53 protein-coding genes (1 of these 53 only partly in view) are annotated in these 55,020 nt (G+C 73.7%); 36 read left to right on the forward strand and 17 right to left on the reverse strand.

What is annotated here, in order from left to right:
- From ACZ62B_RS36180 to ACZ62B_RS36195, 4 genes are all read left to right on the forward strand, one after another.
- The coding region (locus tag ACZ62B_RS36180; protein WP_469693673.1) for an alpha-glucosidase C-terminal domain-containing protein at window positions 1-342 on the forward strand (342 nt) is incomplete at its 5' end.
- 28 nt (window positions 343-370) lie between these two features.
- On the forward strand, window positions 371-1,729 hold the full coding sequence (locus ACZ62B_RS36185) for a maltokinase N-terminal cap-like domain-containing protein (RefSeq protein WP_344569697.1): 1,359 nt from the start codon (window positions 371-373) through the stop codon (window positions 1,727-1,729).
- A 4-nt stretch (window positions 1,730-1,733) separates the two neighbouring features.
- Window positions 1,734-3,959 carry a 1,4-alpha-glucan branching enzyme gene (gene glgB / locus ACZ62B_RS36190; protein ID WP_344569695.1) on the forward strand — a complete coding sequence of 742 codons (2,226 nt, stop codon included), beginning with the start codon at window positions 1,734-1,736 and terminating at the stop codon, window positions 3,957-3,959.
- A gap of 109 nt (window positions 3,960-4,068) precedes the next feature.
- Complete coding sequence (locus ACZ62B_RS36195; RefSeq protein WP_344569693.1) at window positions 4,069-5,187, forward strand: glutamate--cysteine ligase 2; 1,119 nt, start codon at window positions 4,069-4,071, stop codon at window positions 5,185-5,187.
- A 5-nt stretch (window positions 5,188-5,192) separates the two neighbouring features.
- Here ACZ62B_RS36195 and ACZ62B_RS36200 read toward each other — a convergent pair whose 3' ends face one another.
- Entirely contained in the window at window positions 5,193-5,426 is a 234-nt protein-coding gene (locus tag ACZ62B_RS36200) for a DUF6480 family protein (RefSeq protein ID WP_344569691.1), read from the reverse strand.
- A gap of 153 nt (window positions 5,427-5,579) precedes the next feature.
- On the opposite strand from ACZ62B_RS36200, the gene ACZ62B_RS36205 reads away from it, so the two are divergent.
- Together ACZ62B_RS36205 and ACZ62B_RS36210 are read left to right on the forward strand one after the other, a co-directional pair.
- The gene (locus ACZ62B_RS36205; protein WP_344569689.1) at window positions 5,580-7,484 is read left to right on the forward strand and encodes an AMP-dependent synthetase/ligase; all 1,905 of its coding nucleotides are present in this window, start codon (window positions 5,580-5,582) and stop codon (window positions 7,482-7,484) included.
- A 436-nt stretch (window positions 7,485-7,920) separates the two neighbouring features.
- Window positions 7,921-8,355, forward strand: a complete 435-nt coding sequence (locus ACZ62B_RS36210; RefSeq protein WP_073935955.1) for an ATP-binding protein — start codon at window positions 7,921-7,923, stop codon at window positions 8,353-8,355.
- Window positions 8,356-8,357: 2 nt separating this feature from the next.
- Here the strand turns inward: ACZ62B_RS36210 and ACZ62B_RS36215 are convergent, their stop codons facing one another.
- Entirely contained in the window at window positions 8,358-8,789 is a 432-nt protein-coding gene (locus ACZ62B_RS36215) for an ATP-binding protein (protein WP_344569684.1), read from the reverse strand.
- A complete protein-coding gene (locus tag ACZ62B_RS36220) occupies window positions 8,786-9,157 on the reverse strand; it encodes a PRC-barrel domain-containing protein (protein WP_344569682.1) in 372 nt (123 codons plus the stop codon). Before ACZ62B_RS36220 ends, ACZ62B_RS36215 begins: the two co-directional genes overlap by 4 nt.
- A 332-nt stretch (window positions 9,158-9,489) precedes the next feature.
- Between ACZ62B_RS36220 and ACZ62B_RS36225 the strand changes: the two genes are divergently transcribed.
- The 10 genes from ACZ62B_RS36225 (at window position 9,490) to ACZ62B_RS36270 (ending at window position 24,011) form a co-directional block, all read left to right on the forward strand.
- Window positions 9,490-12,660 (forward strand): ATP-binding protein, encoded by a 3,171-nt coding sequence (locus tag ACZ62B_RS36225; RefSeq protein ID WP_469693677.1) that lies wholly within the window; start codon window positions 9,490-9,492, stop codon window positions 12,658-12,660.
- Complete coding sequence (locus ACZ62B_RS36230) at window positions 12,657-15,068, forward strand: SpoIIE family protein phosphatase (RefSeq protein WP_344569678.1); 2,412 nt, start codon at window positions 12,657-12,659, stop codon at window positions 15,066-15,068. Before ACZ62B_RS36225 ends, ACZ62B_RS36230 begins: the two co-directional genes overlap by 4 nt.
- A gap of 97 nt (window positions 15,069-15,165) precedes the next feature.
- Window positions 15,166-15,558, forward strand: a complete 393-nt coding sequence (locus ACZ62B_RS36235) for an STAS domain-containing protein (RefSeq protein ID WP_344569676.1) — start codon at window positions 15,166-15,168, stop codon at window positions 15,556-15,558.
- Between the two features lie 127 nt (window positions 15,559-15,685).
- Complete coding sequence (locus ACZ62B_RS36240) at window positions 15,686-16,585, forward strand: STAS domain-containing protein (RefSeq protein ID WP_344569674.1); 900 nt, start codon at window positions 15,686-15,688, stop codon at window positions 16,583-16,585.
- The gene (locus tag ACZ62B_RS36245) at window positions 16,582-17,001 is read left to right on the forward strand and encodes an STAS domain-containing protein (protein ID WP_344569672.1); all 420 of its coding nucleotides are present in this window, start codon (window positions 16,582-16,584) and stop codon (window positions 16,999-17,001) included. Before ACZ62B_RS36240 ends, ACZ62B_RS36245 begins: the two co-directional genes overlap by 4 nt.
- Window positions 17,001-17,441 carry an anti-sigma regulatory factor gene (locus tag ACZ62B_RS36250; protein ID WP_344569670.1) on the forward strand — a complete coding sequence of 147 codons (441 nt, stop codon included), beginning with the start codon at window positions 17,001-17,003 and terminating at the stop codon, window positions 17,439-17,441. Before ACZ62B_RS36245 ends, ACZ62B_RS36250 begins: the two co-directional genes overlap by 1 nt.
- Window positions 17,441-18,493, forward strand: coding sequence for an ATP-binding SpoIIE family protein phosphatase (locus ACZ62B_RS36255; RefSeq protein ID WP_344569668.1), 1,053 nt, complete (start codon window positions 17,441-17,443; stop codon window positions 18,491-18,493). Before ACZ62B_RS36250 ends, ACZ62B_RS36255 begins: the two co-directional genes overlap by 1 nt.
- Window positions 18,490-20,205: a PP2C family protein-serine/threonine phosphatase gene (locus tag ACZ62B_RS36260; protein ID WP_468727006.1), complete on the forward strand. Its 1,716-nt coding sequence runs from the start codon at window positions 18,490-18,492 to the stop codon at window positions 20,203-20,205. The genes ACZ62B_RS36255 and ACZ62B_RS36260 overlap by 4 nt, the downstream gene beginning before the upstream one ends.
- A 118-nt stretch (window positions 20,206-20,323) precedes the next feature.
- A complete protein-coding gene (locus ACZ62B_RS36265; RefSeq protein WP_344569664.1) occupies window positions 20,324-21,697 on the forward strand; it encodes an NAD(P)/FAD-dependent oxidoreductase in 1,374 nt (457 codons plus the stop codon).
- A 79-nt stretch (window positions 21,698-21,776) separates the two neighbouring features.
- Window positions 21,777-24,011: an FUSC family protein gene (locus ACZ62B_RS36270; protein ID WP_344569662.1), complete on the forward strand. Its 2,235-nt coding sequence runs from the start codon at window positions 21,777-21,779 to the stop codon at window positions 24,009-24,011.
- Window positions 24,012-24,391: 380 nt separating this feature from the next.
- Here ACZ62B_RS36270 and ACZ62B_RS36275 read toward each other — a convergent pair whose 3' ends face one another.
- The 4 genes from ACZ62B_RS36275 to ACZ62B_RS36290 form a co-directional block, all read right to left on the reverse strand.
- Window positions 24,392-24,820, reverse strand: coding sequence for a hypothetical protein (locus ACZ62B_RS36275; RefSeq protein ID WP_073935966.1), 429 nt, complete (start codon window positions 24,818-24,820; stop codon window positions 24,392-24,394).
- 28 nt (window positions 24,821-24,848) lie between these two features.
- Window positions 24,849-25,079: a DUF5133 domain-containing protein gene (locus ACZ62B_RS36280; protein ID WP_344569659.1), complete on the reverse strand. Its 231-nt coding sequence runs from the start codon at window positions 25,077-25,079 to the stop codon at window positions 24,849-24,851.
- A 31-nt stretch (window positions 25,080-25,110) separates the two neighbouring features.
- Window positions 25,111-25,977, reverse strand: a complete 867-nt coding sequence (locus ACZ62B_RS36285) for a SigB/SigF/SigG family RNA polymerase sigma factor (protein WP_344569657.1) — start codon at window positions 25,975-25,977, stop codon at window positions 25,111-25,113.
- Window positions 25,978-26,171: 194 nt separating this feature from the next.
- Window positions 26,172-26,612 carry an ATP-binding protein gene (locus tag ACZ62B_RS36290; protein WP_344569655.1) on the reverse strand — a complete coding sequence of 147 codons (441 nt, stop codon included), beginning with the start codon at window positions 26,610-26,612 and terminating at the stop codon, window positions 26,172-26,174.
- A 144-nt stretch (window positions 26,613-26,756) separates the two neighbouring features.
- On the opposite strand from ACZ62B_RS36290, the gene ACZ62B_RS36295 reads away from it, so the two are divergent.
- From ACZ62B_RS36295 to ACZ62B_RS36305, 3 genes are all read left to right on the forward strand, one after another.
- The gene (locus ACZ62B_RS36295; protein WP_344569653.1) at window positions 26,757-26,987 is read left to right on the forward strand and encodes a hypothetical protein; all 231 of its coding nucleotides are present in this window, start codon (window positions 26,757-26,759) and stop codon (window positions 26,985-26,987) included.
- A gap of 76 nt (window positions 26,988-27,063) precedes the next feature.
- The gene (locus ACZ62B_RS36300; RefSeq protein ID WP_468885306.1) at window positions 27,064-28,551 is read left to right on the forward strand and encodes an aminotransferase class I/II-fold pyridoxal phosphate-dependent enzyme; all 1,488 of its coding nucleotides are present in this window, start codon (window positions 27,064-27,066) and stop codon (window positions 28,549-28,551) included.
- Between the two features lie 274 nt (window positions 28,552-28,825).
- On the forward strand, window positions 28,826-29,284 hold the full coding sequence (locus tag ACZ62B_RS36305; RefSeq protein WP_344569649.1) for a cyclic nucleotide-binding domain-containing protein: 459 nt from the start codon (window positions 28,826-28,828) through the stop codon (window positions 29,282-29,284).
- Between the two features lie 23 nt (window positions 29,285-29,307).
- Here ACZ62B_RS36305 and ACZ62B_RS36310 read toward each other — a convergent pair whose 3' ends face one another.
- Window positions 29,308-29,925: a LysE/ArgO family amino acid transporter gene (locus ACZ62B_RS36310; protein WP_344569647.1), complete on the reverse strand. Its 618-nt coding sequence runs from the start codon at window positions 29,923-29,925 to the stop codon at window positions 29,308-29,310.
- 70 nt (window positions 29,926-29,995) lie between these two features.
- Here ACZ62B_RS36310 and ACZ62B_RS36315 point away from each other — a divergent pair, with 70 nt between their 5' ends.
- Window positions 29,996-30,892 carry a LysR family transcriptional regulator ArgP gene (locus ACZ62B_RS36315; protein ID WP_469693680.1) on the forward strand — a complete coding sequence of 299 codons (897 nt, stop codon included), beginning with the start codon at window positions 29,996-29,998 and terminating at the stop codon, window positions 30,890-30,892.
- Window positions 30,893-30,922: 30 nt separating this feature from the next.
- Here the strand turns inward: ACZ62B_RS36315 and ACZ62B_RS36320 are convergent, their stop codons facing one another.
- The gene (locus ACZ62B_RS36320; protein ID WP_344569643.1) at window positions 30,923-31,624 is read right to left on the reverse strand and encodes a TetR/AcrR family transcriptional regulator; all 702 of its coding nucleotides are present in this window, start codon (window positions 31,622-31,624) and stop codon (window positions 30,923-30,925) included.
- A gap of 132 nt (window positions 31,625-31,756) precedes the next feature.
- Between ACZ62B_RS36320 and ACZ62B_RS36325 the strand changes: the two genes are divergently transcribed.
- From ACZ62B_RS36325 to ACZ62B_RS36335, 3 genes are all read left to right on the forward strand, one after another.
- Window positions 31,757-32,977, forward strand: a complete 1,221-nt coding sequence (locus tag ACZ62B_RS36325; protein ID WP_344569639.1) for a saccharopine dehydrogenase family protein — start codon at window positions 31,757-31,759, stop codon at window positions 32,975-32,977.
- Window positions 32,978-33,092: 115 nt separating this feature from the next.
- Window positions 33,093-33,356, forward strand: a complete 264-nt coding sequence (locus tag ACZ62B_RS36330; RefSeq protein WP_344569638.1) for a WhiB family transcriptional regulator — start codon at window positions 33,093-33,095, stop codon at window positions 33,354-33,356.
- A 64-nt stretch (window positions 33,357-33,420) separates the two neighbouring features.
- Window positions 33,421-33,771 carry a DUF488 domain-containing protein gene (locus tag ACZ62B_RS36335; RefSeq protein WP_344569637.1) on the forward strand — a complete coding sequence of 117 codons (351 nt, stop codon included), beginning with the start codon at window positions 33,421-33,423 and terminating at the stop codon, window positions 33,769-33,771.
- Here the strand turns inward: ACZ62B_RS36335 and ACZ62B_RS36340 are convergent.
- Together ACZ62B_RS36340 and ACZ62B_RS36345 are read right to left on the reverse strand one after the other, a co-directional pair.
- On the reverse strand, window positions 33,768-35,441 hold the full coding sequence (locus ACZ62B_RS36340) for an FAD-binding dehydrogenase (protein WP_344569635.1): 1,674 nt from the start codon (window positions 35,439-35,441) through the stop codon (window positions 33,768-33,770). The two genes, ACZ62B_RS36335 and ACZ62B_RS36340, sit on opposite strands and share 4 nt — an antisense overlap.
- A 32-nt stretch (window positions 35,442-35,473) precedes the next feature.
- On the reverse strand, window positions 35,474-36,082 hold the full coding sequence (locus ACZ62B_RS36345) for a TetR/AcrR family transcriptional regulator (protein WP_344569633.1): 609 nt from the start codon (window positions 36,080-36,082) through the stop codon (window positions 35,474-35,476).
- Window positions 36,083-36,224: 142 nt separating this feature from the next.
- Here ACZ62B_RS36345 and ACZ62B_RS36350 point away from each other — a divergent pair, with 142 nt between their 5' ends.
- Genes ACZ62B_RS36350 through ACZ62B_RS36360 form a run of 3 tightly spaced genes read left to right on the forward strand, consistent with a single transcriptional unit; the run spans window position 36,225 to window position 39,519 of the window.
- The gene (locus ACZ62B_RS36350) at window positions 36,225-37,442 is read left to right on the forward strand and encodes an acyltransferase family protein (RefSeq protein WP_469693683.1); all 1,218 of its coding nucleotides are present in this window, start codon (window positions 36,225-36,227) and stop codon (window positions 37,440-37,442) included.
- 50 nt (window positions 37,443-37,492) lie between these two features.
- Complete coding sequence (locus tag ACZ62B_RS36355; protein ID WP_344569629.1) at window positions 37,493-38,245, forward strand: MBL fold metallo-hydrolase; 753 nt, start codon at window positions 37,493-37,495, stop codon at window positions 38,243-38,245.
- A 41-nt stretch (window positions 38,246-38,286) separates the two neighbouring features.
- Window positions 38,287-39,519, forward strand: a complete 1,233-nt coding sequence (locus tag ACZ62B_RS36360; protein WP_468890142.1) for a DUF4032 domain-containing protein — start codon at window positions 38,287-38,289, stop codon at window positions 39,517-39,519.
- A gap of 19 nt (window positions 39,520-39,538) precedes the next feature.
- Here ACZ62B_RS36360 and ACZ62B_RS36365 read toward each other — a convergent pair whose 3' ends face one another.
- Window positions 39,539-40,411: a universal stress protein gene (locus tag ACZ62B_RS36365; protein ID WP_469693684.1), complete on the reverse strand. Its 873-nt coding sequence runs from the start codon at window positions 40,409-40,411 to the stop codon at window positions 39,539-39,541.
- A 179-nt stretch (window positions 40,412-40,590) separates the two neighbouring features.
- Between ACZ62B_RS36365 and ACZ62B_RS36370 the strand changes: the two genes are divergently transcribed.
- The 7 genes from ACZ62B_RS36370 to ACZ62B_RS36400 all read left to right on the forward strand — a co-directional run bounded on the left by ACZ62B_RS36370 (window position 40,591) and on the right by ACZ62B_RS36400 (window position 48,913).
- The gene (locus ACZ62B_RS36370) at window positions 40,591-42,267 is read left to right on the forward strand and encodes an NAD(P)/FAD-dependent oxidoreductase (RefSeq protein WP_344569623.1); all 1,677 of its coding nucleotides are present in this window, start codon (window positions 40,591-40,593) and stop codon (window positions 42,265-42,267) included.
- A complete protein-coding gene (locus tag ACZ62B_RS36375; protein WP_468885315.1) occupies window positions 42,264-43,733 on the forward strand; it encodes an ATP-binding protein in 1,470 nt (489 codons plus the stop codon). The genes ACZ62B_RS36370 and ACZ62B_RS36375 overlap by 4 nt, the downstream gene beginning before the upstream one ends.
- Window positions 43,730-44,083, forward strand: a complete 354-nt coding sequence (locus ACZ62B_RS36380; protein WP_344569619.1) for a UBP-type zinc finger domain-containing protein — start codon at window positions 43,730-43,732, stop codon at window positions 44,081-44,083. Before ACZ62B_RS36375 ends, ACZ62B_RS36380 begins: the two co-directional genes overlap by 4 nt.
- Before the next feature lie 87 nt (window positions 44,084-44,170).
- Window positions 44,171-45,472, forward strand: coding sequence for a CAP domain-containing protein (locus ACZ62B_RS36385; protein ID WP_469693687.1), 1,302 nt, complete (start codon window positions 44,171-44,173; stop codon window positions 45,470-45,472).
- A gap of 69 nt (window positions 45,473-45,541) precedes the next feature.
- Window positions 45,542-46,219 carry an AIM24 family protein gene (locus tag ACZ62B_RS36390; RefSeq protein WP_344569615.1) on the forward strand — a complete coding sequence of 226 codons (678 nt, stop codon included), beginning with the start codon at window positions 45,542-45,544 and terminating at the stop codon, window positions 46,217-46,219.
- Between the two features lie 81 nt (window positions 46,220-46,300).
- Window positions 46,301-47,260, forward strand: a complete 960-nt coding sequence (locus ACZ62B_RS36395) for a threonine/serine dehydratase (RefSeq protein WP_344569613.1) — start codon at window positions 46,301-46,303, stop codon at window positions 47,258-47,260.
- A 78-nt stretch (window positions 47,261-47,338) separates the two neighbouring features.
- Window positions 47,339-48,913: a serine/threonine-protein kinase gene (locus ACZ62B_RS36400; protein ID WP_469693689.1), complete on the forward strand. Its 1,575-nt coding sequence runs from the start codon at window positions 47,339-47,341 to the stop codon at window positions 48,911-48,913.
- Here the strand turns inward: ACZ62B_RS36400 and ACZ62B_RS36405 are convergent.
- Complete coding sequence (locus ACZ62B_RS36405) at window positions 48,884-50,377, reverse strand: serine hydrolase domain-containing protein (RefSeq protein WP_469693691.1); 1,494 nt, start codon at window positions 50,375-50,377, stop codon at window positions 48,884-48,886. The genes ACZ62B_RS36400 and ACZ62B_RS36405 overlap by 30 nt on opposite strands.
- Window positions 50,378-50,450: 73 nt before the next feature.
- Between ACZ62B_RS36405 and ACZ62B_RS36410 the strand changes: the two genes are divergently transcribed.
- Complete coding sequence (locus ACZ62B_RS36410; RefSeq protein ID WP_344569606.1) at window positions 50,451-51,422, forward strand: LLM class F420-dependent oxidoreductase; 972 nt, start codon at window positions 50,451-50,453, stop codon at window positions 51,420-51,422.
- Between the two features lie 107 nt (window positions 51,423-51,529).
- Window positions 51,530-51,955, forward strand: coding sequence for an SsgA family sporulation/cell division regulator (locus ACZ62B_RS36415; protein ID WP_344569604.1), 426 nt, complete (start codon window positions 51,530-51,532; stop codon window positions 51,953-51,955).
- 5 nt (window positions 51,956-51,960) lie between these two features.
- Here the strand turns inward: ACZ62B_RS36415 and ACZ62B_RS36420 are convergent, their stop codons facing one another.
- Complete coding sequence (locus ACZ62B_RS36420; protein WP_344569602.1) at window positions 51,961-52,458, reverse strand: DUF6328 family protein; 498 nt, start codon at window positions 52,456-52,458, stop codon at window positions 51,961-51,963.
- Window positions 52,459-52,595: 137 nt separating this feature from the next.
- Between ACZ62B_RS36420 and ACZ62B_RS36425 the strand changes: the two genes are divergently transcribed.
- A complete protein-coding gene (locus ACZ62B_RS36425; RefSeq protein ID WP_344569600.1) occupies window positions 52,596-52,934 on the forward strand; it encodes a hypothetical protein in 339 nt (112 codons plus the stop codon).
- Window positions 52,935-52,946: 12 nt separating this feature from the next.
- Here ACZ62B_RS36425 and ACZ62B_RS36430 read toward each other — a convergent pair whose 3' ends face one another.
- The 3 genes from ACZ62B_RS36430 to ACZ62B_RS36440 form a co-directional block, all read right to left on the reverse strand.
- Window positions 52,947-53,930 carry an aldo/keto reductase gene (locus ACZ62B_RS36430; protein WP_344569598.1) on the reverse strand — a complete coding sequence of 328 codons (984 nt, stop codon included), beginning with the start codon at window positions 53,928-53,930 and terminating at the stop codon, window positions 52,947-52,949.
- Window positions 53,931-53,994: 64 nt separating this feature from the next.
- Entirely contained in the window at window positions 53,995-54,693 is a 699-nt protein-coding gene (locus ACZ62B_RS36435) for a ribonuclease H family protein (protein ID WP_469693693.1), read from the reverse strand.
- 146 nt (window positions 54,694-54,839) lie between these two features.
- A protein-coding gene (locus tag ACZ62B_RS36440) for a VOC family protein (RefSeq protein WP_344569594.1) crosses the window boundary here: on the reverse strand, window positions 54,840-55,020 show its 3' portion. Its footprint extends 302 nt past the window's final position; only the last 181 of its 483 coding nucleotides appear in the window; its start codon lies off the right edge, out of view — the gene reads right to left on this strand; the stop codon is at window positions 54,840-54,842.

Genomic DNA, 55,020 nt, shown 5'->3' on the forward strand with positions numbered 1-55,020 from the left:
TCGCTGCTGCACTGGACCCGCCGGATGATCGAGATCCGCAAGCAGAACCCGGCGTTCGGCCTCGGCTCCTACACCGAGCTGCCGTCCTCCAACCCGGCCGTTCTCGCCTTCCTGCGCGAGTACGAGGACGACCTGGTGCTCTGCGTGAACAACTTCTCCCGCTTCTCCCAGCCCACCGAGCTGGACCTGCGCGAGTTCGACGGACGGCACCCGGTCGAGCTGTTCGGCGGGGTGCGCTTTCCGGCCGTCGGCGAGCTGCCGTATCTGCTGACCCTCGGGGGCCACGGCTTCTACTGGTTCCGGCTCACCCGAGTCGCGTCCCGCATCGGCCGACGACTGTGAGCGTGTGCCGGGGAGAGGAGGCGTCACCATGACGAAGACCGCGTTCCTGCGGCCGCGAAGCGCGCCCGCCGAGTCCATGGAGTCGCTCACCGGGCTGCTGCGCGAGTGGCTGCCGCTGCAGCGCTGGTTCGCCGGCAAGGACCGGCCCGTCACCGACCTCGGTGTGCTGTCGATGACGGAGCTGTTCCCGGGCTGTCTGCACATGCTGGTGCACGCCGGCCACGGAGGCGTGCCCGCTCCCGGCGGCACTCCCCCGGCCGGTGACTGCTACCAGCTCCTCCTCGGCGTACGGGAGCGCCCCTCGCCGCGGCTCGGCAAGGCGCTCATCGGCAGGGTGCCGGACGGCAGGCTGGCCGGGCTGACGGTCTACGACGCCCTGCACGACCCGCGCGCCGCCCAGCTGCTCCTGGAGCGGCTGCGCCACCCCGGCGCGGCGGGCCCGCTGCGTTTCGAGTGCGACGGGTCCCAGCAGGTGCCCGCCGGGCTGGTGCCGCGCCTGATGACCGCCGAGCAGTCCAACTCCTCGCTGGTGTACGGCGACGAGTACATCCTGAAGGTGTTCCGGCGCATCCAGCCCGGCGTCAACCCGGACCTGGAGGTGCCCGGGGCGCTGGCCCGGCAGGGCTGCCACCGGGTGCCCGCCCCGGTGGCCTGGCTGCGCACCACGCATCCGTTCAACGCGACGCTCGGCGTGCTCCAGCCGTATCTGCGCAACGCCTCCGACGGCTGGACGCTGGCCCTCGACGCGCTCGCCGCCGGTGACGACTTCACCGCGCAGTCGCACGCGCTCGGCCGGGCCACGGCGGACGTCCATCTGGCGCTGTCCACGGCGTTCCCCATCGGCGCGCCCGGCGAGAACGGGCGGACGGCTGCGGCGATGACCGAGCGGCTGACCGCCGCGGCGCACGCCGTCCCCGTGCTCCAGCCGTTCGTGCCGGGGCTTCGGGCCGCCTTCGCCGCCCTGACCACCTGCGACGCCGGGCCGCCCGCCCAGCGCGTCCACGGCGACCTGCATCTGGGGCAGGTGCTGCGGGCGGGGCGCGAGTGGTTCGTCATCGACTTCGAGGGCGAGCCGTCCCGGCCGCTCTCCGAACGGCGCAGCGCCCACTCCCCCGTGCGGGACATCGCCGGGATGCTGCGCTCCTTCGACTACGCCGCCCGCCAGCGCCGCCCCTGGCGCCCGGAGTGGGCGCGCCGCTGCCGTGAGGCCTACTGCGCGGGCTACGCCGCCCGCGCCGGCTGGGACCCGCGCAAGAAGCACGGCCTGCTCCGCGCCTACGAGACGGACCGGGCCGTGTACGAGGTGCTGTACGAGGCCCGGCACCGACCCGACTGGCTGCCCGTACCCATGGCGGCGATCGAGCGCCTCGCCGTGAGAGGAGACTGAAGCCGTGGCCCTGCGTGACACCCCGCTTCCCGAGTCGGCCGGGCCCGTCCCGTCCGCCGCCGCGCCCCCCGGCGCCGCACCCGCCCTCGACCCGACCGACCGGGGGCGCCTGCTGGCGGGCGCCCACCACGATCCGCACGCGCTGCTCGGCGCCCATCCGGTGCCCGGCGGGATCGCCTTCCGGGCGCTGCGTCCCTTCGCCCGTGAGGTGGGCGTGGTCGTCGGCGGCGCGCGCACCCCGCTCGTGTCGGAGGGCGACGGCCTGTTCTCCGGTGTACTGCCGCTGGACGCGGTTCCCGCGTACACGCTGACGGTGGCCTACGGCGACGACGAGGCCGTCGAGACGCACGACCCGTACCGGTTCCTGCCCGCGCTCGGCGAGCTCGACCTGCATCTGATCAGTGAGGGCCGGCACGAGGAGCTGTGGACGGCGCTCGGCGCGCACCCCATGACCCACCAGGGCGTCACCGGCACCCGCTTCACGGTGTGGGCGCCGAACGCGCAGGGGGTGAGGGTCGCCGCCGACTTCACCCACTGGGACGGCACGGCGTTCCCGATGCGCTCGCTGGGCTCGTCCGGGGTGTGGGAGCTGTTCCTGCCCGGTGTCGGCGAGGGCACCTGCTACAAGTTCGAGATCCACTCCCGCTACGGCCACCGGTTCCTCAAGGCCGACCCGATGGCGCGGCGCACGGAGGCGCCGCCGAACACGGCGTCCGTCGTGACGGCCTCGCACTACGAGTGGGGCGACGCCGAGTGGTTCGCGCGGCGGGCGGCGACGCCCGTGCACGAGGCGCCGTTCTCCGTCTACGAGGTGCACCTGCCGTCCTGGCGGCCGGGACTGACGTACCGCGAACTCGCCGAGGAGCTCCCGGCGTACGTCAAGGACCTCGGCTTCACCCACGTCGAGCTGATGCCGGTCGCCGAGCACCCCTTCGGACCGTCCTGGGGCTACCAGGTCACCGGCTTCTACGCGCCGACCGCGCGGCTGGGCACACCGGACGACTTCAAGTACCTGGTCGACGCGCTGCACCGGGCCGGGATCGGCGTGATCATGGACTGGGTGCCGGCGCACTTCCCGAAGGACGACTGGGCGCTGGCCCGGTTCGACGGGGACCCGCTGTACGAGCCCGGGGACTCCCGGCGCGCGGAGCACCCCGACTGGGGGACGTACACCTTCGACTTCGCCCGCACCGAGGTGCGAAACTTCCTGGTCGCGAACGCCGTGTACTGGTGCCAGGAGTTCCACATCGACGGGCTGCGGGTGGACGCGGTGGCCTCCATGCTCTACCTGGACTACTCGCGCGAGGACGGCGGCTGGGAGCCGAACGCGTACGGCGGCCGGGAGGACCTGGCGGCGGTGGGGTTCCTCCAGGAGATGAACGCGACCGTGTACCGGCGCTGCCCCGGCGTGGTGACCATCGCGGAGGAGTCCACGGCGTGGGGCGGGGTGACCCGGCCCACCGACACCGGCGGTCTCGGGTTCGGCCTGAAGTGGAACATGGGCTGGATGCACGACTCGCTGGAGTACGTCTCCCACGAGCCGGTGCACCGCAAGTACCACCACCACGAGATGACGTTCGCGATGGTGTACGCCTACAGCGAGAACTACGTGCTGCCCATCTCGCACGACGAGGTGGTGCACGGCAAGCAGGCGCTGGTGTCGAAGATGCCGGGCGACTGGTGGCAGCGGCGGGCGAACGTGCGGGCCTACCTCGGTTTCATGTGGGCCCACCCCGGCAAGCAACTGCTGTTCATGGGGCAGGAGTTCGCGCAGGGGGCCGAGTGGTCCGAGAAGGCCGGCCCGGAGTGGTGGCTGCTCGACGACGGGTACCACTCCGCGGGCGACCACCGCGGGGTGCGGGACCTGGTGCGCGACCTCAACACCCGTTACCGGGCGACCCCGGCGCTGTGGCAGCGCGACACCGACCCGTCCGGCTTCCGCTGGGTGTCGGTGGACGCGGCCGACGACAACGTCTTCGCGTTCCTGCGGTACGACACCGAGGGCCGGCCGCTGCTCGCGGTGTCGAACTTCTCCCCCGTGGTCCGGCACGACTACCCGCTCGCCGTCGGCGACGACGTGATCGCCTGGCAGGAGGCCCTCAACACCGACGCCGCGCACTACGGCGGCGGGGACGTCACGAACCCGGACCCGGTCAAGCCCGAGGACGGCACCGTACGGCTCACGCTGCCGCCGCTCGCGACAGTGTGGCTGACGCCGATCGCTCTGTGAGGGTCCGGCGACGCCGCCAGGTGTCCGACGCTCCGACCGGGGCATTCGGGGTCGTACGGCCGAGGACTTCTCGGCGTCGTCACGGCAGGTCACAGAAGGGCGGCACCAGGTGCGCACCGTCGGAGTGGAGGAGGAACTCCTCCTGGTCGATCCGGAGAGCGGCGAACCGCGGGCGATGTCCGCGGCGGTACTCGCCCGCGCCGCCCTGGACGGCGCGGAACAGGACGTCTTCGAGAAGGAACTGCACGAGCAGATGCTGGAGTTCGCCACGCATCCGCAGTCCTCGATGGAGAGCCTGCACGCGGAGATCGTCCGCTGCCGCGAGGAGGCCGCCGGGCACGCCGGGAAGATCGGCTGCACCGTCGCCGCCCTCGCCACCTCGCCGCTGCCGGTCAGCCCGGCCATCGGCGTCAACCGGCGGTACCAGTGGATGGAGGAGCAGTACGGCATCGCCACCCGGGAACAGCTCGTCCTGGGCTGCCACGTCCATGTGTCCGTCGAGTCCGACGAGGAGGGCGTCGGGGTCGTGGACCGGCTGCGGCCCTGGCTGACGGTGCTGGCGGCGCTGAGCACGAACTCCCCGTTCTGGCAGGGCAAGGAGACGGGGTACAACAGCTACCGCAGCCGGGTCTGGCAGCGCTGGCCGTCCGCCGGTCCGACCGAGACGTTCGGCTCGGCCGAGCGCTACCACCGGCGGGTCGCCGACATGGTGGCCACCGGCGTCATCCTCGACGAGAAGATGGTCTACTTCGACGCCAGGCTCTCCCAGCGGTACCCGACGGTGGAGATCCGCGTCTCCGACGTCTGTCTGCACGCGGAGACGGCGGCGCTGATCGCCACCCTCGCCCGCGCACTGGTGGAGACCGCGGCACGCGAGTGGCGGGCCGGCCGGGAGCCGGCGGACCCCGGCGTCAGCCTGCTCCGGCTGGCCGCCTGGCAGGCGGCCAGGGCGGGGCTGACGAGTGAGCTGCTCCACCCGCAGACCATGCGCCGCATGCCCGCCGAGGCCGTCGTACGGGCCCTCATCGACCATGTCGCCGAGGCGCTGGAAGACCTCGGCGACCTGGAGCGCGCCCGCGAGGGCTGCGCCCGGCTGCTGCGCGACGGCAACGGGGCGCAGGTGCAGCGCGCCCTGCTGGAACGCACGGGGAGTCTGAGGGACGTCGTCACGGAGTGCGTACGGCACACCCAGGGGGCGGGGCGTACGGGGTCCGCTCCTCTCGGGTAACGGCGTCAGAGGATGAGGATGATGGCGTAGACCAGGAAGAACGCCGCGATCAGCGCCACGAGGACGAGGATCGCGGCCATCGGGCCCTTGGCCCAGCCCTTGGTCGGGTTGTGCGTCTCCCGGGGGCCCGCCTCGGGCATGCTGCTCTCCGCGGGCGGGGTCTCGCCCGGGGGGACGCCGCCGCCCGGTTCGAGACCGGTGCTGCGTTCCGGTTCGGGATCTGGGTTGACGTAGCTCATGCCGTCCGGGTCCCCCGAAAACGGCGAGATCATCAGTGCGGACACACTTGGCGCGATCCCGGCGCGCGGCCGCTCCGGCTCGGCTACATTCAGGCACCGCCGATGACGGTGCCCATCGGCCGAGTCACAGCCCGTACACGTCAGGAGCAGTGCATGCGCGACCTCGCTCTCGCTCCCCCGTCCGCCTCGCCCCTGGCCGGCGGTCTCGCCGACAGCCTCTTCGAGACTGCGGCCGAGAGCCCCGGGCTGCCGATGCTCGCCCACCGCGCCGGTCCGGCCTCCGCCACCTGGGAACGGATCACCGCCATCGAGTTCCGCGACGAGGTCGTCGCCCTGGCCAAGGGCCTGGTGGCGTCCGGGATCTCGCCCGGCGCACGGGTGGCGATCATGGCGCGCACCCGCTACGAGTGGACCCTCCTGGGCCACGCCCTGTGGACGGTGGGCGCCGAGGTCGTCCCCATCTACCCGACCTCCTCGCGCGAGCAGGTGGAGTGGATCCTGCGGGACTCCGGCTGTGTGGCCGTGTTGGTGGAGGACGAGCAGGGCGTGATGACCGTCGGGTCCGTGTGCGCCGCGCTGCCGGCGCTGCGGCACGTGTGGCAGCTGGACGCGGGCGCGCTGGACCAGCTCGTGGCGCGCGGCGAGTTCATCCCGGCGGCCACGGTCGACTCGATGCGCCGCATCGTCCTGCCGGACTCCACGGCCGTCGTCGCCTACACCTCCGGCACGTCCGGCCACGCCATGGGCTGCGCGCTGAGCCACCGCGGCCTGGCCTTCATGAGCGACACCCTGCTGGCGGGCTGGGGCCACGTCACGGCGCCCCCCGGCGAGCAGGCCGCCGTCCTCGCCTTCCTGCCCTTCTCCCACGTCTACGGTCTGATGATCCAGGTGCTGTGCGTGCGCGGCGGGCTGCTGATGGGGCACGAACCCGACATCGGCGGGGAGTCCCTGTCCTCGGCCCTGCGCACCTTCCGGCCCACCTATCTGTACGCCGTCCCGTCGCTGCTGGAGAAGATCTACAAGAACTTCCTGCGCTCGGCACAGCTCTCGGGCCGCGGCGCCCTGTTCGAGCGGGCGGCCGGCACGGCGCAGGACTTCGCCGCCGCGCTGGAACGGCAGCGGCTGGGACTCGGCTCCGGGCCGGGCCTCGACCTGCGGCTGCAGCACGCCCTGTACGAGCGCACGGTCTACCGCAGGCTGCGGGCCACGCTGGGCGGCCGGGTGCTGCGGGCCACCTCCGGGGGATCGACGCTCAACCGCGACCTGTCCCTCTTCTACGAGGGGATCGGCATCTACGTCCACGACGGCTACGGGCTCACCGAGACCAGCGGCGGGGTGACGATGCAGCCGTTCGGGCGGGAGAAGTCCGGCACCGTGGGGCAGGCGCTGCCGGGCACCGAGATCGAGGTGGCCGGCGACGGGGAGATCCTGGTGCGCGGGCCGTCGGTGTTCCAGGGGTACGTGGGGGACGAGGCCGCCACCCGGGCCGTGCTGCGGGGCGGCTGGCTGGCCACCGGCGATCTGGGCCGGCTGGACGCCGAGGGCTACCTCACGATCACCGGCCGCAAGAAGGACATCATCATCACGAGCAGCGGCAAGAGCGTGGCGCCGGCGGCCCTGGAGCAGCGGCTGCGGATGCATCCGCTGGTCCACCAGGCCGTCGTCGTGGGCGACAACCGGCCGTGTGTGGGTGCCCTGATCACGCTGGACCCGGAGTTCATCAACGACTGGCGGGCGGCGCTGTCCCTGCCGGGCGACGCGCCGGCCCGGGAGGCGCGGGAGGAGAACGCGCTGCGGGAGGAGATCGCGCGGGCGGTCGCCGCGGCCAACAGCAGTGTGTCGCGCTCGGAGTCGATCCGGGTGTTCCGGGTGCTGCCCGAGCCGTTCGACGTGGCCAACGGGCTGCTGACGCCGTCGATGAAGCTGCGCCGGGACGAGATCGTGCGGCACTACGCGCTGGAGATCGACGCGATGTACCACTCGCGGACCCGTCCGGGACGGACACCGGCCGCGGACGAGCCGTCCGCCTGGGACGACTCGGACAACGTCTTCCGCTGAGCGTCCGGAGAGGGCGGGGGCCTGACCGCCCCTTCGCGTCGTCCGCCCGGAGGGCGGGCCGCGGGGCGGCGATGCGGGTGCCCCCGCGCGAGCCCGGTTCGAGCGTGCGGCCGCAAGGCGCCGGAGCGCCCTCGACGGGGGCCGCTCATGGGATCCCCCCGCCCGGGCGAAGCCGGGAGCGGAGGAGCCGCATGGGCGGTTCGGCGACGCGGCTGAGGGTCCCCCTCGCCGGGAGAGGGCCTGCCGGGCGTCGTGCGGCGGGCGGGACGGACGTCGCCGGGCAGGCCTCCGGGAGCCGCTGCCGGTCGGTGACGGGTTTGTCACCGGGCGGGCACGGGCATGCGGGCGCGTAGGCTCCGCCCGCACGGGAACCCACAGTTCGAGGGGCGCAGACGCGAGGACGACTGCCCCGCGACGACGGGGCCTGGAAGGCGAGATGGCACGCGAGCCGCGTAGGGACAGGACACTGGCTGCCGAGGACATCACGAGCCGCATCGCCAGCTTCCCGGGGGAGCTGCACGATGTGACGGACGCACGCCTGGTCGCGGAGGAGTTCCTCTTCGACCTGGCCCGTGTGTCGGCGCCGTCGGCTCCGGAGCACTGGGACGACATACTCCTGGTGGTCACGGAGCTGGCCGCCAACGCGGTGCAGTACGCGCCGGGCCCGTTCCAGCTGCGTCTGCGCAGAACGTTCGACGGGGTGCACGTGGTGATGCACGACACCAGCACCACCGAGCCGGCCCCGCGGCCCTTCCACCCCAACCGCGGCGGCGGCGGGATCGGCTGGCACCTGATCCACACGCTGTGCGACCAGGTCAGCGTCGTCAGCGACGACCACGGCAAGGACATCCACGTCTTCCTGCCCTGGTGAACCTAGGCCGGCGCGTCGCGCAGGGGGACCAGCACGCTGATGGTCTTGCCGCCGCCGGGGCGCCTGCGCACGTCGATGTCCCGTGCCAGCCGGATCACCAGGGGCCAGCCGTAACCGCTGCCCCGGTGCACGGCCGGCAGGTCGCCGGTCCCGCCGGCGGCCTCGGGGATGACGTCGCTGTGGTCGTGGACGGCGATCCGTACGCCCTCCCCCGTCGTCCACGCGTCGAAGCCGGCCAGTCCGGCGCCGTGCCGGATGGCGTTGGTGACCAGCTCCGACACGACGAGCGAGAGGTCGATCATGTCCTGGTGGTGCGGGGTGCGGCCCTCGGAGTCCCAGCGCGCCCGCACCGTCGCCTCGGCGTGCGCCCGCGCGCCGGCGGCGGTGCGCACCCCCGTGCCGTCGGCCGGACGCGTCCGTCGTGCGGTGGTCACCCGGTGGGGCTCTCGCGCGTCGGCAGCCGGTGATAGTAATCACCGACCGCGGTGAGATAGGCGGGGTCCATGGTCTCGCTGTCGGTGCGGAACCGGGGTGCCGCCTTCACCTCGGCCCTGGTGCAGGCCAACGTCACCTGGCGCTCCCCGGCGTGGACGGCCGCGACGACGCCGACCGGCACCAGGAGGCTGCGGCCGAACACCCACACCCCGGTGTCGACGACGAGGTGCCGCATGCCGTGGTGGTCGGCCTGCCGGTCCACATGGCCGATGGTGCCGTCGCTCGCGACGACGGTGTAGCCCGTGAGGTCCTGCCCCCGGACCTGGTCCAGGTCCGGCGCGTACGACCAGATGCTGTCGATGGGCACTGCTCCTTGCCTCCCCGATGACGGCGGATCCCCTGGGCGTCGCCCAGCTCCACAGCAGCAAATACCCGTCAGGCGCGCGCGCATTCGAAAGGCGTGGACCAAAACCGCACGCCGGTACGACGGGACTTCGCGCACCGAGGAAAATCCCGCTGAGTACCCCTCATGAGCCGATGTATGCACGCGGCCCCGAGTTTTCGCGGATCGATTCCCCCGGTGGTCCCACGCTTTGTTCCGCACCCGCGACCTGGGTTAGCCTTCGGCGTATTTTCTCATCGCGCACATCCGTGAACTGCGGAAACGCGCACTGATCTCTGGCCGGAACGAGGGTGCGCATGACCAGCAGGAGCACCGAGGGGACCGAGGCGACGCCGGGGGACCAGGAGCTGAGGCGGCTCCTGGCGGGGCTGACGGCCGTGCGGGACGGGGACTTCGGCACCCGGCTGCCGGACGACGCGGACGGCCTCATGGGGGACATCGCCAAGGTCTTCAACGGGATGGTGGACCAGCTCTCGGTGTTCACCTCCGAGGTGACCCGGGTGGCCCGCGAGGTCGGCACCGAGGGGGCGCTGGGCGGCCAGGCGCAGGTGCCGGGGGTCTCGGGCACCTGGGCCGACCTGACGGACTCGGTGAACGCGATGGCGGGCAACCTCACCGCGCAGGTCCGCAACGTCGCCCAGGTGACGACGGCGGTCGCCAAGGGCGACCTGTCGCAGAAGATCACCGTGGACGCCCGCGGCGAGATCCTCGAACTCAAGAACACCATCAACACGATGGTCGACCAGCTCTCCGCCTTCGCCGACGAGGTCACCCGCGTCGCCCGCGAGGTCGGCACCGAGGGCCGCCTCGGCGGCCAGGCGGAGGTCGAGGGCGTCTCCGGCATGTGGAAGCGGCTCACGGAGAACGTCAACGAGCTGGCGGGCAACCTCACCCGGCAGGTCCGGGCGATCGCCGAGGTCACCAGCGCGGTCGCCGAGGGCGACCTGACCCGCTCCGTCAACGTGGAGGCCTCCGGTGAGGTCGCCGAGCTCAAGGACAACATCAACGCGATGGTGGAGTCCCTGCGCGAGACCACCCGGGCCAACCAGGAGCAGGACTGGCTCAAGACCAACCTCGCCCGGGTCTCCGGCCTGATGCAGGGCCACCGCGACCTGTCGGTGGTCGCCGAGCTGATCATGGACGAGCTGGTGCCGCTGGTGTCGGCCCAGTACGGCGCCTTCTATCTCGCGGAGGACGGCGACGGCGGCCCCGAGCTGCGGCTCGTCGGCTCCTACGGCTACCCCGACGACGACGGCCGGCCCACCCGGATCGCCTTCGGCCGCACCCTGGTCGGCCAGGCCGCGCGCAGCCGCCGCACCATCACGGTGGACGAGCTGCCGCCGGACTACGTCACCATCTCCTCCGGGCTGGGGCAGGTGGTGCCGACCGCGCTGGTGCTGCTGCCCATCGTGGTCGAGGGCCAGGTCCTCGGCGTGATCGAGCTGGCGTCGGTGACCCCGTTCACCCAGACCCACCAGGACTTCCTGGCCCAGCTGATGGAGACCATCGGCGTCAACGTCAACACCATCGTGGCCAACGCCCGTACCGACGAGCTGCTCGTCGAGTCGCAGCGGCTCACCGCCGAACTGCAGGAGCGCTCGGCGGAGTTGCAGTCCCAGCAGGAGGAACTCCAGCACTCCAACGCCGAGCTGGAGGACAAGGCCGCGCTGCTCGCGGAGCAGAACCGGGACATCGAGGCGAAGAACCTCCAGATCGAGCAGGCCCGGCAGGAGCTGGAGGCGCGCGCCCAGCAGCTTTCGCTGGCCTCGAAGTACAAGTCGGAGTTCCTGGCGAACATGAGCCACGAGCTGCGCACCCCGCTCAACAGCCTGCTGATCCTGGCCCAGTTGCTCGCGCAGAACCCCTCGCGCAACCTCAGCCCGAAGCAGGTCGAGTACGCGCAGATCATCCACTCGGCCGGCTCGGACCTGCTGCAGCTGATCAACGACATCCTCGATCTGTCCAAGGTCGAGGCCGGGAAGATGGACGTCAGCCCCGAGCGGGTGGAGCTGCGCCGGCTCATCGAGTACGTCGAGGCCACCTTCCGGCCGATGACGATGCAGAAGAGCCTGGACTTCACCGTGACGACGGCGCCGGGCGCGCCGGCCGACCTGCTCACCGACGACTCGCGGCTGCGGCAGGTGCTGCGCAACCTGCTGTCCAACGCGGTCAAGTTCACCGAGCGGGGCGGCGTGGAGCTGCGGATCGAGCCCGCGCCGGACGACGAGGTGCCCAGCGGCGTGCTGCGGGGCGGGTCCGTGGTGGCCTTCCGGGTGCGGGACACCGGTGTGGGCATTCCCGAGCAGCACCTGGAGGCGATCTTCGGCGCCTTCCAGCAGGCGGACGGCACGACGAGCCGCAAGTACGGCGGCACCGGGCTCGGTCTGTCCATCACCCGGGAGATCGCTCATCTGCTGGGCGGCGCGGTGACGGTGGACAGCGTCGCGGGCCAGGGCAGCACGTTCACCCTGTTCCTGCCCGTGGCCCGGCCTGACTTCGAGGAGCTGCTGCGGCCCGTCGTGGTCCCGGACGGGGAGCGGGGCGAGGCCCTGCCCCAGGTGCCGGCCCGGCAGCCCGCGGCGGTCGAGGCGGGGCCGGCGTCCGGCCGGCGTCCGCGGCGGCTGCTCGTCGTGGAGGAGCGGCCCCGGGGGCTGCTGACCCTGGTCGCGGAGAGCGTGGTCCAGGACGTCGCGCACGGCGACGGCACCTCCCGGCCGTCGGTCGACATCCTCACCGCCGTCGGCGCCCAGGAGGCGGCCGGCGCGCTGGCCGCCGATCCGTGCCACTGCGTGGTGCTGGAGCTCGGCATGGACCAGGAGGAGGTCACCCGGTTCCTGGAGGCGCTGCGGGGTGACGCCGCCCTGGCGAGCGTGCCGGTGCTGGTGCACAGCGGCCACCGTGCCGACGCCTCGGTGGAGGAGGAGCTGCGGTCCCGCGCCGAGGGCACCGCGCTGGAGTTCCTGTCCAGCCTCGACGAACTGCGCGAACGCATCGCCCTGCACCTCTCCGCGGAGGAGCCCGGCGACGTGCTGTCGCTGGTGCGGCCCGACGAGCCGCAGCGGCCGGCGCCGCAGACCGTCGTGGACGGCGCGTTCTCCGGCCGTACCGTCCTCGTCGTCGACGACGACGCGCGCAACCTCTTCGCGCTCAGCGGGATCCTGGAGCTGCACGGCTTCCGGGTGCTGCACGCGGAGAACGGCCGCAAGGGCATCGAGAGACTGGTGGCCAACCCGGACGTGGCGCTCGTGCTGATGGACGTGATGATGCCGGAGCTGGACGGCTACGCCGCCACGGCCGAGATCCGCGCCATGGAGCGGTACGCCGAGCTGCCCATCATCGCCGTCACCGCGAAGGCGATGCCCGGGGACCGGGAGAAGAGCCTCGCCTCGGGGGCCAGCGACTACGTCACCAAACCGGTCGACACCCAGGACCTGATCGCCTGCGTCCGCCGCTGGCTGCCCGCATGAGCCCCGGGGAGCAGCTGGGCGAGCGGCTCGGCACGTCCCGGCTCGAACGGCCGTCGGCCGGACCCGCCGGGGTGTCCGCGGACTCGCCGGTGGGCAGGCTGGCGGCCACCGTGGACCGGCTCAGCCGGGAGGTGCGGGCCGCGCAGGCCGAGGCCGAGGGCCGGGCGCTGATCGAACTCGCCAAGGGCATCCTCGTCGAGCGGCTGGGGTGCGGTCCCTCGCAGGCCGCCCGCCAGCTCGCCGAGCTGACCGAGCAGGCCGGGACGAACCCGCTGGAGTTCGCGGTCGAGGTCATCAACCAGGCCGCCCGGGACCGGATGTCCGAGGTGACGGACGCCTTCCTGGCCGCCACCCGGGCCGCCGAGGAGGCGGGGCCGGACCCCGCCGCCGTACGGCTGCGCGCGGCCGAGAGCGGGGCGCTGGCCGCGGACGACACCCAGGCCGTGGCCGAGTCCCTGCTGGCGCAGGCGCTGCGTCCGCTGGGCGCGGTGGCGGTGGCGATCTGGGCGGTCGGCGCCGACGGATCGCTCACCCTGGCGGGCAGCGCCGGGTTCTCCCCCGCGGAGGCGGCGCGCTGGTACTACGTACCGCCGGACGTGGCGACGGTCGCCCGGTGCGGCCTCGCGGAGCGCGACGGCCTGTGGATCACGTCGCTGGCCGAGAGGGGCCTGCCCAGTGTCGGCCGGCACCATCACCCGGACGGCGGCAGGGCGGCCCTGCCCGCCGGTACGGGGGGCCGTGTGTACGGCGTGCTGGAGATCGTCTGGCCGGCTCCGCTGCCCGAGCAGCCGCCGCAGATCGTGCGCCAGGTGGAGGCCCTGGCGGAGCTGTGCGCGCACACCCTGGAGACGTACACGGCGCCGGGCGGCCCGGACCGGCAGCCCCGGACGCCGCCGGACGCCGCGGAGCTGATGGACCTGGCCGACGGGCTGTACGACCCGGCTCTCGTCCTGGTGCCGTACCTGGACGCGCAGGGGAACCTGCTGGACTTCCGCATCCAGCACGTCAACGGCCGTTTCCTGGATCCGGCGGGCCGGCCGCGCGCCATGGTCAGCGGCGCGCTGCTGCTCGAGGCGTACCCGATGGCCGCCGGGGACAGCGAGCTGTTCCAGCGGATCGAACGGGTGTACGCGACCGGGGAGCCGTTCCGTGCCCGGCGCATGAACCTGACCGCCCTCGTCGACCAGGTGCCGCTGTCCGCGGTCGCGGACATCAGTGTCAGCCGGCACGGCTCCGGCATCCTGTTCATCTGGCGGATCGAGGACGAGACGGCCCGCCTGGCGAGCCTGCTCCAGCACGCCCAGCGGCTCGGCCGGATCGGCGGGTTCGAGGAGAACCTGCTGACCGGGGAGATCACCTGGAACGGGCAGCTCTTCGATCTGTACGGGCGTCCGCAGTCCAGCCTGCCGGTGCCGCTGGAGGAGCTGCCGGCGCACGCCCACCCGGACGACGCCGTCACCATCGGCCGCTTCCTGCGCACGCTGCTGCACCACCGGCGCCCGGCGTCGGCCGCCTTCCGGCTGCAACGCCCCGACGGGGTGACCCGGCACATCCGGGTCGTCGCCGAGCCGGTCCTGGACACCGACGGCCGGCTGCTCACCACCCGCGGCGCCTACCAGGACATCTCCGCCCAGCACTGGACCGAGGTGGCGCTGGCGGCCACCCGCGACCAGCTCGCGCACACCGAGCAGCAGGCCAGCGAACGCGACCGGCTGGCGCTGCAGTTGCAGCGCGCCATCATGCCGCCCACCCAGGCGCCGCTGCAGGTGCCCGACCTCGACGTGGCCGTCCGTTACCGGCCCGCGGAGGCCGAGCAGCTGGTGGGCGGCGACTGGTACGACGCCGTGGTGCTGCCGTCCGGGCTGGTGCTGCTGTGCGTGGGCGACGTCGCCGGGCACGGCATAGAGGCGGCGACCAGCATGGTCGTCCTGCGCAACGCCCTGCGCGGTCTCGCCGTCACCGGGGCGGGCCCCGGGCAGCTGCTGTCCTGGCTGAACATCGTGACGCACCATCTGACGGGCGGCGTCACCGCCACCGCCGTGTGCGGCCTGTACGACCCGGACTCGCGCACGCTGCGGTGGGCCCGTGCGGGTCATCTGCCGCCGGTGCTGGTGCGGGGCTCCGAGGCCGCTCCGCTGCCGCTGGTGCGCGGGCTGCTGCTCGGTGCCGTACCGGAGGCGGCGTACGAGGAGTCGGAGGTGCGGCTGGCCGCCGAGGACAACCTGCTGATGTACACGGACGGTCTGATCGAGCGCCGGGACCGCAGCGTGGAGGAGTCGCTGACCCATCTGCTCACCACCGCCGCCACCGCCCCGGACACGCTCGACCAGCGGCTGGACCGGCTGCTCACCTACAGCAGGTCGGACACGGACGACGACACCTGCATCGTCGGCATCCGGGTCGGCTGAGGAGGGAGCCCCGGCCGGCCGCCGAGGCATGACCGGGCGATTCGGGGGTACGCGCGGCTGCGCGACGAAGAGCTTGATCACCTTGTTGGAGGTACTCGTGCCCATTGCCCAGGACCCGTTGTCCGTCGAGGTGACCCTGCCGCGTGAGGACGTGGCGCTGCTCACGGTGGAGGGGTACTTGGACGTCGACACGGCGACCGAGTTCCAGCACCACCTGGCGAACCAGCTGCACCACGGCCGCCGGCACTTCCTGCTCGACCTGTCGGCGGTCCCCTTCATGGACTCGTCCGGCATGAACATCATCCTCCGGGTCTATCAGGAGGCCCGTGAGCTGCCGGGGAGCGTGCACATCATCTCCCCCACCTCCGCGGTGCGCCGCATCCTGGACCTGACGGGGGTGAGCATCACCGTGCCCGTCTCGGAGAGCCTCGACGAGGCGCTGGAGCGCGTGGACGGGCTGCCGGGGGCCCCGGCCGAACCGGGGGCCTGAGCACGGTCCGCACGTTCCGGCGCCCACGGCGCCCGAGCGTGGTGGGAGCGGCCATCCGGCCGAGGTCACATCGCCGCCCCGGCGTTCGGGCGCGGTGCGACACGACGACGACGAGGAGAACAGACAGGTGCCGGAGCACGAAGCGGGCGGATCACTCGGAACACCGACGCACGAGGTCAGGGACTTCCTGCGGCGCCGGCGCGAGCAGATCGCCCAGCGGTGGGCGGACGAGCCCCTGTTCCGTACGGTGTTCACGGTCTCGCGCGACGAGGCGGTGGAGGCGGGGAAGGCGGTCGTCGACGCGCTGGCCCAGGTCGCCGACGCGCAGCGGGTCGAGGACCCCGACGCCGCGGGCTTCTCGGCGGTGCGTGAGCAGCTGGCGCGGATGGGGGCGGCCCGCTCCCGCGCGGGGCTGTCGGCCACGCAGGTGGCGAGCGAGCTGGCGGCGCTGCGGCCGCCGGTGGAGAACCTCCTGGTCGCCGATCTGGACCAGGCCTCCCCGGAGGGGCTGCGGGAGTGCTCGACCACGCTGAGCGTGCTCATGGGCACGCTGCGTCTGGTGGCCATGCAGACGGCGCTGAGCGAGGTACAGGCGCTCACCGACCGGCAGCGGCTTCAGCTGCTGGAGGTGGCGACACCGGTGATCAAGCTGTGGGACGGCATCGTGGCGGTGCCGCTGATCGGGACGCTGGACAGCGCCCGCAGCCAGGTGGTGATGGAGACCCTGCTGAACGCGGTCGTCGAGCAGCACGCCCGGTTCGCGATCCTCGACATCACCGGTGTGCCGACGGTCGACTCCCTGGTGGCGCAGCACCTGATGAAGACGGTCGCCGCGGCCCGGCTGATGGGCGCGGAGTGCGTGGTGTCCGGCATCCGTCCGGCGATCGCGCAGACCATCGTGCACCTCGGTCTGGACCTCGGCACGGTGAAGACGCGGGCGAGCCTCGCCGACGCGCTCGGGTACTGCCTGCACGAGCTGGGGACGAACATCGTCCACACGGCCCCCGACGGAGCGGGCCGGCGGTGAGCGAGGGGTTCGCCCGCCCGGTCGCGGGACATGTGCCGGTCCTCAGGCTCGGGGACGTTCTGCTGGTCACCCTCCAGGGCGACCTGTACGACAGCACGGCGCACCAGCTTCAGCAGGACCTCTCCGAGACGATCGCCCGCAGCGGGGCCACGGGGGTGGTCATCGACATCTCCGGGGTGGAGATCGTCGACTCCTTCCTCGGGCGGGTGCTGGCCGAGACCGCGGCGCAGACCGAGCTGCTGGCCGCGCGCACCGTGGTGGCCGGCATGCGGCCCGCGGTCGCCATCACCCTGGTGGAGCTGGGGCTGACGCTGCCGGGGCTGCGTACCGCGCTCACCACCGAGGCGGCGATGGAGCTTCTCGCGCAGCCCGTCGTGCCGCCGCGTTCCGGCGGCGTGCGCGAGGAGAGTCCGTGATGCCCACCGCCGCGGGCGTCGAGGCCCGCCTGCCCATCCGGTCGGACATGGACCTGGTGTGGGTACGTCAGCATGTGCGGCAGGCCGCCGCCCGGCTCGGCTTCGGTCTGGTGGACCAGACGAAACTGGTGACCGCCGCCAGCGAACTGGCCCGCAACACCCTGGTGCACGGCGGGGGCGGCCTCATGGAGGCGTCGCACGTCACCACCGGCGGGGCCGACGGGCTGCGGCTGGCCTTCAGCGACTCGGGCCCCGGCATCCCCGACCTCGACCGGGCGCTCAGCGACGGCTACACCTCCGGCGGCGGGCTGGGGATGGGGCTGGGCGGCGCCCGGCGCCTGGTGCACGACTTCGAGGTCGAGAGCGTCCCGGGGTCGGGGACCACGGTGCGGGTGACCTCGTGGGTGACCCGGCCGCCGCGTCAGCGTGAGGACGTCTGATGCCCCGCGTCCGGTACGTGCCGGTGCAGGACTCGACCCGGGTGCGTGACGTCCGGGTCGCGGCGGAGGAGGCCGCGGCGGAGGCCGGGCTCGACGAGCAGCGCACCGCCGCCGCGGCGCTGGTGGCGACCGAGCTGGCCACCAACCTCCTCAAGCACGCGCAGGCGGGAGAGGTGGTCGTCGACGTCGTGGACCCGCCCGTACCGGGTGAGGGCCGGCCGGGACGGGTCGTGCAGATCACCGCGCTCGACCACGGGCCGGGGATCTCCGATGTGGACGGTGCGCTGCGGGACGGTTTCTCCACCACCGGCTCGCTCGGCGCGGGCCTCGGCACCTGCCGGCGCCTGGCCGACGACTTCGCCCTGCACAGCGTCCTCGGCCGGGGCACCGTGGCGGTGGCCCGCGTCGGCTCCGCCGCCGGTGAGGGCTCCGCCGAGTCCCCGGGTGTGCGCGCCGGCGGCGTGAACGTCCCGTTCGCCGGGGCGGACTTCTCGGGGGACGCCTGGGCCTGGGTCAGGTCCGGTGACCGGCTGACCCTGATGCTGGCCGACGGTCTCGGCCACGGGAGCGAGGCGGCGCGTGCCTCGACCGCCGCCGTCGAGGAGCTGCGCCACTGGGCCCGGCTCCCGCCCGCCGAGTGCCTGCCGAAGCTCCACGCGGCGCTGGCCGGCACCCGGGGCGCGGCCGTCGCCGTGGCGCAGCTCGACACCTGGGCCGGGCGGCTGCGCTTCGCGGGAATCGGCAATGTGACGGCCCGGCTGCGGGAGGGCGACCGCTGGCGGACCCTGCTGTCCCGGCCCGGCATCGTCGGGGTGCACCGGCCGGGCACCGTGCGCGAGGACGAGGTCGCCTGGACCCCGAGGAGCCTGCTGATCCTGCACACCGACGGTCTGCCCAGTCGCTGGACGCCGCCCCCGGACACGGGACCGCCGTCCGCCGACCCGGCCGTGACGGCCGCCGTGGCCGTCCGCGACGCCGGCAGTTCCGCGCGTCCGGTGCGGGACGACACCGCCGTGGCCGTGCTGGCCCCCGCACCGCCGGACCGCCCATGACGCACACCTGGCGGATCCGGACCGTCACGGACGCGGCTCGCGCCCGTATCGCCGTGGCCCGGCTGGCGGCGGCGCACGGGGTGCCCACCGTCGCACGCGCGCGGCTGGCCGCGGCGCTCAGCGGCCAGTTGCGGCAGTGCCTCACCAAGGGCGGCGTCTGGGTGCTCACCCTGGACGGTCCCGGCTCGCCCGCCGGGGCGGGGACGCTGCACGCCACGGTGGTGCCGGCCCCCGGCGCGGGTGCCGCCGGCCGTGCCCCGTGGACGGTGACCGTCCCGTGCCCCGAGCCGGGCCGGGTGTCCGACGCGGGCCCGGTGACGGAGGAGCCGGCCGACCTGTCCGAGGCGCTGCTGGGCGCCGACGAGGACACGGCCGCGGTGCTGGACAAGCTCGCCGAGCAGGAGGAACTGGTCGCCTTCCACCGGGAGGAGCTGCACCAGACCAACCAGGGCGTCCTGGCGCTGCACGCCGAGCTGGACGCGGCGGGACGCGCGCAGCGGGAGGCGTTCGCCGCCGAGCGCCGGGCGCGCGAGGAGGCGGAGAACGCGCGCCGCAGGCTGACGTTCCTGGCGGACGCGAGCGCCGTGCTGAACGCCTCGCTCAACCACGACGAGATCGTGCGCCGGCTGCCGGAGCTGCTGGTGCCGCGGTACGCCCACCACGTCGACGTATGGCTGTTCGACCAGGAGGACGACCGGTACCGGCCCACGTCCCACCCGCGCGCGGCGGTCCACGCGGCCCGCACCGGGCGCCCCCAGTACGCGGCCGGCCACCCCGGCGGCCTGCCCGGGGTGGACGACCAGCCCCCGTCGGCCCTGGATCCCGGCCGGCCGCTGCTGTGCATCCCGCTGCTGACCCGCCGGGCGCCGCTGGGGGTGCTGACGCTGTCGCCGCCCGGTGAGCGCTGGGACCCGGACGACGCCGTGATGCTGCTCGAACTGGCCCGGCGGGCCGGCACCGCCATCGACAACGCCCGCCGCTTCGAGCACAACCGGGACATCGCCGAGACGCTGCAGCGCGCCCTGCTCACCGACCTGCCGGCGACGCCGGGTCTGAGCCTGGCCGCGCGCTATCTCCCCGCCACGCACGGGCTGAACATCGGCGGCGACTGGTACGACGCCTTCCGGCAGCGCGACGGCGGTCTGATCACCGTCGTCGGCGATGTGACCGGGCACGGGCTGCACGCGGCGGTGATGATGAGCCAGCTGCGCACCGCGCTGCGCGCCTACGCCGTCGACGGCGACAGCCCCGGCCGGCTGCTGACCCGGCTGCACGGGTATCTGCGCCATCTCCAGCCCGATCTGTTCGCCACGGCGGTCATCGCCCGGTTCCATCCGGACGGGCGGACGCTGACGTGGGCCGCCGCCGGTCATCCGCCGCCGGTGCTGCGGCTGCCCGACGGGCGGGTGCGCACCCTGGACGCCAAGCCCGGCGCGATGCTCGGCATCCCGCTGAAGCAGGACATCGGCGACCACACCGAGCGACTGCCGCCCGGTTCGACGCTCGCGCTCTACACGGACGGGCTGGTGGAGCGGCGCGCCCGGGGCATCGACCCGGGCATCGAACGGCTCGCGGCGGCCCTGGGCTCGTTCGGTTCGGCGGAACTGGACGCGGATCTGGAGGACTCGGCGGACCGGATCCTCCGCCCCCTGCTGAGCGACTCGGAGCGCGACGACGACGTCTGCCTGCTCCTGTGCCACCTGCGCGGCTGAACCGGCCGCCGGTTCCCTTCCCGGTGCGTTCCGGCGAAGGTGCGGGCATCGTGGTGCCGAACAGGGGCACGCGTCAGTCGTCGATGTTCGAGGCAGACCCCTGGAGCCGCAGGAAGGGATGGACACCGTGACACGACCCAGGATCCTGGTGGTGGGCGCAGGTTTCGCCGGCGTGGAGTGCGTGCGCCGGCTGGAGCGCAGGCTCGCCCCGAACGAGGCCGACCTCACGCTGGTGGCGCCGTTCTCCTACCAGCTCTATCTGCCGCTGCTCCCCCAGGTGGCCTCCGGCGTGCTGGCCCCGCAGTCGGTCGCGCTCTCCCTGCGCCGCAGCGAGAGGTACCGCACCCGGATCATCCCGGGCGGGGCCATCGGCGTGGACCTGAAGTCCAAGGTCTGTGTCGTACGGCTGGTCAACGGCGAGATCGTCGACGAGCCGTACGACTACATCGTGCTGGCCCCCGGCAGCGTCACCCGCACCTTCGACATCCCGGGGCTGACGGACCACGCCTTCGGGCTCAAGTCGCTCGCCGAGGCCGCCTACCTGCGCGACCACGTCATCTCCCAGCTCGACCTGGCCGACGCCAGCCACGATCCGGCCGAGCGGGCCGCGCGGCTGCAGTTCGTGGTCGTCGGCGGCGGCTACGCGGGCACCGAGACCGCGGCCTGCCTGCAGCGGCTGACGCACGCCGCCGTCAAGCGCTACCCGCGGCTCGACCCGGGCCTGATCAAGTGGCACCTCATCGACATCGCGCCGAAGCTGATGCCCGAACTGGGCGAGCGGCTCGGGCGCAGCGCGCAGGAGATCCTGACCCGGCGCGGCATCGAGATCTCGCTGGGCGTCTCCATCGCGAAGGCGGGCGCCGAGGAGGTCACCTTCACCGACGGCCGGGTGGTGCCCACCCGGACCCTGATCTGGACCGCCGGTGTCGTCGCCAGCCCGCTCATCGCCACGCTCGACGCGGAGACCGTCCGGGGGCGGCTCGCGGTCAACGCGGACATGTGCCTGCCGGGCCACGACGGGGTGTTCGCGCTCGGCGACTCGGCGGCGGTGCCCGACGTGGCCAAGGGCGACGACGCGGTGTGCCCGCCGACCGCGCAGCACGCCCTGCGGCAGGGCCGGCACGTCGCCGAGAACGTCATCGCGACGCTGCGGGGCCTGCCGACGCGGCCGTACGTCCACCACGACCTCGGACTCGTGGTGGACCTCGGCGGCACCGACGCGGTGTCCAAGCCGCTCGGCGTCGAGCTGCACGGGCTGCCCGCCCAGGCGGTGGCCCGCGGCTACCACTGGTCGGCGCTGCGCACCGGTGTCGCCAAGGCCCGGGTGATGACCGACTGGCTGCTGAACGCGGTCGCCGGCGACGATTTCGTGCGCACCGGGTTCCAGGCGCACAAGCCGGGCAACCTGCGGGACTTCGAGTACCTGGACGCCTATCTGACGCCGGAGCAGGTGCGGGAGCACGTCGCGGAGGCGGGCCGGGCGGCGCGGTGATCCCGGGGGCGGGAGACGGTTCGCGCCCTGCGGCGGTGGGATCCGGGCGTGGGTGCACGACGGGAGAGAGTGCGGTGGAGTGAAGGCGGCGGGACGCTCGGTGCGGACACGGCTGCGGGACCAGCTGGCGGCGTCCGACCCCGGTCTGCTGCGGCTGACGGCCGGGCTGCGGACGGTGGGCGCGATCGCGCTGACGCTGGCCGTGCTCGCCTCGGCGGGATTCGACGTCACCCGTCTGGTGGCGGGGGCGATGGCGGCGATGGTCGCCACCTTCGCCATCCGGGAGAAGCAGCGCGGCGCGCAGGCGGTCACGCTGGCCGTCGGCCTGCCCGTCGCGCTGGTGTCCGTGTCGCTGGGCGCGGTGCTCAGCGAGCGCGTCGTCGTCGGGGACGCCTTCTTCGTCGTCCTCATCTTCGCCGCGGTGTACGGCCGCCGGTTCGGGGACCGGGGGACCGCGCTCGGTCTGATCGGCTTCCAGGTCTACTTCGTGTCGCTGTTCGTCGGCGCCTCCGCCGCGCAGCTGCCGGGGCTGTGGGCGGCGCTGGCCGTCGCGTTCGCGTGCAGCGCCCTGGTGCGGTTCGCGATCGTCCCCGTGACGCCCGCCGGTCTGCTGCTGCGGCTGCGGACGGCCTTCCGGGCCCGGCTGGGCCGACTGGTCTCCGCGCAGCTGGCGCTGCTGGACGCCGGTCCCGACGAGGTGGACAAGGCCCTGGAGGACATGCGGGAGGGCACCGCGCGGCTGCACGAGACGGCCCTGATGATCCAGAGCCGGCTGGAGGAGGGTACGCCGGACGAGTCGACGGCGCGGCTGGTGCAGCGCCGGATCGCGGACGCGGAGATCGCCGCCGAGCGGCTCGGTCTGCTGCTGCTGTCGGCGCGCAGCGCCCAGCGGGCGGACACCCTCACCCTGCATCTGCCCGGCGCGCCCGCCCCGGAGGTGGGCCGGCTGCCCGGCCCGGACGAGGCCACGGCCGTACTGCGGCGGGACCTGCTCGCGCTGCGGGCGCTGGTGGTGCGCACCGGGGCCGGGGGGACGGGCGTGGCCCAGTTGCGCAACCGGCTGCTCGGTTACCGGGACGAGGAGAACCTGCCGGTCGCCACCCCGGCCGTACGGGACGTGTTCCGGGCGGTCGGCGAGACCGCGCGCGCGGTCATGGGGCTGCGTATCGCGCTGGAGGGGCCGCAGGACGAGTCGGACGACAGTCCGGCGACGGCCCGCTCGCGGGAGGAGCTGGACGCCGAGGACGCCGCCATCGACGCCGGCGAGGAGGCGGAGGCGGCCGAGCAGCCGACGGGACTGCGGAGGCCCACCACGCGCGCCGCCGTGCAGGTCTCCGTGGGGTCGACGCTGGCCATCGTCGGGGGCGAGCTGCTGTCCGCGCACCGCTGGTACTGGGCAGTGCTGACCTGCTGGATCGTCTTCATCAACACGGCCTCGACCGGCGAGATCCTGGTCAAGGGCTACCGGCGGCTGCTGGGCACGGTGTTCGGGGTCGTCGCCGGCATCCTGCTGGCCGCCCTGGTGGGCCGGCACACCTTGACGGCGTTCTTCCTGGTGCTGGTGCTGATCTTCGCGATGTTCTACACGGCGCCGCTGTCCTACACGCTGATGTCGTTCTTCGTGACGGCGATGCTCGGGCTGCTCTACACCCTGCTGCACACCTACAGCTGGGAGGTGCTGGTGCTGCGGGTGGAGGAGACGGCGCTGGGGGCGGCCTGCGGGGTGGTCGCGGCGGCGCTGGTGCTGCCGGTGAACACCGACCGGCGCACCAACGAGCTGCTGGTCACCGTGCTGGAGCGGCTCGCCGAGGTCACCGAGGCCGCCGTCGGTCAGCTCAGCGGCGGTCCCGCCGGCGACCTGCTGGACAAGGCACGGGAGCTGGACCAGGCGCTGGGCGACCTGCGCGCCGCGACCCAGCCGCTGACGCATCCGGTGACCCCGCTGCGGGCCCGGCGCACCAACGCGCGCTACGTGGTGGCGCTCCTCGAGACGTGCGCCTATCACGCGCGCTCGCTGGCGGCCACGGCGGAGCTGCTGCCGACCCATCCGTCGATCGCGGCGGATCCCCGGCTGCGCGGGGCGGCGGGGCGCACGGTGCGCAACATCGTGACGATCGCGGACCGCGTCGCCGACGAGGACGTCACCGTGCCGGTCGAGACCGGCCCGAGCATCGCGTCCCTCCTGGGCGGCGACGGCACCGCCCGCTACGGCCGCATCACCGACCGCGTCCTGCGCCACCTGGAACGCCTGGACGAGGCCGTGGTGGGCCTCGCCCGCCCCCTGTCCGTCCCGGTGAAGTCCCCCGACCGCTGAGCCGCGGTCACCTGTGCGTCCGGACACCTCCCCCCGCCGGCCGGGCGGTCGCCCGTACCGCGGCCCCCGCGTCCGCCCCCGTCCGGCACACCCGTACGCCGCCACCGGCACCGCCGCGAACCGGCCGGCGGACCGCCGCCCCCGGCCCACACGCCCGTGCGCACGCCCGACCGGGCAGCACACCCATGCCCGCACCCGAACACCGGCACCGGCACCGCCGCGAACCGACCCCGCCAGGCCGTCGGCCGCTGGACCGGCCCACGCGCCCGTGCGTACGCCGGCCGGGCGGTGCGCCCGTGTGCGCCACGCGTTCGCCCTCGCCCATGCGTACGGCCCCGGTCGGTGCCGGGGCCGTACGCATGGGCGGGACGTGGGCGGGGTCAGAAGTCGGTCGGGAGGCCGCTGGCCTCGGCGATGCCTCGTAGCTCCTCGTTCTGGCGGTGGCGGTCCCTGATGTAGTCGGCGATCTCGTCCAGGCGGGAGGGGTCGGCGGCGGTCGCCGCGTCGGTGACCACCCGGACCGGTCCGGTCTCGTCGACCTCCAGCTCGACCACCTCGTTGTCCAGGCGGCCGGTGACGGCGGTGGCGATGACGAGGGCGGCCTCGTCGCGCACCTCCTGGGGGAGTTCCTCGTCCCCGCCGTCCAGCGCGAGGTCCATGCCGGACAGCCGGTGTTCCTCGATCGCCTGGAGGACCGGCTCCACCACGTGGAGCAGAAGCCGGTAGTCCTCGGTGTCCATCCTGACCCGCAGGAGGTCGAGATAGACGTCCACGGGCCTGCCTTCCGGGGGAATCTCGGATTCGCTCATCCGCTTCGGGTTCCCCGCACGCCGCGGGTCATACGGCGGCCGGGGCGCCGGACCCGGGCGCGTCCTGCCCGGCCGTCGCCAGCCAGCCGCGCGCGGTGGTGAGCGCGTGGCGCACGTCGCGGGTGCCGGTCGACACGCACAGGGTGTACGCCAGGTCGCCGGTCCGCGGGTCCGGGCCGGCCGGTCCGCCTCCGGCCGCCGTCAGGGTCTCGTACTCCTCGACGAGCCGGCGCAGCACGGTGGGGTGGGGCTTCAGCATGTGTCTCGCTTCCTGGTGGGGCGGGCGTCGCTCACGCCGTCGCCGAGTGTCCGCCGGTACCGCGGCGGCCGGTGCGCTGTCCCATCACGTCGGCGCGCACCCGGGCGCAGCTGCGGCTGATGAGACGGGAGACGTGCATCTGGGAGATGCCCAGCCGGTCGGCGATCCGGCTCTGGGTCATGTCCTCGAAGAACCGCATGTAGAGGATGGCGCGCTCGCGCTCCGGCAGCCTGCGCAGGCCCTCCTTGGCGGACTCGCGGTCGACGACGACGTCGTAGGAGGCGTCCGCGGCGCCGAGGGTGTCGGCGAGGCTGTAGCCGTCGTCGTCGGACGACAGTTCCGCGTCCAGGGAGAGGGTGCTGAAGCTCTCCAGGGCCTCCATGCCGGCGCCGACCTCCTCCTCGGTCAGCCCGGTGTGGGCGGCGATCGCCGCCACGGACGGCTCGGGGCTGCCGGGGTTCTGGGTGAGTTCGCGCCGGGCCACCCGCACCTTGTTGCGCAGTTCCTGCACCCGGCGGGGCACGCGCAGGGCCCACATCCGGTCGCGGAAGTGCCGCTTGACCTCGCCGGTGATGGTGGGGACGGCGTAGCTCTCGAAGGCGCCGCGGCTCGGGTCGAAGCGGTCGATGGCCTTCACCAGGCCCAGGGCGGCCACCTGGCGCAGGTCCTCGACGGCTTCGCCGCGGTCGCGGAAGCGGCCGGCGATGCGGTGGGCCATGGGCAGCCACGCGGTGACGAGCTCGTCCCGGACGGCGTCCCGCTCGGGGCCGTCCTCCAGGGAGGCCAGCCGGGTGAAGAGGACGGCGGTGTCAGGGGCGTCGTCGTGCCGCCGGCGGGGGGCGGCGGCGCTCGTCGTGTCGGAGGGGCCGGAACGATGGGCGGACGTGTCAATGAGCATGCGGTTCGCTCCCGAACGGTGGTTTCAGGGATCTACCGCGGGAGGGCCGTCACCGGGACGCCCGGAGGGTCCACAGCAGCCGTACCACTCCCGCTGGCGCGCCTCCGGTCCGAAGCACGAACCTCCGATTGCCCCCTTGCCGGTAGAACAAACTCCGCTTCGTCACACGATCTGCCGGGGCCCGTTCCGGCTGGTCAGGACAGGGGCACCACGGCGGTGATGCACTTGCCTCCGGCGGGCAGGTCGGAGACCCGGATGTCGCGGGACAGCCGGCACACGATGGGCCAGCCGTGACCGCCCGGACGGCGGCGTCCCTGCCGGTCGGTCGGCTCCACGACGACGGGCAGCTCGGCGCTGCGGTCGCTCACCGACAGGCGCACGCCGGGGCCGCTCACGTCGACCTGGAAGTCGGTGACCCCGCCGCCGTGCAGCATGGCGTTGGTGGTGAGCTCGGAGGCGACGAGCAGGACGTCCGCCAGGGCCTCGGTGTCGCAGGGGGTGCGGGTGGCCCGGCAGCGTTCGGACACCGCCCGCGTGACGGCCTCGCGGACCTCCGCCGGACGGCAGGGGCGAGGGGGTCCGGCCCGGCGCGCGCCGGGCGGTTCGAGGGGTTCGGTCGTGTGCTCCTCACACATCGTGCGGCTCCCTGATCGGTGACGAAATCGATGGAGAATGCCTCGGACCTCCCTTTTCGGCTCACCTGTCCCGGTAGCGGCAAACCTCCCGGACGTTCGCTGAATACCTGTCATCCGATCGGCGCACGGGGGTACGCGGACGGTATGACCGATGTGGTGGACTCGGACGAACTGATGCGGCGCATCCAGCGGGCACGGGCCTGCGCGGCCCAGGAGGAGCGGACCTGGCGGGCCCGGGGCGACGAGCTGGGGCGGGCGGACACCGGCGATACCGGCGCGGCGCGCGACGCCGAGGTGCGCGGCGTGGCCTACGGGGTCGTACTGCGGGTGCTGGACGAGATCCTGACGCCGGGCAAGCGCGCGGCGCAGGGCTGACCGGCGGGGTCTCGCGGATTTCCGTGCGGGTTTCCGTGCGGATTGAGGCGGGCCGCCGCCGGGCACCCGGGAGTCCATGACGGTCGATCACAGCCGGGCACCGGTTCTGGAAGCACTGGAGGAGTACCACCGCAGCGGACGGCTGGGCTTCACCCCACCCGGGCACAAACAGGCCCGCGGGGCGGATCCCGCGGTGCGCGAGGTGCTCGGGGACGCGGTGTTCCTGGGCGATGTGCTGGCGTCGGGCGGCCTGGACGACCGGCTCACCCGGGGCCGGGTGCTGCAGCGGGCCCAGGAGCTGATGGCCGACGCGGTCCACGCCGACCACACCTTCTTCAGCACGTGCGGCAGCTCCCTGTCGGTCAAGGCGGCGATGCTGTCGGTCGCGGGGCCGCACGAGAAGCTGCTGATCGGGCGGGACGCCCACAAGTCGGTGGTGTCCGGGCTGATCCTGTCCGGGATCGAGCCGGTGTGGGTGGAACCGCGGTGGGACGCCGTACGGCACCTCGCGCACCCGCCGTCGGCCGACGACTTCGACCGGGCCTTCGACGCCCACCCCGACGCGCGCGGCGCGCTGGTGACCAGCCCGACGCCGTACGGCGCCAGCGCGGCGCTGCGGGACATCGCCGAGGTGTGCCACCGGCGTTCGCGCCCGCTGATCGTGGACGAGGCCTGGGGCGCGCACCTGCCCTTCCACCCCGATCTGCCGTCCTGGGCGATGGACGCGGGCGCCGACATCTGCGTGACCAGCATCCACAAGATGGGCAGCGGTCTGGAGCAGGGCTCGGTGTTCCACCTGCGGGGCGATCTGGTGCCGCCGGCGCTGCTGGGCATGCGCGCCGACCTGCTGGGGACCACCAGCCCGTCGGTGCTGATCTTCGCGGGTCTCGACGGCTGGCGGCGGCAGATGGCGCTGCGCGGCAAGGAGCTGATGGGATCGGCGCTGGCGCTCGCCGACGGGGTCCGGGCCGCGATCGAGGAGATCGACGGCATGCACGTCCATGACCGGGACGACTTCTGCGGCCCGGGTCTGGCGGACGACTTCGATCCGCTGCCCGGTGTGATCGATCTCGACGGTCTCGGCATCACGGGGTTCCAGGCGGCGGACTGGCTGCGCGAGCACCGCGGCGTCGACGCGCACCTGGTGGACCACCGCCGCATCGGGATGCAGATCACCCACGGCGACGACCGGGAGACGACCGGGGAACTGCTGTCGGCGCTGCGGGACCTGGGCCGGGCGGCACGGAACCTGCCCCGGGCGCCGAGGGTGGACGTGCCGTCGCCGGACGAACTGCGGATGGCGCAGGCGCTGCTGCCGCGGGACGCGTTCTTCGGCCCGGCCGAGGACGTGCCGGTGGCCCGGGCCGCCGGACGGATCGCGGCCGAGATGGTCACGCCGTATCCGCCCGGTATCCCCGCCGTCCTGCCGGGCGAACGGCTCACCGAGCCCGTGCTCCGCTATCTGCGGACGGGGCTGGCCGCGGGCATGCACCTGCCGGACCCGTCGAACCCCGCCCTGGACACGGTCCGGGTGGTGGACGAGCGCGCCGCCCGGGGGCAGTGAAACAGGTCACGCGCCCCGATTACCCGGACGCCACCGAAATGGTTTATCGTTCACTCATACGTGGTGGCGGAGTCGACCCCCCGTCCTCCGGACACCACCGCTTACGGCCCTGGCTGGCTTCCCCCGTCCAGCCAGGGCTTTTTCATGCCCGGGCGGGGGCCGGCGGCGGGAACCGGACTTCTCGTGTCCGCCGAGGTGCCCCGAACGGCCGCAGCGGCTGAAATGAACGTAGGGAAAGCACCGGAACCGAATGCCCGGCGAGGAGCCCCGCGCCATGACCAAAGCGATCAAACTCCTGACCGCCCTTCCCCCGCCGCAGCGCGAGCGCCTGATGGCACTGGCGCGGGAGGTGTCCTTCCCCGAGGACACCCGCATCTTCGAGGCGGGAGGCACCGCCGACCGGTTCTGGGTGATCCGCTCCGGCGCGGTCTCGCTGGACCAGCGGGTGAACGACCTGCACCGGGTGACCGTCGCCGGTCTCGGCGCGGGTGATCTGCTGGGCTGGTCCTGGCTGTTCCCGCCCCACCAGTGGGACTTCGGCGCCGTGGCCTTCAGCCAGGTGCGCGCCTACGAGTTCGACTCGGCGGCCGTGCTCCGGCTCTGCGAGGAGGACCCGCCGCTCGGGATGACCCTGGTGCGCAGCGTCGCCGAGGTGCTCGCCCACCGGCTGGAGACGACACGCGGCAAGCTGATGGAGCAGTACGCGATGCACAGGCGCGGCGGGGCGCTGTAGCGGCCCCGCGCCCGGTCGCGGCGTCAGGCCCCCGCGATGAGCGTCAGGCCGAGGACGATCATGGTGGCGGCGACCAGTCCGTCCAGGACCCGCCAGGCGGTGGGGCGGGCCAGGAAGCGGCTCAGCAGGCGGGCGCCGAAGCCGAGCGCCGTGAACCAGCAGACGCTGGCCAGTACGGCACCGAGGCCGAAGGTCCAGCGCAGCGGGCCGTGGTCGGCGGCGACCGAGCCCAGCAGGAACACCGTGTCGAGGTAGACGTGCGGGTTGAGCCAGGTCATGGCGAGGCAGGTGAGCACGGCCCGGCGCCGCGAACCCGCCGCCTCGCCCGCCGTCTCCAGTCCGGTGGCGGCCGGACGGAGCACCCGGCGGGCGGCCAGGGCGCCGTAGCCGAGCAGGAAGGCGCCGCCGATCCAGCCGACCGCCGTCAGCGCGCCGGGCCACGCCACGACCACCGCGCCGACCCCGCCGACCCCGAGGGCGATGAGCGCCGCGTCGGACAGGGCGCAGATGCCGACGACGGCGAGTACGGCGTCACGGCGGACGCCCTGGCGCAGGACGAAGGCGTTCTGGGCGCCGATGGCGACGATGAGGGAGAGGCCGGTGCCGAATCCGGCGGCGGCGGTGGTCAGCGAGCTGGTCATGGCGACGACGCTACGGGCGGCAAGGCTCTGCAGTACAGCTAATGATTCTTACGTAGCATTAGCTCTCGTGATGACCGATCTTCCGTTGGACCAGGTGAGGACCCTGCTCGCCGTGGTGGACGAGGGAACCTTCGACGCGGCGGCCGCCGCGCTGCACGTCACGCCCTCGGCGGTGAGCCAGCGGGTGAAGGCGCTGGAGCAGCGCACGGGGCGGGTGCTGCTGCTGCGCACCAAGCCGGTGCGGCCGACCGAGTCGGGCGAGGTGCTGGTCAGGCTCGCCCGCCAGGTGGGCCGGCTGGAACGGGACGCGTACGCCGAGCTGGGGCTGAGCGGGGCCGGGGAGCCGACCCGGGTGCCGGTGGCGGTGAACGCGGACTCGCTGGCGACCTGGTTCCTCGGGGCCCTCACCCGCCTGCCGGCCGACTCGCGGCTCCGCTTCGAACTGCGCCGGGAGGACGAGGCCCACACGGCGGCGCTGCTGCGGGAGGGGACGGTGATGGCCGCGGTGACCTCGTCGCCGGACGCGGTGCCGGGCTGTTCCGTACGGCATCTGGGACGGATGCGCTATCTCCCGGTGGCGAACCCGGAGTTCGCCGTACGGCATCTCGCGGGGCCGCTGCGGGAGGTGCTGCCCGTGGCGCCCGTGGTGGTGTTCGACCGGAAGGACGACTTCCAGGACGGCTTCGTGCGCCGGCTCACGCGCGGACGCACCGAGGCGAGCGCGCTGCGTCACTACGTGCCGACCTCGGAGGGCTTCGCCGAGGCGGTCGCCGCGGGCCTGGGCTGGGGCATGGTCCCCGAGGCCCAGGCCGACCCCCTGCTCCGGGCCGGCCGCCTCACGGTGTTCGCCCCGGACCGGAAGGTCGACGTCTCCCTGTACTGGCAGCAGTGGAAGCTGGACTCCCCCGCGCTGGCGGCGGTGGCGGACGCGGTGACGGAGGCGGCGGCAAAAGCGCTGCGCCGCTGAGGGCCCCTCCGGCCTTCCGCCGGCCCCCGGCTAGGACCCCGCCAGGCTGTTGCCCGCGCTCTCCAGGAGCATGTCCAGTGCCGTCGGATAGGCGCTGGTGACCATGCGGGTGGCCAGCAGGGGCGCGGCCTCGGCGATGCGGGGGTGGGTGGCGGCGGGGAGGCGGGCGTAGGTGGAGCGCCACATCTCCTCGTCGGCGTGGAGCGCGGCGTCGGGCAGGGCCAGGGACGCGGCGTCGAGGGCGGCGAAGGCCAGCGTGGTGTCGATGAAGGCGTGGTAGACGCGGACCGTCTCCGGCAGCGGGAAGCCCGCGGTGCGCAGCACGTCGAGGACCGCCTCGTCGGCCGCCAGTTCGTTCGCCCGGCCGGAGACCCGGCTCGCCGTGAGGACGGCGGCCTGCGGGTGCGACACGTAGGCGGCGTGGATGCGCAGCCCGACGGCCCGCAGGTCGGCCCGCCACCGTCCCGTGGGCCGCCAGCCGTGCAGCGCCTGGCCGATCAGCGCGTCCCCGATGGCGAGGGTCAGCTCGTCCATGCCGCGGAAGTAGCGGTAGAGGGTGCTCGGGTCGCAGTCCAGGGCGAGGCCGAGGCGGCGGGCGGTCAGACCCGTGCTGCCGTGCTCGCGCAGCAGGCGCAGCGCCGTCTCGACGATCAGCGTCTCGGACAGGACCCGGCCGCTCCTCGTCGGCCTGCGGCGCCGTCGGCGCTCCTCGGGAACCACGCGTTTCGGCATCGTCGTCTCCTCGCGCTCTTATGCCAACGCCATTGACCTTATGTCGCCGCACGGCGTTGTATCTCCGGCCAGGGGCCCCGCACACATCCCGGATCCCCGGGGATCCACGAGGCAGAGAGGGAGTGCTCCGTCATGCGTGTACTGCTGGTGGGAGCCGGCGGCGTGGGTACCGCCGTCACCCGGATCGCGGCCCGGCGGCCGTTCTTCGACCGGATGGTGGTGGCCGACCACGACCCGTCCCGCGCCGAGGCGGCGGTCGCCGCGCTCGGCGCGCAGGGGGTCCGGTTCCGTGCCGAGCACGTGGACGCCGGTGACGAGGACGGGGTGACGGCGCTGCTCGAACGGCACGGCTGCGACGTGCTGCTCAACGCCACCGACCCCCGGTTCGTGATGCCGCTGTTCCGCGCGGCGCGCCGCGCCGGTGCCGACTATGTCGACATGGCGATGTCGCTGTCCCGGCCGCACGCCGAGCGGCCGTACGAGGAGTGCGGGGTCAAGCTCGGCGACGAGCAGTTCGCGCGGTCCGGGGAGTGGGAGGAGGCCGGTGCGCTGGCCCTGGTCGGGATGGGCGTGGAGCCCGGCCTGTCGGACGTCTTCGCCCGGTACGCCGCCGACGAGCTCTTCGACGGGATCGAGGAGATCGGCGTACGCGACGGCGCGAACCTCACGGTGGACGGCTACGCCTTCGCGCCGTCCTTCAGCATCTGGACCACCATCGAGGAGTGCCTCAACCCGCCCGTGGTCTACGAGGAGGGGCGCGGCTGGTTCACCACCGAGCCGTTCAGCGAGCCCGAGGTGTTCGACTTCCCCGAGGGCATCGGCCCGGTGGAGTGCGTGAACGTCGAGCACGAGGAGGTGCTGCTCGTCCCGCGCTGGATCGACGCCCGCCGGGTGACCTTCAAGTACGGTCTGGGCCGCGAGTTCATCGACACGCTCAGGACGCTGCGCCTGCTGGGCCTGGACCGCACCGAACCGGTGACCGTGCCCGGCGGGGAGGGCCCGGTGCGGGTCTCCCCCAGGGACGTGGTGGCCGCCTGCCTGCCCGACCCGGCGACACTGGGCGAGCGGATGCGCGGCAAGACCTGCGCCGGCACCTGGGTGCGGGGCGTGAAGGACGGGGCGCCGCGCGAGGTGTACCTGTACCACGTGGTCGACAACCAGTGGTCCATGGCCGAGTACGGCTGCCAGGCCGTGGTGTGGCAGACCGCCGTCAACCCCGTCGTCGCCCTCGAACTGCTCGCCACGGGTGCCTGGTCGGGCACGGGCGTGCTCGGTCCTGAGGCGTTCCCCGCGGGACCGTTCCTGGACCTGCTGACCGCTTACGGTTCGCCCTGGGGGCTGCGCGAACAGTGACCGCGCGCACGGTGTCCCGTTGTTTCACCGCCGGTCGACAGGTGACCCGAAAAGGAGCGAGGCGCCCAGAAGGGCGCCCGCCCGTCTTCACACCGATGATCGCAGGTGACTCTCGATGGACAACTGGCGCGAACGTGCGGCCTGCAGGGCCGAGGACCCCGACCTCTTCTTCCCGATCGGCACCTCCGGCCCCGCCCTGATGCAGACGGAACAGGCCAAGGCCGTGTGCCGACGCTGCCCCGTGCGGGAGCAGTGCCTCCAGTGGGCGCTGGACACGGGGCAGTCCATCGGGGTGTGGGGCGGTACGAGCGAGACGGAACGCCGTGCCCTGAAGCGCCGTACCGCCGCCCGGCGCTCCTCCGGCCGGCCGGGCCGGTGATCCCGCCGTGCCCGGCCCGGTGCGCCGCAGTACGCTCGCTGGACATCGCCGGAAGGGGCCGACCATGAGCGTGCGCGTGCGCCGTGTCTACGAACCGCCCGAGCCGGACGACGGGGTCCGGGTCCTGGTCGACCGGCTGTGGCCGCGCGGTCTGGCGAAGGACGCGGCGCGGGTGGACGAGTGGCCCAAGGGGCTGACCCCGTCCACCGAGCTGCGCCGCTGGTACCACGCGGACGACCGGCCGTACGAGGAGTTCCGCGAACGCTACGAGGCGGAGCTGGCGGCGCCAAAGGCCGCCGAACTCCTCGACCACGTGAGGGAACTGGCCGGGAAGGGCCCGGTGACGCTGCTGACCGCGTCCAAGAGCCCTCAGACCGGTCACGCGGAGGTGCTGGCCCGCCTGCTGGAGGACTAGGCGGTCCGCTCGGCCGCCGCGCGCCCCGCCGCCCGGCCCGAGAAGAGGCAGCCGCCGAGGAAGGTGCCCTCCAGGGCGTTGTAGCCGTGGACACCGCCGCCGCCGAAGCCCGCCACCTCGCCGGCCGCGTACAGGCCCTCGACGGGCTGTCCGTCGGCGCCGAGCGCGCGGGAGTCGAGGTCGGTCTGGATGCCGCCGAGGGTCTTGCGGGTGAGGATGCTCAGCTTGACGCCGATCAGCGGGCCGGCCGCCGGGTCGAGGATGCGGTGCGGGGTGGCGACGCGGCCGAGGCGGTCGCCGATGTAGCGGCGGGCGTTGCGGATGCCCTGTACCTGGGCGTCCTTGCTGTAGGCGTTGGCCATCTGCAGGTCGCGCGCCTCGATCTGGCGGCGTACGACGGCCGCGTCGAGCAGCGGCTCGTCGGTGAGGGCGTTCATCTTCTCGACGAGCTGTTCGACGGTGGGGGCGGTCACGAAGTCGGCGCCCTTGCGCAGGAACGCGTCCACCGGGCCGGGGGCGCCCTTGCCCAGCACGCGGGTGCGCAGGAAGCCGGCCCGGTCCTTGGCGGTGATGTCGGGGTTCTGCTCGGAGCCCGACAGCGCGAACTCCTTCTCGATGATCCTCTGGGTGAGGACGAACCAGGAGTGGTCGTGTCCGGCGATGTCCTCGGTGGTGCGCAGGTGCTTCAGCGTGCCGAGGGTGTCGTAGCCGGGCAGACAGGGGTCGGGCAGCCGGCGGCCGAGGGCGTCGAACCACATCGAGGACGGTCCGGGCAGGATGCGGATGCCGTGTCCGGGCCAGATCGGGTCCCAGTTGCGCAGGCCCTCGGTGTAGTGCCACATGCGGTCCCGGTTGACCAGGCGCACGCCCGCGCGGGCGCTGATGTCGAGCATCCGCCCGTCGACGTAGGCCGGGACCCCGGTGACCATCTCGCGGGGCGGGGTGCCCAGCCGCTCGGGCCAGTACCGGCGGACGGTGTCGTGGTCGGCGCCGATGCCGCCGCTGGTGACGATCACGGCCTGGGCGGTGAGCTCGAACTCGCCGATCGCCTCGCGGCTGGAGGCGACACCGCGCGGTGCGTCGTCCTCCGCGAGCACGGTGCCGCGCACCCCGCGCGCGGTGCCGTCCCCGACGACGAGTTCGTCGACCCGGTGGCGGTGGTGGAAGGTGAGCAGTCCGTCGCGGACGGCCTGCCGGGCGTACCGGACGAAGGGGGCGACGACGCCGGTCCCGGTGCCCCAGGCGATGTGGAAGCGGGGCACGGTGTTGCCGTGGCCGTCCGCGCGGAGGTCGCCGCGCTCGGCCCAGCCGACGGTGGGCAGGAAGGTGATGCCGTGGCCGTCCAGCCAGGACCGCTTCTCCCCCGCCGCCCACTCGACGTAGGCCCTCGCCCAGCGCACCGCCCAGGAGTCCTCGTCGTCGAGCCGGTCGAAGCCCGCGCTGCCCTGCCAGTCGTTCCAGGCGAGGTCGAAGGAGTCCTTGACGCCCAGGCGCCGCTGCTCGGGCGAGCCGACGAGGAACAGCCCGCCGAAGGACCAGAAGGCCTGCCCTCCGAGGTTGGCGGCGTTCTCCTGGTCGACCAGGGCGACCCTGCGGCCCCTGCTGGTCAGCTCGTGGGCCGCGACGAGGCCCGCGAGTCCCGCTCCGACGACGATGACGTCGGCATCCATGGCGACCGTCCCTTCCTGTTGCGCGGTGGCTGTCATCCGGTGAGCAGCGCGGTCAGCAGTTGTCTCAGCCAGGTCCGGGCGCCCTCGACGTCCCGGTCCAGCAGCAGTCGGGTGGTGACGCCGTCGTAGGCGGCGACCACGGCGTGCGCGGCGCCCGCGGTGTCACCGAGCACGGCGGGCAGTCCGGTGTGGCCGCGGGCCCGGGCGAGCCGGTCCTCGATGGCCCCGCGCAGCCGCGCCCGGTGCTCCAGCAGGGTGCGCGCCACCTCCGGGTCGCGGGCGGCGTGCACCAGGAAGTCGGTCTTCACCAGCAGCCAGTCGCGGTCCAGGAGCAGGACCTCGGTGACGCGGTCCACGGCGGCGGGCACGTCGAGGTCGGGTCCGTCCTGGGCGAGGGCCCCGGCGACCTGCTCGGCGATCAGTTCGGCGCGCTCCGTGTAGAGGGCGAAGAACAGTTCGTCCAGGCCGGCGAAGTTGGAGTAGAAGGCGCCCCTGGTGTAACCGGCGGCCTCGCAGACCTCCTCGATCGAGACGTGCCCGAAGCCCTTGGCGGCGAAGACGGAGAACGCGGCCTCGAGCAGGTTCGCGCGCGTGCGCAGCCGGCGCCTGGTGACACGCCTCTCCGTACCGCCCACCGTCATGGCCGCCCCTTCGTCCGATACGGGAACGTATCCGATACACCGGTGTATCGAAAGGCCCTGGAGCGGCGAAGTCCGTGCCGGAAGCCTGTCCTCCCCGCCCCCGCTCCCCCACACTGGGCCGCACCCGGGCGGGGAGGGGCCGATGGGCGCGGACACGGAGCGGGGGCCGGAGGCCGGCCGGCGCGGCGAACTGGACGTGCTGCGCGCCCTCGTCGTCCTCGGGCTGGTGTTCTTCCACACCGCCCTCGTCTTCTCCCCGGACGACGACTTCTACGTCAAGAACGAGCGGACCACGGACGCCGTCACCGTCCTCGCCGGGTTCGGCGTGGTGTGGGCCATGCCCATGCTGTTCCTCGTCGCCGGTCTCGGCGCCCGGCACTCGATCCGCCGGCGGGGACCCGCCGGGTTCGCCCGGGAACGGCTGCTGCGCCTGGGCGTCCCGCTGGTCTTCGCGACGGCCGTGCTGTGCCCCCTCCCCCAGTGGCTGCGGCTGCGCGCCGCCGGCCCCGGGTACGACGAGCCGTACGGGAGGTTCTGGGCGCGCTTCCTGTCCGTGCGGCCGGACCTCGCCGACTTCCCCTTCGTCCTGGAGGGCGACCACTTCGAGACCGGGCACCTGTGGTTCGTCGTCCTGCTGCTCGCCTTCTGTCTGCTGCTCGCGCCGGTCGCCGCCCGGCTGGCGGCCGGCGCCGGCCGTGTGGCGCCCGCGCTTTGGAGCCGCCCCGCGCTGCTCCTGCTGCCCGCGCTGCCGCTCGCCGCCGTCAACGCGCTGCTGGGCATGGAGGAGGGCTTCGCGGGCTGGAACCGCTGGGCGTACCTGCTGTTCTTCGTCCACGGTTTCGCCCTCGCGGACGACGGGCGGGTGCGGGAGGCGACGCGCCGCGCCGCGGTCCCCGTGGGCGTGCTGGGTGTGGTGCTGTTCGCCGGGACCGCGCCCGGTTTCGTCGCCGGGGACGACCCGTTCACCGCGTGGACCCCGTCCGCGCTGGTGACCAGGGCGCTGTTCGGGGCGGCCGGCTGGTGCTGGGTGATCGCGATCCTCGGCCTGCTGGACCGGCCGCGGCGCCCGCGCGGACGAAGCGTCCGGGGCGTCCGGGGCGTCCGGGGCGGGATCCTGCCGTATCTGGCCGTCGCCGCCCTGCCGCTGTACGTGCTGCACCAGCCGGTCGTGGTCGCCTTCGCGTACGGCGTGGTCGGCTGGTCCGCGCCGATGGCCGTCAAGTACGCGGTGATCGTGGCCGCCTCCCTGACGGCGGTCCTCGCGCTGTACGAGTACGGAGTGCGCAGGTGGGCGGTGACCCGGTTCCTGTTCGGGATGCGCCCGGACCCGCGCACCCCTCCGTCCGCGCCCGCGCGGTGATCTGCTTTCCTACTCGCCTCGGACGGCAACGACTTGGACTCGGGACGATCATGCGAGCAACCGTGCGGCACGTCGCGGACGGCACCTTCCTGGTGCACGGCACGAACACCAACTGGGTGATCCTGACCGAGGGGGACGCCGTCACACTGATCGACACCGGCTACCCCGGCGACCGCGAGGGGCTGCTCGCCTCCCTCGCGGAGGTGGGGAGTTCACCGGAGGCGGTGACGGCCGTACTGATCACGCACGCCCACAGCGACCACCTGGGCTCCGCCGAGCACCTGAGCGCCGCGTACGGCACTCCCGTGTACACCCACGAGGCCGAAGTGCCGCACGCCCGGCGGGACTTCCTGCACCAGGTGACCGTCGGGCAGGTGCTGCGCAACGGCTGGCGGCCGGGTGTGCTGCCCTGGGCGGCGCACGCCCTGCGCTCCGGCGGGACGGCGGACGTGGCGGTCACCGCGCCCGAGCCGTTCCCGGGGGCCGGTCCGGGGCCGCTCGACCTGCCCGGCCGGCCCGTGCCCGTGCACACGCCCGGCCACACCGCCGGGCACTGCGCGTTCCACCTCCCGCACACCGGGGTGGTCGTGTCGGGCGACGCCCTGGTGAGCGGCCATCCCACCTCGCGGACCGGGGGACCGCAGATGCTGACGGACATGTTCCACCACCAGCGCGCCACCGCCGTGGCCTCGCTGGACGTCCTGGCGGAGCTGGACGGCGACCTGCTGCTGCCCGGACACGGCCCGCTGCACGAGGGGCCCGTACGGGACGCCGCCCGGCTGGCCCGGGAGCGCGCCCAATAGGGTGAGACGACGATCGCCCACGAGACGAGGACACCCCCGCCATGGCACTGCAGATCAACGCCACCAACCCGGAGCACCCCGCGCTCCTGTTGGAACTGCCGTGGCAGCTGCCGCTGGAGGAGTGGCCGGAGGAGTACCTGGTGCCGCTGCCGCGCGGCATCTCCCGGCACGTGGTGCGCTACGCGCGTGCCGGCGACGAGGTGATCGCGGTCAAGGAGCTCGCCCGGCGGCCCGCGCTGCGCGAGTACGAACTGCTGCGCGACCTGGACCGGATCGGCATCCCGGCGGTGGACCCGCTCGCCGTGGTCACCGGCCGCACCGACGCCGCCGGTGAGCCGCTGGAGAGCGTGCTGATCACCCGTCACCTCGGCGGCTCGATGCCGTACCGGTCGATGTTCGAGACGACGCTGCGCCCGGCGACCATGCACCGGCTGATGGACGCGCTCGCCGTGCTGCTGGTGCGGCTGCACCTGGCCGGGTTCGCGTGGGGCGACTGCTCGCTGTCCAACACCCTGTTCCGGCGCGACGCGGGCGCCTACGCCGCGTACCTCGTGGACGCCGAGACCGGGGACCTGCACCCGGAACTGAGCGTCGGCCAGCGCGAGTACGACCTCGATCTCGCGCGCGTCAACATCAGCGGCGAGCTGCTCGACCTGGAGGCCTCCGGGGCGCTGCACCCCTCCGTCGACCCGATCGAGTTCGGCACCGAGATCTGCGCCCGCTACCAGAGCCTGTGGCAGGAGCTGACCCGCACCTCCGTCTACCCGGCGGGCAAGCACCACTACATCGAGCGCCGCATCCGCCGGCTGAACGACCTCGGTTTCGACGTGGCCGAGATGCAGATCGAGCACGCCTCCAACGGCGACACCGTCACCTTCGTGCCCAAGGTCGTCGACGCCGGTCACCACCAGCGGCAACTGCTGCGCCTGACCGGCCTGGACGCCGAGGAGAACCAGGCCAGGCGGCTGCTGAACGACCTGGAGAGCTGGATGGCCACCCAGGACGACTACGCGCCGGGCGACCCCCTCGGCGCCCGCCCGGAGGTCCTCGCCCACCGCTGGGTGCGCGAGGTCTTCCGGCCCACCGTGCGGTCCGTGCCGCCGGAGCTGCGCGGCCCGATGGACGCCGCGGAGATCTACCACGAACTGCTGGAGCACCGCTGGTACCTGTCCGAGCGGGCGCAGCACGACATCGGGCTCGGCACGGCCGTCGAGGACTACATCAGGAACATCCTGCCGAAGGCGCGGGAGACGCTCCGGCCGACGGACGGCTAGCCGGCCGGAGCGCGCGGGGTCAGGCCGGCGGAACGACCGCCACCGGGCAGTCCGCGTGGTGCAGGACGCCGTAGGCCACCGAGCCGATCCTGGCCCCCACGGCCGTGCGGTGGGCACGGCGGCCGACCACCATGAGCTGGGCGGTGCCCGCCACCGACAGCAGCACCTGTCCGGCACTGCCCATCTCCACGTGCTCGATCACGTGCACGTCGGGGTAGCGCTCCCGCCACGGCGCGAGGGCCGCCGCCAGCGCCTTCTGCTCGAACGGTTCCAGGCCGCCGGCCTCGTCGAGGAGCTGGAGCGAGGCGGGGCTGTAGGCGAACACCGGCGGCAGGGCCCAGGCCCGCACGGCGCGCACCGTGGCCCCGCGCCGGGCCGCGGTCTCGAAGGCCACGCCGAGCGCGGCGGCGCTGTCCTCGGGGTCGCCCTGCTGGCCGACGACGATCTCGTGTCCGGCGACCTCCTTCGACGCCCGGTCCCCGGCCCGCACGAACACCACGGGGCGCTCGGCGTCGACGATCACCTGCTGGCCGACCGAGCCGACCAGGAAGCCCATGATCCGCCCGTGTCCGCGCGAGCCGAGCACCAGCAGCTCCGCGTCCACGGCGGCGCCGGTCAGCGTCCGCACGGCGTCGCCCTCCAGGACGTCCGTCGTCACGGCCAGGCCGGGGTGGCGTTCACCGACGGCGCGGACCGCCTCCTCCACCGACGCGCGCACCCACTGCTCCTGGGTGGCCCTGTCCCCCGTGTCCACCGCGTCGTGCGCCTCGAACCGCCAGGCGTGCACCACCCTGAGCGGCAGTCCCCGGCGGTCCGCCTCCCGCGCGGCCCAGGCCAGCGCGGCGAGGCTCTCCCCGGTTCCGTCGATCCCTGCCGTGATCGGGCGCGTCATGCGGTTCCTCCCGGTGTCGTGTCCGCTTCGCGTGATCCAGTCTTCCCCACGCTCCGCGGCTCGCGCATACCCGAGCGCGGGAGCGCCGTCGAACATACGATGGGCAGGGCCGGTGCGGTGGCCGCGGCCGGGCCGGGGCCCGCCGCGCCGGGGATCCGACCGCACGACGTGGGGGACGTATGACACAGGCCGCCGAAGCGGCGCGGACCGTGATCATGACCGTGGACGACGACCCGGGCGTCTCCCGCGCCGTGGCCCGGGACCTCAGACGGCGCTACGGGGCGTCGTACCGGATCGTGCGCGCGGAGTCCGGCGAGTCCGCGCTGGAGGCGCTGCGCGAACTGAAGCTGCGCGGCGACCTCGTCGCCGTGATCCTCGCCGACTACCGGATGCCGCGGATGAACGGCATCGAGTTCCTGGAACAGGCCCTCGACATATACCCGGGCGCGCGGCGGGTGCTGCTCACCGCGTACGCGGACACCGGCGCGGCGATCGACGCGATCAACGTCGTCGACCTCGACCACTACCTCCTCAAGCCGTGGGACCCGCCGGAGGAGAAGCTCTACCCGGTCCTGGACGACCTCCTGGAGGCCTGGCGGCGCAGCGACCACCGGCCGGTGCCCAGCACCAAGGTGGTCGGGCACCGCTGGTCGGCGCGTTCCTCGGACGTGCGGGAGTTCCTGGCCCGCAACCAGGTGCCCTACCGCTGGTACTCCGCCGACGAGCCGGAGGGCCGGCGGCTGCTGGCCGCCGCGGGCGAGGACGGGACGCGGCTGCCGGTGGTGATCACCCCGGACGGGACGCCGCTGGTGGAGCCGGAGTCCGTGGACCTCGCCGCCCGGGTGGGCCTGGCGACGACCCCGGAGGCCGACTTCTACGACCTGGTGGTGATCGGCGGCGGCCCGGCGGGGCTCGGCGCGGCGGTCTACGGGGCCTCCGAGGGGCTGCGGACCGTGCTGGTGGAGCGGTCGGCGACCGGCGGGCAGGCGGGGCAGTCCTCCCGGATCGAGAACTACCTGGGCTTCCCCGACGGCGTGTCGGGGGCGCAGCTCACCGAGCGGGCACGGCGGCAGGCGACGAAGTTCGGCGCCGAGATCCTCACCGCGCGGGAGGTGACGGGTCTCGAGGTCAACGGCGGCGCCCGGGTCGTACGGTTCTCCGACGGGTCGTCGGTCGCTGCGCACAGCGTGATCCTGGCGACCGGGGTGTCGTACCGGCAGCTGGCCGCACCCGGCTGCGACGAACTGAACGGCTGCGGGGTCTTCTACGGGTCGGCGCTGACGGAGGCCGCCGCCTGCCAGGGCCACGACGTGTACATCGTCGGCGGCGCCAACTCGGCCGGGCAGGCCGCGATGTACCTGTCCCGGTTCGCCAAGTCGGTGACGCTGCTGGTGCGCGGGCCGGATCTGACGGCGTCGATGTCGCACTACCTGATCCAGCAGATCGACCGGGCGCCGAACATCTCGGTGCGGTGCGGCGCGGTCGTCGAGAGCGCGCACGGCGACGGCCGCCTGGAACGGCTGACGCTGCGCGACACGGACAGCGGAGGAACCGAACTCGTCGACGCGCGGTGGCTGTTCGTGTTCATCGGCGCCGCCCCGCTGACCGGCTGGCTGGACGGCACGGTGCTGCGGGACGAGCGCGGGTTCATCCTCGCCGGGCCCGATCTGACCCCCGACGGGCGGCCACCGGCCGACTGGGAGCTGGACCGGCCGCCGTACCACCTGGAGACCAACGTGCCCGGCGTGTTCGTCGCGGGCGACGCCCGCGCGGAGTCCGCCAAGCGGGTCGCGTCCGCCGTCGGAGAGGGAGCCATGGCCGTGATGCTCGTCCACCGGTACCTGGAGCAGTCGTGAGCGGGCGGCCGATGCCGTGCAGCCCGCGGGAGATCGGCTCCCTGTTCCTGTTCGAGAAGCTCACCGCCGAGCAGCTCGGACGGCTCTGCGCCGAGGGGCGGGTGGAGCGGTTCGAACCCGGCCCGGTCTACGCCGAGGGCTCCCCCGCCACCTGCTTCTACGTGATGCTGGAGGGCACCGTCGTCCTGTCCCGCCGGGTCGGCGGGGACGACGTGGAGGTCAGCCGCACCTCCCAGCGCGGGGTGTACGCGGGGGCCATGCAGGCGTACCTCGGGGACCGGGTGCGGCAGGTCTACAACAACTCGATGCGCGTGACGGAGCCGACGCGGTTCTTCGTGCTGCCCGCGGACACGTTCGCGAGCGTCATGCGGGAGTGGTTCCCGATGGCGGTCCACCTCCTGGAGGGGCTGTTCTTCGGTTCGAAGAACGCCCAGCGCGCCATCGGCCAGCGCGAACGGCTGCTGGCGCTGGGCTCGTTGTCGGCCGGGCTGACGCACGAGCTGAACAACCCCGCCGCCGCGGCCGTACGGGCGACGGCGACACTGCGCGAACGCGTCGGCAAGATGCGGCACAAGCTGCGCGTCATCTCCGCGGGCACCTACGACCGCGAGACCCTGGCCAACCTGATCGACATCCAGGAGCGGACGGCCGAACGGGTCGCGAAGGCGCCCGTGCTCAGCCCGCTGGAGGCGTCGGACCGGGAGGACGCGCTCGCCGACTGGCTGGACGACCACGGCATCCCCGACGGCTGGCGGATCGCCCCGACGTTCGTCCAGGCCGGGCTGGACCTGGACTGGCTGGACCAGGTCGCCGCCGCCGTCGACGAGGCGACGCTCCCGTCGGCGGTCGGCTGGCTCAGCTACACGGTCGAGACGGAACTGCTCATGGACGAGATCGCGGACTCCACGAACCGCATCTCGCACCTCGTCGACGCCGCCAAGCAGTACTCGCAGCTCGACCGCGCCCCCTTCCAGGTCGCCGACGTGCACGAACTCCTCGACAGCACCCTGCTGATGCTGTCGGGGAAGTTCGGGCGGCGGATCAAGGTGGTCAAGGAGTACGACCGGACGCTGCCGCGGATCCCGGCGTACCCGGCGGAGCTCAACCAGGTGTGGACCAACCTGATCGACAACGCGGTCTCCGCCATGAACGGCGCGGGCGCGGACGACGGGCAGGGCACGCTGACCGTGCGCACCGCGCGGGAGAACGACCGGCTGCTGGTGGAGTTCGGCGACACCGGCACGGGCATCCCGCCGGAGGTCCGCGACCGGGTCTTCGACCCGTTCTTCACCACCAAGCCGGTGGGCGAGGGCACCGGCCTCGGACTGGACATCTCCTGGCGGATCGTGGTCGACAGGCACCACGGGACCCTGCGGTTCGAGTCCGAGCCGGGCGACACCCGCTTCCAGGTGCTGCTGCCGCTCACCGCTCCGGCCCCCGACGACACCCCCGAGGAGCCCGCATGACCGGCGACCACGCCATCGACCCCGCTGTCCCCCCGACCGGCGCGGGCTGCGCCGACTGCGACGCCGTGGGCGGCTGGTGGTTCCACCTGCGGCGCTGCGCGCAATGCGGCCACATCGGCTGCTGCGACAGCTCGCCCGGACAGCACGCCACGGCGCACTTCGAGGCCACCGGGCATCCCGTGGTCCGCAGCTACGAGCCGGGCGAGGACTGGTTCTGGGACTACGCCACGAACGAGCTGTACGAGTCCGGCCCCGACCTGGCCCCGCCCGTGAGCCACCCTGCGGACCAGCCGTCGCCGGGTCCGGCGGGACGGGTGCCGTCGGACTGGGCGAAGGCGCTGCGCCGCTGAGGAACCGCGGCCGGGAACCCGCGGCCGCCGCTCGTCGTTGTCCGGACACCCTCACCGGTCCGTGTACGACGACAGCAGGGCGGCGCGATGCAGGAGTTGCTCCCCGGCGGCAATCTGGCCCTCCCGGGCGGTGCCTTGACCGTCCGGGTGCCCGGCCCCTTCGACGTGTCCGCGCTGATCACGGACGACGGCGGGAAGGTGCGGGGCGACGGCGACTTCGTGTTCTACAACCAGCCGTCCGCGCCGGGCGCCCGGCTCGTCGGGGACACCCTCACCGTCGACCCGTCGGCGCTGCGTCCCGGTGCCGCGCGCGTCACGGTGGCCGTCAGCCCCGCCGAGCCCGGCACCCCGCTGAACGGCCTGCCCGCCCCCGTGCTCCGGGTCACCGGCGCCGGCGGGCACCCGCTCGCCCGGTTCTCCCCGCCCCGGGTGCGACAGGAGGCCGTGCTGCTCCTCGCGGAGATCTACCGGCGCGGCGGGGAGTGGAGACTGCGCGCCCTGGGGCAGGGGTACGCCGATGGACTGGCCGGTCTCGCACGGGACTTCGGGGTCGACGTGGCGGACGACGACGGGGCGGTCGCCACCGGCCCGGCGCCCGCCGCACCGGTCCGCCCGGCCGCCGGGGACGGCTTCCTCGCACTGGTGAACCCGGTCCGGGCCGCCGCCGGTTCACCGCCGGTCGCCCACGACGCGCGGCTGGCCGGCGCGGCACGGGAGCACGCCGGCATGATGGCGCGGGGCGGACGCCTCGGTGTCGAGGGCGTGGACGGCGTCTCCGTCCACCAGCGGGTCGTCGCCGCCGGATACCCGTACCTCACCGTCGGCGAGCACCTGGTCTCCGGGCCGCTCACGGTCGACCGGTTCGTCGACCACTGCCTGCGCCACGAGGCGGCCCGCCGCACCGTGTGCGACCCCTCCTTCACCCACGCCGCCGTGGGGTCCCGCGAGGGGGCCGGCGACCTCTACTGGACGGCGCTGTGGGCCAGTCCGCTCACCCCCGACGGGCTGAACCGCACGGCCGGCGAGGTCATCGACCTCACCAACCGGGAGCGCGCCCGTGCCGGACTGCCGCCCCTGTCCCACGACCCCCTGCTGACCGCGGCCGCGCAGGCGCACAGCGCCGACATGGTGGCCCGCGACTTCTACTCCCACACCGCGCCCGACGGCGGCGAGCCCTGGGACCGGGCCGCCGCCGCGGGCTCGGCGCGGCGGACGGTCGGCGAGAACATAGCGTGCGGCCAGCGCTCGGCCGCCGAGGTCGTCCGGGGCTGGATGAACAGCCCCGGCCACCGCGCCAACATCCTCAAGGCCGGCTTCACCCACATCGGCGTCGGATTCGCGGGCGGCGGCCGGGCCGGCACGTACTGGACCCAGCTCTTCGGCGGCTGACGGCACCGGTTCCGGTGCCGTCCGTACATGATCCTGGCGGAGGGAGGGAGTCCGGGCGAGGATGCCCTCATGAAGGGTGACCTGTTTTCCAGTCAGCACATGGTGCAGCCGGCCACGGCTGTGGGCATGTCCGTCGAGAACGCCAAGTGCGTCCGCTACACGGTCGACGGCGAGATGCTCGCCCGGCAGGGCGCGATGGTCGCCTACCGCGGCAACCTCCAGTTCGAGCGCAAGGGCCAGGGCGTCGGCGGCATGCTCAAACGGGCGGTGACCGGCGAGGGGCTGCCGCTGATGGCGGTGCGCGGTCAGGGCGAGGCGTGGTTCGCGCACGAGGCGCAGAACTGCTTCATCGTCGACGTCGACCCGGGCGACGAGTTCACCGTCAACGGCCGCAACGTCCTGTGCTTCGACTCCTCGCTGTCGTACCGCATCGCGACCGTGAAGGGCGCCGGCATCACCGGCGGCGGGCTGTTCAACAGCGTGTTCACCGGGCAGGGCCGGCTGGGGCTGGTGTGCGAGGGGAACCCGCTGGTGATCCCGGTGTCGCCGCAGTACCCGGTGTACGTGGACACGGACGCGGTCGTCGGCTGGACCGCGGGCCTGGCCACCTCGCTGCACCGTTCCCAGTCGCTGGGCTCGATGCTGCGCGGCGGGTCGGGCGAGGCCGTGCAGCTGATGCTGCAGGGCGAGGGGTACGTCGTCGTCCGGCCCAGTGAGGCGACACCGCAGAAGGCCCAGCAGCACTGAGCGATGTTGACCTTGGCCGCCGGGCGGGTCAGGGTGGATGACGGCACGGATCACACCCCCCGCGCCGGAGAGGTGACAGTCGTGATCGGGATCGCCGACATCGAGACCGCGGCCGAGCGGATCGCCGGGCACGTGGTGCGGACCCCGACCGTGCCGAGCCCCGGCCTGTCGGCACTGCTCGGGGCCCCGGTCACCACGAAGCTGGAGCTGCTGCAGCGCACCGGTTCGTTCAAGGTGCGGGGCGCGGCGGCGAAGCTGCTGTCGCTGAGCGAGGCCGAGCGGGCCGCCGGGGTCGTGGCGGTGAGCGGCGGCAACCACGGGATCGCCCTCGCGGTGATGGCCGCGGCCCTCGATGTGAAGGCCACGGTGGTGATGCCGCGTTCGGCGCCCCTGCGGGCCGTGGAGATCGCGGAGTCCGCGGGCGCGTCGGTGCGGCTGACCGACGACATGGACGGCGCGTTCGCGCTCATGACGCGGCTCCAGCAGGAGGGGCTGACCCTGGTCCACCCCTTCGACGACCCGGTGGTGATCGCCGGCCAGGGCACGGTGGGGCTGGAGTTCGCCGCGGACGCCGGTGACCTCACGGACGTCCTGGTGAGCATCGGGGGCGGCGGACTGATCTCCGGGGTCGCGGCGGCGCTGCGCGCGCTGCGGCCCGGGGTGCGGATCTGGGGCGTGGAGACCGAGGGCGCGCAGGCGATGTCCGAGGCGCTGGCGGCGGGCGGCCCGGTGCCGGTGGAGCTGACGTCGATCGTCTCCACGCTCAGCGCCCCGGCCGTCTCCCCGCTGACGTACGAGCATGTGTCGGAGCTGGTCACCGAGGTGCTGGTGGTACCGGACCGGGAGGCGGTGCGGGGCTCGCTGGAGCTCGCGGACCACGCCAAGGTGTGGGCCGAGCCGGCCGCCGGCTGTCTGCTGCCCGCCGCGCGGCGGGTGCTGGAACGGGTCGGGGAGGGGGCGCGGCTCGGTCTCGTGGTGTGCGGCGGCAACGCCACCACCGGCGACATGATCGCCTGGACGGAACACTTCGAGCTTCGCTGAGCCTCCCGTTGAACGGACCCCGCCCCTTCCCCGTACCACTGGGGGAAGCGGGAGCCGGCGGTTCGACGAGGGATGGCCATGGGCAGGGCGCGCGTCTCCACGGAACGGCCGGTCGCCGGACGCTACCGGCTGGTCGAGATCATCCATCGCGAGACCAACCGCGTCCGCTGGTACGCCGACGATCTGCGGACCGGCCGCCCGTGCCTGGTCACCCAGGTCGGGCTCCCGCAGGAGGCGGCCGGTGCCGCGGGCCGCGCGCCCTCCCGTGTGCTGCGGGCGGCGGAGGGCGTGGCCCGGCTGTGCCCCGGCCGGATCGCCGCCGTCGTCGACACCGTCGAGGAGTCCGGTTTCCTGTGGACCGTCACCGCGTGGATCGACGGCACACCGCTCGACGAGGTCCTCGCCGAGGAGGGCACGTTCGCCCCGGTGCGGGCCGCCCGTGTCGCGCTGGAGCTGCTCGACGTGCTGGAGGCCGCGCACGCCGGGGGCGTCACCCACGGCGAGCTCAGCCCCGGCCAGGTGTTCCTGCGCGAGGGCGGACCGGCCGTCGTCACCGGGTACGGCCTGGCCGGCACGGTGTTGGTGCCCCGGCTCACGGCACCGTCGTACGCCTCCCCGGAACAGGCCCGCGACGGGCGGACCGGGCCCGCCGCGGACCTGTGGGCGCTGGGCGCGATCCTCCACACGATGCTGGAGGGGCGTCCGCCGTTCCGGGACCGCGGGCGGCCCGAGGCCACGCTGAAGGGCGTGGACCGGCTGCCGCCGCGCGCACCGGTACGGGCGGGCCCGCTCACCCAGGTCGTCCAGGGGCTGCTGCGCAAGGACCCGCGGGAGCGGCTGACCCGCCAGGTGGTCCGCGGGGCGCTCACCCGTGTGCTGCGGGAGGAGCCGGGTGCCGTCCCGGCGGCGCCGGGCCCCCGGCCGCGCGGCGGGCGCACCGGCGCCGTGCGGTACGCGGGCCGGGAGCGGGGCAGGCGGACGACGCTCCTCGGCACCGCGCTGGCCGTCGTCACGGTGGCGGTCGCCGTGCTCGCCGCGGCACGGGGGCTGCCGGGCACCGGCTCCGGCTCCGCCGCCGACGCGCCGCCGCCGTCGGCGTCCGCGCCGGCCGGCCCGCCGGACGGGCCCGGGGCCCCGTCCGCGCCCACCCCGTCCCCCACCCCGTCGGACGGCGCGGGCGGTCTCCCGCCCGGCTACCGCGCCCACCACGCCCAGGAGGGCTTCTCCGTCGCGCTGCCCGAGGGTTGGGAGCGGCTGGACACCTCCCGCGGCTCCGACCGGGGCTACCGCGTCACCTTCGGCGCCGACGGGGACCCGCGCACGCTCGCCGTCACCTACAGCGAGCGGGTGGGGGCGGACGCGGTGGCCGTGTGGCGGGACGACGTGGAGCCGCGCCTGGAGCGGTCCGGCGCCGGCTATGAGCGGATCGGCGGGATCCGGGCGACGACGTACCAGGGGCGCGAGGCCGCCGACCTGGAGTGGTACGCCGAGGCCGGCGGCGCCCGGGTGCGCACCTTCGGCCGCGGGTTCCTGCTGGGCGGCGGGCGCGGCTTCTCGCTGCGCTGGACGACCCCGGCCGCCGGCTGGGAGGAACCCGCGAGCCGGGAGGCCCTGCGGACCTTCCTACGGACGTTCCGGCCCGCCGCGGACTGAGCCGCGCGGGGCGCGCAGTTTGCGCAGGGGCCACTCGTGCAGCGGGCGGGTGAGCCAGCGGGCCCGGAAGGTCCGGCCGGTGAGGGAGCAGGTGACCCGGAGGCGGTGCGGCGTCTCCAGGAACACCAGGTCCACGGCGAGGGTGCCGTCGTCGGCCCAGCCGCCGCTCGCGGCGGTCGGGACGGGCCTCTCGGCGGTCGGGACGGGCCTCTCGGTGGTCGTCCATCCCTGCCCGGCGAGGAACCGTGCGTCGAACCGTTCACCGTCCTCGGTGAGGGTCAGCGTCCAGCCGCCGTCGGCGTCCGCCGTGACCTCGGCCGCGGTCAGCTTCGGCTGGTCGTCGCAGCCCCCGCCCTCCGGGGTGAACGCGGCGCCGGACCAGTCCCCGGCCCGCTCCGGCGGTACGGGGCCGCCGTCGGCCGGGGGCAGGGCGAGCCGTTCGAGGCGTTCGCGCAGGGCGGTGTCCGCGGCCTGACGGCCGGTCAGCCGCGCCGGGCGGAAGGCGGGCAGGAGGTGCCGCCAGACCAGGCCGAGGTACTCCTGCATCCGCTCGGTCGCCGTGGTCGCGGCGATCACCGCGTCGTGCTCGGGCAGGACGAGGCAGAACTGCCCGTACGCCCCGTCGCCCCGGAATCCGTGCCGGGACATCCAGAACTGGTGTCCGTAACCGCGGTCCCAGTCCTGCCGGTCCCGCTCCCCCATGGCACCGGCGGTCGGTATGTGCGGGTGCGAGGCGCGGGCGACCCATCCCTCGGGCAGCAGCCGTTCGCCCCGCCACACCCCGTCGTCGAGGTACAGCTGGCCGAGGCGGGCCACGGCGTCGGTGGCGGCGTGCAGTCCGCTGAAGCCGATCTCGCGGCCGGTGCGGTCCCGCTGCCACAGCGTCTCGCCGATGCCCAGCGGGTCGAACAGCCGGGGCCGCAGATAGTCGGTGAGGGTCTGCCCGGTGACCCGCTGCACGATCGCGCCGAGGGCGTACGTGCAGGGCTGGTTGTACGCGAAGACGGTGCCCGGGTCGCGCTGCGGCGGCTGGAGCAGGAAGCCGCGCACGGGTTCGGCGGGGTCGGTGCCGTACGCCGCGTCGACCGTCTCGCTCTCGTGGCCGCTGGCCATGGACGCCACGTGCCGGACCAGCATCGCCCGGCTGCGCGGGTCGGTGATGTCGGCCTCGAACTCCGGGAAGTACGACAGCACCGGGGCGTCGAAGTCGAGCAGTCCCTCGGCCTCGGCGAGGGCGGCGGCGGTCGCCGTGAAGCTCTTGCTGAGCGAGTACAGCAGATGCGGGCGCCGCGCGGTGTACGGCGCCCACCAGCCGGCGGCCACCAGGTGGCCGTGGCGCAGGATCATCAGGCTGTGCGGCTCGATGTCCGGGGCGGCTTCGAGGGCGTCGAGGAAGGCGTGGACGCCGGACGCGTCGACGCCCTGGGCGGCGGGGTCCGCGGTGGGGAGCGGGTGGGCAGTCATGAGGGGCATCCTGCCCGAGGCGCCGCCGGGCGATCCATCGTTTTCCCCGCCCGGGCCGGGGGACCCGGGCGATATGGTGCGAATCGGATACACGATGATGACCGAGCAGGCCGGGCCCCGTGAGCTGGTCGACCATGTGGTGCGGGCCGAGGAGGCCGGCTTCGACTTCTCGGTGACCTCGGACCACTACTTCCCCTGGCTGGCGTCGCAGGGTCACGCGCCGTACGCCTGGAGCGTGCTGGGCGCCGCCGCGCAGGCCACCTCGCGCATCCCGCTGATGACGTACGTGACGTGTCCGACGCTGCGCTACCACCCGGCGGTGGTGGCGCAGAAGGCGGCGACGGTGCAGCTGCTGTCCGAGGGCCGGTTCCGGCTGGGGCTCGGCTCCGGCGAGAACCTCAACGAGCACGTGGTGGGCGGCGGCTGGCCGTCCGTGGACGTGCGGCACGAGATGCTCGAGGAGGCGGTGGAGATCATCCGTGCCCTGTTCGAGGGCGGCCACGTGAACCACCGGGGCACCCACTTCGACGTCGAGTCGGCCAAGCTGTGGGACGTGCCGGACCAGCCGCCGCCGATCGGCGTCGCGGTGTCCGGGAAGCGGTCCTGCGCCCTCGCGGGCCGGCTCGCCGACCTGGTGATCGCCACCGAGCCGAAGGCGGAGCTGCTCGACGACTTCGACCGGCACGGCGGGCGGGGCAAGCCGCGGGTGGGGCAGCTCCCGGTGTGCTACGACCCCGACCGGGACGCGGCCGTCGAACGCGCCCACGACCAGTTCCGCTGGTTCGGCAACGGCTGGAAGGTCAACTCGGAGCTGCCGCACCCGGACTCCTTCGCGTCGGCGACCCAGTTCGTCCGGCCCGACGACGTCGCCGGGTCGATTCCGTGCGGCAGCGATCCGGCGGACTTCGTCGAGGCCGTCCGCCCCTACGCCGAGGCGGGTTTCACCGAGATCGCCCTGGTGCAGATCGGCGGCGAGTCGCAGCCGGCGTTCCTGGACTGGTCGGAGAAGACGCTGCTGCCGGCGCTGCGGGACGCCCTCGGCTGATGCCCCGACGGCCCCGCACGGCCGGTGATTCACCCGTAGGGCTGAGCATCTTGCGTGGATACGGGGTACTAGAGGGCTCTACGTCGGTACTTCCCGGAGGCCCTCTCGTGAACTCGTTCGTGCACAAGACCCTGGTGGTGGAGCTCCAGGCGGGCGACACGGACCGCTTTCCCGTGCTCGCCCACCTGAGCTACGACCCGTCCGACCCGTTCGCCGTCACCATCGTCTTCAGCCACGACGGCCGGGTCCTCGCCCGCTGGCAGCTCGACCGGGAGATGGTCACCGAGGGTCTCGCCCGCCCGGTCGGCGTCGGGGACGTACGGCTGCGGCCGGAGTCCCGGGGTGTGGGGCGGGAGCTGCGGATGGAGTTCCTCGGCGAGGCCCACGCCGACGGCGGCCGGCACCACGCGGTGGTGTTCGCGTGGGCCGAGACCGTCGGCGAGTTCCTGCACGAGACCCGGCTGGTGGTGCCGCCGGGGTGCGAGGAGGTCCGCGTGGACGACTTCCTCGCGGACGTCCTCACCGGGAACTGAACCCCTCAGCGCGTGGTGTGGCGGTGCCGGGTCCACATCGGCAGGCCGAACCAGCACAGCAGGTACCAGGCCACCACCCCGGCCACCAGATACGGGACGAAGTCGTCGTGGGTGGCCACGCGCAGGATGAGCAGCAGGGAGCAGCTCGTGGTGGCCAGCAGCAGCAGGAGGCCGAGCAGGGTGAGCCGGGAGGCCCACTGCACGGCCTGCGCCTTGATGCGCCGTCCGGAGACGAGCCGGTGCAGGGACACCGGGCCGATGAGGGCGCCGGTGGCGCAGGCGCCCAGCACCACCGTGATGAGGTAGATCATCTGGTCCGTGTCGGACAGTCTGGCGTAGGTCGGGGTGAACACGACGGTCAGCAGGAACCCGAAGAGGATCTGCACCCCCATCTGGGCGACGCGGACCTCCTGGATGAGTTCCGTCCACATCCGGTCCGCTCTCTCCTCCTCGGTCTCGTTCCGTCCCCGGCGCCTGATCTCGCCCTGCTCCTTGTCCGGCACGGTGCCTCCCTTTCCGTGGGTCTCCCTCCCCGGATGCCCCGAAAGCCGCCGTTCTCCCAGGCCGGTCGCCGGTTTGGGGGTGCGGGGCACGGTTACACGGACGGCGATGACACCGAGGCCAGGAGGTCGTGGGACGCATGTCGGACACCCAGCTCACCGTGACGTTCAGCGGCGGGGACGTCGACGACGCCCGGGCGGTCGTCCGGGTCCTGGAGGGCACGTTCGGGGACGCGGACCAGCGTCCCTCCGCGGAGCACGCGACGGTCCGCGTGGCGACGTTCACCGGGGAGAAGCGGGCGGCGGCCGGGGCCGCGGACGCGGGTCCGCTGTCGGCGCCGGTGACCGTCACCGTGCAGGGCACCCCCGAGGCGGTGCGGCGGGCGAGCGACACCCTCACGCGGTCCTTCACCGCGCGCGACGAGGGCGCCGCCTCCGGCGACCAGGAGCAGGAACGGCAGCTGCTCCTGGAGCCGTGACGTCCGCGGCCGCTACCAGCGGCCCTCCACCTGGTCCTTGACGCGCCGGTCGTAGAGGTCCCGGATCGCCGTGAGCGTCGCCTCGGGCAGCTCCGGGAGCCGGGCGGCGGCCGCGTTGGCGCGGGCCTGCTCGGGCGAGCGGGCGCCGGGGATGACGGTGGTGACACCGGGCTGCTGGATGATCCAGCGCAGGGCGAGCTGGGCCGGCGTGTACCCCTCGGGGGCGAGCGCGGCGAACTCCGCGGCGGCCTCGACGCCGGTCGCGTAGTCGACGCCGGAGAAGGTCTCGCCCTGGTCGAAGGCCTCGCCGTGCCGGTTGTAGGTGCGGTGGTCGTTCTCGGCGAAGACGGTGTCCCGGGTGTACTTGCCGGACAGCAGTCCGGAGGCGAGGGGGACGCGCGCGATGATGCCGACGCCCGCCTCGCGGGCCGCCGGGAGGACCTCGCGCAGCGGCTTCATGCGGAACGGGTTGAGGATGATCTGCACGCTCGCCACGTTCGGGCGGGCGATCGCGGTGAGCGCCTCCGCGCAGGTCTCCACGCTGACGCCGTAGGCGGCGATCCGCTCCTCCTCCACCAGGGTGTCGAGGGCGTCGAAGACCTCGTCGGTGGAGTAGACGGGGGTCGGCGGGCAGTGCAGCTGCACCAGGTCGACGCGGTCGACGCCGAGGTTGCGCCGCGAGCGGTCGTTCCAGGCGCGGAAGTTGTCCAGAACGTAGTTCTCGGGGATCTGGTCGACCCGGCGGCCCATCTTGGTGGCGACCAGTACGTGCAGATCGGGCCGCCCGCCGACGAACGACGCGATGGTCTGCTCGCTGCGTCCGTCGCCGTACACGTCGGCGGTGTCGAAGAAGGTGACGCCGGCCTCGGCGGCGGTCTCCAGCACCGCGAGGGCTTCCTTGTCGTCGACGTCGCCCCAGTCCGCCCCGAGTTGCCATGTGCCGAGACCGATCACGGAGGCGTGCTGCTGCGACCTGTCGAATGTGCGCTCGTCCATGGGGGTCAGTCTGTCATCCGTGCCGCCCGGCCCGCGGGCGGCTCCGCCGTCGTCGTGCGCCCGCTCAGACGCTCCGGGCCGCCGCCCGGCACTCGGGGTGGCCCCAGCCCTTGCCGTTCTTGGCGATGGGCTCGCCGGCCGCGTACGACCGTCCGCACGGGCAGCGGCCCGGGAACTTCGCCTTGATCGTGCGGGACGAGGAGCCGCCGCGCTGCCGGGGCGTCCTCGCCCCGCCGGACCCGCGCACGGCCGCGCCGCCCGCCGGGCGGTCCGGGGCGGCCGGCGGCTCGGGCGAGCCCAGTTCGCTGCCGGCGTCCTCCTGGGCGGTGGCCGCCTGGCTGGCCGCGCGGTCGGCGAAGTCGTTGAGCCGGTCGCCGTCGACCTGGTGGGCGGGGACGTAGCGGAACTCGACCGAGCGGTCCTGGAGGAGTTCGTCGATGCGGACGACGAGTTCCTGGTTGGCGACCGGCTTGCCGGCCGCGGTGCGCCAGCCGTTGCGCTTCCAGCCGGGGAGCCAGGTGGTGACGGCCTTCATGGCGTACTGCGAGTCCATCCGGACCTCGAGCGGTACGGCGGGGTCGGTCGCCGCCAGCAGCCGCTCCAGCGCCGTGAGTTCGGCGATGTTGTTGGTGGCCCTGCCGAGCGCTCCCGCCTCCCAGCGGACCGGCGTCCCGGACCGGTCGGCGACCACCCAGGCCCAGCCGGCGGGTCCCGGGTTCCCCTTCGAAGCCCCGTCGCACGCGGCCACAACTCGTTCACGCATGCGCCCGATCATGCCATGTCCGGGCGGACCGGCCGGGCCCGCCCGGGGTGGTGACGCCGGTCACCGTGAAGGCGCCGCCCCACGCGTGCACGGGCCCCGTCGTCCGGGTGCGCCGGGTGAACGCGCCGTACGGGGAGCGGGCCGCCTCACTCGCCCGCGTACGCCTTCTCCAGGGCGGCGATGTCGAGCTTGCCCATCGACATCATGGCCTTCATGGCGCGGTCCGCCTTCCGCCGGTCCGGGTCGCCGCACATCTCGGTCAGCCGGACCGCGTTGACCTGCCAGGAGACGCCGAACCGGTCCTTGAGCCAGCCGCAGGGGCCGTGT

This window comes from Streptomyces sp. NPDC053426 (assembly GCF_055585405.1).

What these genes read in the sequence shown, in the direction of transcription:
- ACZ62B_RS36185 (WP_344569697.1), top strand. Translation starts at nt 371, where the DNA reads ATGACGAAGACCGCGTTCCTGCGGCCGCGAAGCGCGCCCGCCGAGTCC.
- ACZ62B_RS36200 (WP_344569691.1), bottom strand. Translation starts at nt 5,426, where the DNA reads ATGAGCTACGTCAACCCAGATCCCGAACCGGAACGCAGCACCGGTCTC.
- ACZ62B_RS36205 (WP_344569689.1), top strand. Translation starts at nt 5,580, where the DNA reads ATGCGCGACCTCGCTCTCGCTCCCCCGTCCGCCTCGCCCCTGGCCGGC.
- ACZ62B_RS36210 (WP_073935955.1), top strand. Translation starts at nt 7,921, where the DNA reads ATGGCACGCGAGCCGCGTAGGGACAGGACACTGGCTGCCGAGGACATC.
- ACZ62B_RS36225 (WP_469693677.1), top strand. Translation starts at nt 9,490, where the DNA reads ATGACCAGCAGGAGCACCGAGGGGACCGAGGCGACGCCGGGGGACCAG.
- ACZ62B_RS36230 (WP_344569678.1), top strand. Translation starts at nt 12,657, where the DNA reads ATGAGCCCCGGGGAGCAGCTGGGCGAGCGGCTCGGCACGTCCCGGCTC.
- ACZ62B_RS36250 (WP_344569670.1), top strand. Translation starts at nt 17,001, where the DNA reads ATGCCCACCGCCGCGGGCGTCGAGGCCCGCCTGCCCATCCGGTCGGAC.
- ACZ62B_RS36255 (WP_344569668.1), top strand. Translation starts at nt 17,441, where the DNA reads ATGCCCCGCGTCCGGTACGTGCCGGTGCAGGACTCGACCCGGGTGCGT.
- ACZ62B_RS36260 (WP_468727006.1), top strand. Translation starts at nt 18,490, where the DNA reads ATGACGCACACCTGGCGGATCCGGACCGTCACGGACGCGGCTCGCGCC.
- ACZ62B_RS36265 (WP_344569664.1), top strand. Translation starts at nt 20,324, where the DNA reads ATGGACACCGTGACACGACCCAGGATCCTGGTGGTGGGCGCAGGTTTC.
- ACZ62B_RS36275 (WP_073935966.1), bottom strand. Translation starts at nt 24,820, where the DNA reads ATGAGCGAATCCGAGATTCCCCCGGAAGGCAGGCCCGTGGACGTCTAT.
- ACZ62B_RS36280 (WP_344569659.1), bottom strand. Translation starts at nt 25,079, where the DNA reads ATGCTGAAGCCCCACCCCACCGTGCTGCGCCGGCTCGTCGAGGAGTAC.
- ACZ62B_RS36285 (WP_344569657.1), bottom strand. Translation starts at nt 25,977, where the DNA reads ATGCTCATTGACACGTCCGCCCATCGTTCCGGCCCCTCCGACACGACG.
- ACZ62B_RS36290 (WP_344569655.1), bottom strand. Translation starts at nt 26,612, where the DNA reads ATGTGTGAGGAGCACACGACCGAACCCCTCGAACCGCCCGGCGCGCGC.
- ACZ62B_RS36295 (WP_344569653.1), top strand. Translation starts at nt 26,757, where the DNA reads ATGACCGATGTGGTGGACTCGGACGAACTGATGCGGCGCATCCAGCGG.
- ACZ62B_RS36300 (WP_468885306.1), top strand. Translation starts at nt 27,064, where the DNA reads ATGACGGTCGATCACAGCCGGGCACCGGTTCTGGAAGCACTGGAGGAG.
- ACZ62B_RS36305 (WP_344569649.1), top strand. Translation starts at nt 28,826, where the DNA reads ATGACCAAAGCGATCAAACTCCTGACCGCCCTTCCCCCGCCGCAGCGC.
- ACZ62B_RS36310 (WP_344569647.1), bottom strand. Translation starts at nt 29,925, where the DNA reads ATGACCAGCTCGCTGACCACCGCCGCCGCCGGATTCGGCACCGGCCTC.
- ACZ62B_RS36315 (WP_469693680.1), top strand. Translation starts at nt 29,996, where the DNA reads ATGACCGATCTTCCGTTGGACCAGGTGAGGACCCTGCTCGCCGTGGTG.
- ACZ62B_RS36320 (WP_344569643.1), bottom strand. Translation starts at nt 31,624, where the DNA reads ATGCCGAAACGCGTGGTTCCCGAGGAGCGCCGACGGCGCCGCAGGCCG.
- ACZ62B_RS36325 (WP_344569639.1), top strand. Translation starts at nt 31,757, where the DNA reads ATGCGTGTACTGCTGGTGGGAGCCGGCGGCGTGGGTACCGCCGTCACC.
- ACZ62B_RS36330 (WP_344569638.1), top strand. Translation starts at nt 33,093, where the DNA reads ATGGACAACTGGCGCGAACGTGCGGCCTGCAGGGCCGAGGACCCCGAC.
- ACZ62B_RS36335 (WP_344569637.1), top strand. Translation starts at nt 33,421, where the DNA reads ATGAGCGTGCGCGTGCGCCGTGTCTACGAACCGCCCGAGCCGGACGAC.
- ACZ62B_RS36340 (WP_344569635.1), bottom strand. Translation starts at nt 35,441, where the DNA reads ATGGATGCCGACGTCATCGTCGTCGGAGCGGGACTCGCGGGCCTCGTC.
- ACZ62B_RS36345 (WP_344569633.1), bottom strand. Translation starts at nt 36,082, where the DNA reads ATGACGGTGGGCGGTACGGAGAGGCGTGTCACCAGGCGCCGGCTGCGC.
- ACZ62B_RS36350 (WP_469693683.1), top strand. Translation starts at nt 36,225, where the DNA reads ATGGGCGCGGACACGGAGCGGGGGCCGGAGGCCGGCCGGCGCGGCGAA.
- ACZ62B_RS36355 (WP_344569629.1), top strand. Translation starts at nt 37,493, where the DNA reads ATGCGAGCAACCGTGCGGCACGTCGCGGACGGCACCTTCCTGGTGCAC.
- ACZ62B_RS36360 (WP_468890142.1), top strand. Translation starts at nt 38,287, where the DNA reads ATGGCACTGCAGATCAACGCCACCAACCCGGAGCACCCCGCGCTCCTG.
- ACZ62B_RS36365 (WP_469693684.1), bottom strand. Translation starts at nt 40,411, where the DNA reads ATGACGCGCCCGATCACGGCAGGGATCGACGGAACCGGGGAGAGCCTC.
- ACZ62B_RS36370 (WP_344569623.1), top strand. Translation starts at nt 40,591, where the DNA reads ATGACACAGGCCGCCGAAGCGGCGCGGACCGTGATCATGACCGTGGAC.
- ACZ62B_RS36380 (WP_344569619.1), top strand. Translation starts at nt 43,730, where the DNA reads ATGACCGGCGACCACGCCATCGACCCCGCTGTCCCCCCGACCGGCGCG.
- ACZ62B_RS36385 (WP_469693687.1), top strand. Translation starts at nt 44,171, where the DNA reads ATGCAGGAGTTGCTCCCCGGCGGCAATCTGGCCCTCCCGGGCGGTGCC.
- ACZ62B_RS36390 (WP_344569615.1), top strand. Translation starts at nt 45,542, where the DNA reads ATGAAGGGTGACCTGTTTTCCAGTCAGCACATGGTGCAGCCGGCCACG.
- ACZ62B_RS36400 (WP_469693689.1), top strand. Translation starts at nt 47,339, where the DNA reads ATGGGCAGGGCGCGCGTCTCCACGGAACGGCCGGTCGCCGGACGCTAC.
- ACZ62B_RS36405 (WP_469693691.1), bottom strand. Translation starts at nt 50,377, where the DNA reads ATGACTGCCCACCCGCTCCCCACCGCGGACCCCGCCGCCCAGGGCGTC.
- ACZ62B_RS36410 (WP_344569606.1), top strand. Translation starts at nt 50,451, where the DNA reads ATGGTGCGAATCGGATACACGATGATGACCGAGCAGGCCGGGCCCCGT.
- ACZ62B_RS36425 (WP_344569600.1), top strand. Translation starts at nt 52,596, where the DNA reads ATGTCGGACACCCAGCTCACCGTGACGTTCAGCGGCGGGGACGTCGAC.
- ACZ62B_RS36430 (WP_344569598.1), bottom strand. Translation starts at nt 53,930, where the DNA reads ATGGACGAGCGCACATTCGACAGGTCGCAGCAGCACGCCTCCGTGATC.
- ACZ62B_RS36435 (WP_469693693.1), bottom strand. Translation starts at nt 54,693, where the DNA reads ATGCGTGAACGAGTTGTGGCCGCGTGCGACGGGGCTTCGAAGGGGAAC.